The organism is Nocardia sp. IFM 10818, assembly GCF_054655275.1.
Window position 1 is genome coordinate 113717 of record NZ_BAAHJH010000001.1, and the last position, 57040, is coordinate 170756.

Genomic DNA, 57040 nt, shown 5'->3' on the forward strand with positions numbered 1-57040 from the left:
GGATGTCGTAGACCATCGGGTACCAGATGGCGCCGGAGTACTGCAGCAGGTGGATGTCCACGTGCCCGAAGGCGTCGTGCAGCACGTCCATGTCGACCGGCCGGGCGTCGTTCATGTTGAAACAGACGGTCTCGCCGTCGGAGACGACCAGGCCGGAGTCGCCGATGGGCCCGTCGGCGGGCGCGCGCAGCGCGATGATCATGATGTCCAGATCGCCGCCCGGACCGGTGACGGTGTGCTTGACCGAGTCCTCGGTCTCCACGAACTTGTGGAAACCGAGCTTCTCGAGTTCCCGTTTCAGGTCCGGCACCGGGTAGTCGGGCAGCAGGACGACGGCGTCCTTGTTGACCTTGTCGGCCAGGTGCTTGGCGTCCCAGTGATCCCGGTGCAGATGCGAGACGTAGAGGAAGTCGCAGTTGCCGAGCTCGTCCCAATCCAGCTGGGTATTGTCCGGGAACGGGAACCACGATCCGAAGTAGGCCGGATTGACCCATGGATCGCACAGGATCGTCCCCGCTGCGGTACGGATGTGGAATCCGGCGTGTCCGACGCTGGTGATCTGCACGAGCTATCTTCCTCCCTGACCGTTACCAGCCACCCAGGGTACTTGCTACCCCGAGACGTCGCCGATGCAGTAACCCTCGTCGCCCGACTTCAGGGTGAAGATCTGTTTCTTCTGCACGCCGGCGGCGGTGGTGACCGGGACCGATACGGTGATGTACGCGCCGCGCGGCCACTCGGATTTGATGGATCGGTCCACGAAACCCCGGATGCCCGCGAGCGCGCCCGGATTTCCGGCCAGCGGCGGCTTGCCCGATTTACCCGTTCGATGGGGGTCCCAATCGCCCGAATCGGCGGCGCAGACCAGGGGATGGGCCTGCTCGTCGTCCTCGGGATGCACCGGTTCGCCGATCAGCCGCGAGAGATAGCGCCGCACGGTGTGCCGGGCGTCGGCATCGTTGAATCCGATCTCCGCCTCGTCCGTATAGACATATGGACAGGCGTACCCGCCGGTCACGGCCGCATCCGGCACCACGACGGTGACGCCGCCGTCCTTCCACACCGTGGTCGATCCGGTGTGCGCGCCCGGCCGCTCCAGCGCGGCGAGCACGGGCTCCGGATCGGCGTACATGGTCCGCACGTTGAGCGGAGCCATGGTCCAGCACGTGGTCTCCAACTGGTCGAGGTCGCCGCCGCGCAGATCGGCCGCGAAGGCGCGCACGGCCGCCGCGGCCTGCGCCGACTGGTCCGGCGCGGGGGCGGCGGTGACCGCCATGACGGTGCGGGGATCCCCGGACGAGACGATTCCATCGCCCGGAATCCCGACCGCGGAATCACATCCGGCGCTCAGCAGCGCCGCGCCGAGCGCCGCGAGACTCCGTCTGCCGAGCAGTCCCCTGCGGTCGCGTGAACGCAGTGCTGTCGGGGCGGTTTCCACGCGTGCGAACCTCTTTCGTATTCGTCGGAACAGGTGTTGCCTGAGTCACAGGTTCTGGGCTGAGCAGCGACTACGCTAGCGGACTTGTGGAACCCGTCTACTTCCCGATCATCGGGCTGGCCCGCACCGTGTTCGCGCTGCAGGGCCTGAAGTTCACCGTCAAAGGCGACGAAAACATCCCGGCCACGGGTGGAGCGGTCATCGCCATCAATCACACCGGCTATATGGACTTCACGTACGCGGGTCTGCCCGCGCGGACGACGAAGCGCTATATCCGGTTCATGGCGAAGAAGGAGGTCTTCGACAATCCGATCGCCGGTCCGATCATGCGGGCGCTCAAGCATATTCCGGTCGATCGCACCGCGGGCGCGGACTCCTACCACGAGGCCGTGAACCGGCTGCGCGCCGGCGAATTGGTGGGCGTCTACCCGGAGGCCACCATCAGCCGCAGTTTCGAATTGAAGGAATTCAAGTCGGGCGCGGCGCGCATGGCCATCGAGGCGAATGTCCCGATCATCCCGATCGTCATCTGGGGCGCCCAGCGCGTCTGGACCAAGGGCCACCCCAAGCGCCTGGGCCGCACCAACACCCCCATCTCCATGGAGGTCGGCGCGCCCATCCAGCCGTTCGAGCCCGCCTCGGCCCTCACCGAGAAGCTGCATTCCACAATGCAATCCATGCTGCTGGACCTGCAGAAGGACTACACCCACGAGCCCGGCGCCTACTGGGTCCCGGCCCGGCTGGGCGGCAGCGCGCCGACGCTGGAAGAGGCGAACGCCCTCGACGCCGCCGAGGTGGCCGAGCGCGCCGCCCGCCGGGAATCGCGCCCGCAGGAGTGATCAGCTGGGGTCGGAGCCCCGAATGGCGGCCAGCCAGGTGACGGTGGCCGCGGCGACGATCGTGGCCGCCGCGAATGCGGTGATCCCGCCGCCCGCCACATAGACCCACAGCAGGCCGACGAACGGTGCGACGACGGCGGATTGGGCGTCGAGCAGGAGGCGTCGCCCGATCCGCGCGGCCCGCGCGGCGGTGGCCGGGCCGTCCGGGGCCGGTCGCGCCGGATTGTCGACGAGCCGGCCGACCGGCTCGGTGCGCCGCAGCCGGCCGGAGGGGTACACGCGCAGCCCGTCGATATGGATTGCGCGCGGGGATACTTCGATGCTGGTCGGCGTGAGCGTGGTGAGGGCCGGATCGAAATACACCGGCAGCCACACGGTCCGGTACCGGGCGTCGAGTTCCAGCCAGGTGCGGCTGGTGAGCCGGTGCTGCTGCCGCACCCGCCGCGCGATCACGCCGCGCTCGCCCGCTCGCGGCTCGCCGGGAGCGGCCTGCGCCGTGAACGCGGCCGTGCCCGCCGTGGTGCGAGTGGCTATGAGGAGCCGGAAACCGCTGTAGCCCAGCACGATCAGGCCCACGGTTCCCAGCAGCCCGAGCAGCTCCGGATCGGCGAACGGCGCCCCGGCGAGACATATCGCCAGGACGCCGATCGTCACGAGCACCGGGTAGGCCAGCGGCTGGCCCGTCCGGGGATTCACTTCAGGAAGCCGACCTTCGTGTAGTCGGGCGAGGACAGGCCGAACGCGCCCCAGTTGGCGAGGTCGATACGGGCGGCGTAGGTGCCCGCCGCCTGCTGGAGTGGCAGCGAGTAGATCTCCTCGAAGATCATCTTGTCGCACTGGTTGGCCAGCTCGATGGCCTTCTCGGGATCGAGCTCGGAGATGGTGCGATCGATGAGCGCATTGAGCTCGGGCGAGCCGATGCGGGCCTTGTTGCCCTGCAGGTTCTCCGGGTCGTAGGCGTAGATCTGCGGGAGCGCGCCGATGGGCAGCGTCGAGCCGACCCAGCTGAACTGGGCCAGTTCGAAATTGCCGGGATCGATGACCTGCGGGAACAGGCCGGTGCCCGGGACGGTCTGGATATTCATCTTCACGCCGACCCGCTGCAGGTTCTGCTGCACGATCTTGGCGGTGTCCACCCAGCGGTCCTGCTGGTACATCACATTGCGCAGCTCGAGCTTGCGGCCGTCCTTCTCACGCACATCGCTGCCCGGCGGCAGGATCCAGCCGAGTTCGTCGAGCATGCGGGCGGCAGCATCCGGATCGAAGGCGATGGGGGCCGAATTGTCCTGGTAGCCCTTCTGTCCCGCCATGAAGATGTGATTGTTGAGCGGCTTCGGATTGTCGACGATGCCGTACTGGCTGTTCTCCACAATGGCCTGCCGGTCGATGGCCTTGGCAATGGCCTGCCGCAGCTTCACATCCTCGAGCAGCGAGCCGGGCGCGCCATTGAAGGTGATGTGCGACCAGGACGGTTCGGCCGCGCGCCGGATCTCCACCCCCGCACTGTTCCTGGCGCCGGTCACGTTCTCCAGGCCGGACATGTACGCGTAGTCGATCTCATTGTTCTGAATGGCCGGGAGCAGGGCCTCATTGGCGAGGACGCTGAAGGTGATGTTCTCCAGTTTCGGGGTGTCGCCCCACCATTTCGGGTTGCGGCTCAGCGTGATCCGGTTGGCGGTGCGATCGATATTGGTGATCATGAAGGGGCCCGCGCTGAGCGGGGCTTCATTGCGCGCGGCATTCTCGAAGGCTTCCGGTGTCCCGGTGATCTGCTTCGGGTACAGGATGCCGTAGAGCTGCTTCCATTCCGAGTACGGCTTGTCGAAGGTGACGATGGCCTGCCGGTCGTCGACACCGCGCTCCACCTTGGCGACGCGGTCGAAGCCGGAGGAGTAGTTGATCAGGTAGCCGGGATTCGATCCGTTCAGCGCCTGCCACTGCGAGCGCAGATCCTCCCAGGTGATGGGCGATCCGTCCGACCACACCGCCTTGGGATTGAGCGTGAAGGTGACCTGCTGCGGGCTGGTGCTGGTCAGTTCGATATTGGTGTAGAAGTTGTGATCGACGGTCAGCTCACCGGCGGCATTGCTGGTGAAGTTGCCCGGCATGGTCGGGCTGATGATCGCGCTGGTATCGGAATCGCCGCCGTCGATGTGCAGGTAGTTGAAGGTCGCGGGGAAGGAGCTGACCTCCAGCCGCAGATTCCCGCCGTCCTTCAGATCCTCCACCGGATGCGGATTGATGTCGTTGGTCGTCCCGACTTCCGCGGTCCCGCCGACCCCTTCGTCGGCGCTGCACCCCGAGACCAGCAGTCCGAGGGCGACCGCCGGGATGGCGAATCGTATTACAGCCGAACGTATCCGCATCGGGATCGCTCCTTTCTCCGGGACGGTTCCCCTCACTTCAAGAAACCGATCGTGGTGTAGTCGTACGACGCCAGCCCGGGCGCACCGTAGTTCGCCAGGTCCGCCCGCACGCCGTAGTTGCCCTCCCCCTGGATCAACGGCAGCGAATGCCCCTCCTCGAAGACCTTGCGGTCCACTTGGTTCGCCAACTCGATGGCCTTGGCCGGATCGAGTTCCGACAGGGTCTTCTCGATCAGCTCATTGAGCTCGGGCGATCCGATGCGCCCGAAGTTGTTCTGCACGTCATCGGGGTAGAACCCGTAGGTCTGCGGAATGCTGCTGAACGCGAACACGTCGCCGACGAAGGTGAACTGGCAGACGTCGAAATCGCCGGGCTGGATGACATCCGGGAAATACCGTGCGCCCGCGCGGGTGTCGATGGTGAGCTCGACGCCGATCTTGGCCAGATCCTGCTGAATGAGCTTGGCGATCTGCACCCAGGTCGGATCGTTGTACATGACATCGCGAATGCTCAGCCTGCGCCCGTCCTTGACCCGCACATCGCCCTCGCGCACCCAGCCGAGCGCGTCGAGCTCCCGGGCGGCCGCCTCCGGATCGAAGGCGAAAGCATTGTCCTGATAACCGGTCTGCCCGCGCAGGAAGACGTGATTGTTCAATGGCTCCGGCTTCGCGACCAGGCCGTTCTGAATGACATCGGCGATCTGCTGCCGGTCGATGGCCTTCATGATCGCCACCCGCACCGCGGGATCGGCCACGATGGATCCGGGCGCGCCATTGAAGGTGAAGTGCCGCCAGCGATTGCCGGGCGCGGTGCGGATCTCCATTCCGGGCGTGGCCCGCACCGTGGCCAGATCGTCGATGGTGGACAGGATGGCCGCGTCGAGTTCCTTGTTCTGCAATGCCTGCGGCCAGGCCATCCGGTCGAGCACGCTGATGGTGATGGTGTCCAGCTTGGGCTTCTCACCCCACCATTTCGGATTGTGGCCCAGCACGATCCGGCCCTGGGTGCGGTCGGTGGACTGCACCAGGAACGGTCCGGCGGTGAGGCCGATGGCCTCGACCTGGGAGTTGTTGAACGCCTCCGGCGTCGCGGTCACCGATTTCGGGTACAGCATGGCATTGCCGGAGAACTGGCCGCGCCAGTCGGCGTAGGGGCGCTCGAAGGTGAACACGGCCTGCCGGTCGTCCACTCCGCGTTCCACCGTCGCCACCCTGTCGAAGCCATTGGTCTGGGCGATGAGGAAGGTCTTGTCCGATCCGTTCAGCGCCAGCCACTGCGAGCGCATGTCCTCCCAGGTGATGGGGCTGCCATCGGACCACACCGCCTTCGGGTTGATGGTGTAGGTGACCTGCTGCGGATCGGTGCCGGTCAGCTGCACATCGGTGAAGTAGTCGTGGTCGACGCTCAGATTGCCCGCCGCGTCGGTGGCGTACGCGCGCGGCATCATGGGCCAGACGATCTCCGCGATCTCATTGTTGTTGCCGTCGATCTGGAGGGTGTTCCAGTTCTCCGGGTACGCGGTGGTGGCCAGCCGCAGATTGCCGCCGTCCTTGATGTCCTCGCGCGGATGCGGATTGATGGCGCTGCCGCTGCCGATCTCCGCGGTGCCGGTCGCGCCGTCCTCGGGCGCGCTGCACCCGGCCAGCGCCAGCCCCGCCGCCAGCAGCACCGCGCCGCCGCAGCGGCCCAGCCGGGATCCCTTCTCCAGTCGGCGAATCCGCATCGCAGTCTCCTCTCGGGTCGCTACCGGACGGGCTATCGGGATGCCACCGGGGTGGGCACCGCATCGATCAGCGCCCGCGTGTACGCATCCTGCGGGTCGGCGAAAACCTGTTCCGCCGGACCGTATTCGACGATCTGCCCGCGATACATGACCGCGATGTCGTGCGCCAGATTACGCACCACCGACAGATCGTGAGAGACGAACAGATACGACAGCCCGCGCTGGGTCTGCAGGTCGCGCAGCAGGTTGAGCACGCCGGCCTGAATGGAGACGTCCAGCGAGGACACCGGTTCGTCGAGCACCAGGATCTCCGGATCCAGGGCCAGGGCGCGGGCGATATTGATGCGCTGCTTCTGCCCGCCGGAGAAGTCGGCCGGATAGCGGTCGGCGTGTTCGGGGCGCAACCCGACCTGGCGCAGCAGTTCCGGGACCCGGCGGGCGATCTCGTCCCTGGGCCGTCCGGCAATGCGCAGCGGTTCGGCGATGGCGTCGGAGATGGGCAGGCGCGGGTCCAGGGACGAGGACGGGTCCTGGAAGACGATCTGCATCTTGCGCCGGATCTCGTGGCGCTGCGGTTTGGTCAGCATCGCGACGTCGTAGCCGAGGATTTCGATGCGGCCGGACTCCGGGCGCACCAGTTCCATGATCTGGGTCAGGGTGGTGGATTTGCCGGAGCCGGATTCGCCGACCAGGGCCAGAGTGCGGCCGCGGCGCACCGCGAAGCTGATGCCGTCGACGGCCTTGACTTCGCCGGTGCGGCGGCGGAACACCACGCCGGAGGTGATCGGGAAGGTCTTGCGCAGGTCCTCGACCCGCAGCACGGTGTCGTCCGCCGCCGGTTTCTCCAGCGTCGTGGCGGTCGCGCGGACCTGGGTGCGGTAGGCCTGGAACAGCCCGTCGGTGCCCACCTCGGCGGTGCGGATGCAGGCGGCGCGATGTCCGGGATCGGTGTCCTGCAGCGGCGGTTCGGCGGCATGGCAGTCATCGATGGCGATCGGGCAGCGCGGCGCGAACGAGCAGCCCGGCGGCAGCGCGTGCATGGCCGGCGGCGCGCCCTCGATGGGAATGAGCGGTGCGCGGGCCGGACCGTCCATGCGCGGGATGGAGCCGAGCAGCCCGACCGTGTACGGCATCCGGGGTGCGGTGAAAAGCTCTGCGGCAGAAGCAGTTTCCACGATGCGCCCGGCGTACATGACGGCCACGCGGTCGGCGACGGTGGCGGCGATGCCCATATCGTGGGTGATCATGATGACGCCCGCGCCGGTGATATCGCGGGCCTTGCGCAGCAGGCCGAGGATCTGCTTCTGCACGGTGACGTCGAGTGCGGTGGTCGGCTCGTCGCAGATGATGAGCTCGGGATCATTGGCGATGGCCATGGCGATGACCACGCGCTGGCGCATACCGCCGGAGAACTCGTGCGGAAACGCCTTGGCGCGCAGGGCCGCATCCGGGATGCCGACCAGGTCGAGCAGTTCGACGGCCTTGTCGGCGGCCTGCTGTTTGTCGAACTTGCGGTGTGCGAGCAGGGCTTCCGCGATCTGATCGCCGACCCGGTAGACCGGGGTCAGGGCCGAGAGCGGGTCCTGGAACACCATCGATACCCGGGAGCCGCGCAGCGTGGACAGCTGTTTGTCGCCGAGCCCGATCAACTCGCGGCCGCGCAGGCGAATCGAGCCGCGCACCCGGGCCTGTTCGGGCAGCAGGCCCATCACGGCGAGGGACGACACCGACTTCCCGGATCCGGATTCGCCCACGATGGCGAGCACCTCGCCGTCGCCGACCCGGAAGTCCACCCCGCGCACCGCGTCGACGCGGCCCTCCTCGCTGGGGAACGACACCCGCAGATCCGACACCTCCAGCAGCGGCGCCGTGGTCGCCTTCAGCCGGTCGGCCGAATTCTCGCTCACTGCTCGACCTTCCGCCGTGCCTGCTTGGACCGGGCCTTCTTGGCGCTGGGATCGAAGGCGTCGCGCAGGCCGTCGCCCATGAGGTTGGCGCACAGCACGATGAGCACCAGGAATCCGGCGGAGAACATGAACGTCCACGGATAGGTCAGCGCCGATTTCGAATACGTGCCGATGAGCGAGCCGAGCGACACATCCGGCGGCTGCACGCCGAAACCGAAGAAGCTCAAACCGCTTTCGGCCATGACGGCGGAGCCGACCGCCAGGGTGGTGTCGATGATCAGGATGGAGGCGATGTTCGGCAGGATGTGGGTGGTGATCACCGTCCGGGTGCTCGCGCCCATATACCGTGCGGCGCGCACGAATTCGCGTTCGCGCATGCTCATGGTGAGGCCGCGCACGATGCGCGCGGTGATCATCCAGCCGAAGACGGCGATGAGGAAGGTGAGCAGCAGGATCGACCCGTTGCCCTGCACCTTCGGGGTGAACAGCGCGATCATGATGAAGGACGGGATGACCAGCAGCAGGTCCACCACCCACATGATGGCGGTGTCCGCGACCCCGCCCAGCAGACCCGCCACCGATCCGGCGACGGTGGCGATGGTGGCCGCGATGAGCGCCGCGCCGAAACCGATCACCAGCGATTTCTGCAGGCCGCGCAGGGTCTGCGCGAGCACGTCCTCACCGAGGGCGGTGGTGCCGAACCAGTGTTTTCCACTGGGCGGCTTGAGTTTCGACGTCGGATCCAGCTCGGTGTAGGTGTAGGGCAGGAAGTGCGGCAGCACGTAGGCGGCCAGGAACAGCAGAATCAGCACGACGCCGCAGGTCACCGCGACCCGATTGCGCAGGAACCGCCGCCACACCAGCTTGCGCCGTCCGACCGGCGGCGGCGCGCCCTGGACGATGATTTCGACGTCTGTCATCCGACACGCACCCTGGGGTCGAGAATGGCGTAGAAGATATCGGACAGCAGCCCGGCCACCAGGACCAGCGCGCCCGAGAAAACGGTGACCGCGAGAACGATATTGATGTCCTGGGCATTGATGGCATCGACCAGCCATTCGCCCACACCGTGCCAGCCGAAGATCTTCTCGGTGAAGGTGGCGCCGGTGAACAGGCCGGCAATGGAATACGCGAACAGCGTAGCCATGGGGATGAGCGCGGTGCGCAGGCCGTGTTTGTAGAGGGCGCGCGAACGGGTCAGACCCTTGGCGCGGGCGGTGCGGATGAAATCGCTTTCCAGCACGTCCAACATGGCATTGCGCTGATAGCGGCTGTAGCCGGCCATCGCGCCGAGCGCCAGGCCGGTGGTGGGGACGATCAGATGCTGGATGCGGTCCACGATCTGATTCCAGAGTCCGCTCACCGGGGTCGCCGAGGTCTCGCCGGTATAAAGGAAGATCTGTTTCCCGGTCGTCAGGTTGATCTCCAGCGCACCGTATTTCAGCAAAGTGGCGAGCACGAATACCGGGGTGGACAACAGCAGCAACGAGAGCACCGTCGTCGCGTAATCACTGAATTTGTATTGCCGGATGGCGCTGGCCGCGCCGATCAGCACGCCCAGCACCGTGCCCACGATGGCGCCGATGGCCAGCAGCCGCAGGCTCACCCCGATGCGGCGCGGCAATTCCTCGCTCACCGGCTGCCCGGCGATGGTCTTGCCGAAGTCGCCCTGGACCACGCCCGCCACCCAGTTCGCGTACCGGATCGGAATCGGATCGTCGAGATGCAGCTCCGCCCGCTTGGCGTCGATGACGGCCTGCGGCGGCCGCGGATTGCGCTCCTCGAGGTAGGCGAGCGGCTCGAACGTCCACGCCGACACCGAGAATGCGAGAAACGACGACAGCAGTAGCAGCACGACGTAGTTCAGCGCGCGTCGCAGCAGAAATCCGGCCATCAGTCCCTCTCGGGTCGAGTCTTAGGCACAGATCATAGGGACCGGCATGGGCAACCGGGCGGTAGCGCGGGCACAACGATTCAGCCAATGCGGAGCAATTCACCCCTCGTTACCATTCGATGTCCGTATTTCAGGCAGGATGGACTAGGTGACTCTCTTTCACCTGCCTAAACCCAAGATGGTCGCCACGGATGTCGACGGCACGCTCATCGACCACAGTGAGCAGGTGAGCCCGCGCACGAAAGCCGCGATCGACGCCCTCATCGCGGACGGCGTGCCGTTCGTGCTCGCCACCGGCCGCCCGCCCCGCTGGATCGACCCGGTCGTCGACGGGCTCGGCTACGCGCCGCTGTGCGTGTGCGGGAACGGCGCGGTCATCTACGACAGCGCCGGCGATCGCATCCTGTCGACCTCGACGCTCGATACCGACACCCTGGCCTGGATCGCCGATCTCGCCGAAAGCCTGCTGCCCGGCTGCGGTCTGGCCGCCGAACGCGTCGGCGTCAGCGCCCACGACGCGGCGACGCCGCAATTCGTGAGCTCGCCCGAGTACGAGCACGCCTGGCTCAATCCGGACGACACCGAGGTCTCGCGCGCCGAGGTCATCGCGGCCGCCGCGATCAAGATGCTGATCCGCCTACCCGGTGCGTCCAGCGGCGATATGCGCGCCATCCTCGAGCCCCACCTCGCGGGCCGCGCCGACCTCACCTATTCGACCGACAACGGCCTCATCGAACTGTCCGCCCCCGGCGTCACCAAGGCGACCGGACTCGCCACCGTCGCCCAGCGCCTGGGCGTCCAGCACGCGACGCTCATCGCCTTCGGCGATATGCCCAACGACGTCCCGATGCTCCGCATGGCGGGGCACGGCGTGGCCATGGCCAATGCGCACGTGGAGGCGATCGCCGCCGCCGACGAAGTGACCGCCGCCAACCATGAGGACGGCGTCGCGCGCATTCTCGAACGCTGGTGGATGTAACTCCCGTCGCCGTGCGGCGCTAGGGCCCCGCGGGCGTTTCCAGCGGTTGGCCGGGAGCCTGTTCCGGCAGTCGCGCCGGACCCTGGTCGCCCGGCGCCGGAACCTGGTCACCCTGCGCCGGCGGCGTCCCGAGTACCTCCGGGATGACCGAGGCGGCCGGATCCTGTACGGCGCCGAAGTTCTTCAGCACGGTGGTGACGATGCCGGTGAGCCGGTTGAAGATGAGTGAGCCGTTCTGGAAGTCGGCGCGCACGCCGTCGTCGACCGGGTACTCGTTGCTCAGCGGCAGGCCGAGAATGCCGGTGCCGGCGCCCAATTGCAGGAAGCGCTCCAGGATCTTGCCGACCACGGCGAAGACGCGGCCGTCCGGGGTGGCGTAGACGTAGCCGTTGACGAACCTGGCGTACTGGCCGCCGTCCGCGGTGGGCTGCGGTTCCGAAGCCGGTTGCCCCAGTGCGCTGTTCGGGCCGCCCTGCTCGTTCCAGTACCGCGCCACCGGGCTGCGGTCGAGCAGGCCCAGCAGTTTGGTGGTCAGTTCGGCCAGGGTCGCCAGATCGGCGTCGGTGTTCGGCGTGGTCGGGCGCTGCGGATACCCGTTGCCGGGGTACTGGTTCCCGGCATTCTGCTCGGGGCGTAGTCGCGAATTGTCCGGCGACGTGGTGATCACCGGTCCCGGGCCCGCGAAGGATTTCGCGATATCGCGGATGCGGTCCATGACCTCGTAGGCGGCGTCTCCCGGGCAGGTGGTGTTGCCGACATCGCGGTGCGCGAACACATTCGGCAGTTTCACCGCTTGTCCCAAGGCGTACCGGGTGAATTCGCTGCCCTCCGAATACATGGTGGAGGACCCTTCCGGATCGAATCCCGCGACCTTGGCGCGCCAGCCGATGAATTCGCCCATCGATTCGACGGCGGCGTCGCTGGGCTCCTCGGATTCGTGATTGCCCATGAAGGCGACGCCGGCGGTATTGATATTGAAGCCGCCCGCGTGCGCGCCCTCGACCGGGCGATCGAGTCCGCCGAAGCGGCCCTCGAAGATCTGCCCGTACTTGTCGACCAGCGCGTTGTAGCCGATATCGCACCAGCCCAGGGTCTTGGCGTGATAGGCGAAGATGGCGCGCACGATGCCCGCGGATTCGGCGCGGCTGTAATCGTTGCGGCCCGCGGTGTGGTGCACCGTGATCGCCGACAGCCCGTCGTCATAGGTGGGTTCATCGCAGCGGATGGATTCGTCGGCGCCCCATTGCGAGCGCGTGATCACCTTCGGCCCGCCGCCCGGCAGCGCGGCCGCCACCTGGTGCAGGTTCTCGTCGGCGGCGCCGCGGCCCGGATCGATGAGGATGGCGGCGAGCTTTTCCAGGTTGACCTGCGCGGGGTCGCCCGCGGTGTCATTGCGCGGAATGGGGGCGGTCGCGGGGACCTCGCCGGGCACGGAACCCGTCGTCGGCGCGGCGGCCGGGGCCGCGCCGGTGTCCTTGCGGGTCACCAGGATCTGCACGGCCTTGGTATTGCCGACATAGATCGGCTCGGTGCCGGTGCGCGTCGCGCCGGGCCGTCCCGGTGAGTCCACGGGTTCGGCGGAGAACCACGGCCCCCAGCTGCCATCGGGCCGCTTCGCGCGGATGAGCGCCGTCGTTCCGGCCATATCCTGCGCGGTGAGCGCGACCATGCTGAAGGGGGTGTCGCGAGTGAGTTCCTTGACCTGCGGGCCGACCTTGCTCGCCAGTTCGTGGGGTACCGCACCGGGCGCCAGGGCCGGGGTACGCGGATCGCCGGTGATTTCCGGGACGGCGGGTTGTGTTGTGCCCGACGGGGTTTCGTCGATCGGTTCGGGATCGGCAATGAATCCCGGAGCGTTCTGGGAGGGTCCGTAAGGGCTGGTTGCGCCGGGCTGACCCGGCTGGCTTAGTCGCGGTAGCGGAATCTCGTCCGGTAGCTCCATGCCGAGCGGCGCCTCCAAGGCATCCGGCACCCGGATCGACGCGGGCAAAGGTAGTTTTCGCAGGTCGGACAGCCGCAGATCGGGCAGATCCAAGCCGGTCAGCTCGCGGAGCGGCAAGACGATGTCCGGTGCCGAGGCCAATCCCACCTCGGCCAGAGTCGCAGGTATTGCTGCCAGATTGCTCTCATCCATGGCCCGAATATCCGGGGAGTCGCTCAGCCCCAGGACCGCAAACGGCGCGGTCAGGGCCAGGATGGTGACAACCGGGAGCGCATAGGACTGTTTCGCTCTGCGGTACGGCACGTGCATCTCCCATTCCAGGTAAAACCGTTGAACCTCGCCCGAATGCCACAGTTGCTTCCTGACGAATCAACGATCACACTAGTCCCAACTGTCACAAGCCCTGAATGTTTGGTTGAGGATTAGCTTCGGGTAACTCGAATGTAGCTTCGCCTCACGAAAGAATGGGTATGACATGCCGAAGGGTCACCTACACAGGCGCCGCCGAAGGCGCCGCCTGCTCACCCTGTCCCTAGCCGCCCTCACCCTCGCCACCAGCACCGGAGTTCTCCTCTACGCCTGGCCCGGCGGCATAAAATTCTCCGCCGCCACCGGCCCCGGCCACGGCCGCGGCCTCAGCCAGAACGGCGCCTACTCCCGAGCCCAGGACGGCTCCACCGCCGAATCCATCCTGGCCCACTACTACCCCGGCGCCACCCTCACCGAAATCGCTCCCGTCCCCGTGCGAGTCCGCCTCATGGCCCAGGACGACAGCACCCTCGACGTCGAATCCGACGCCGGCCTCCTGGTAGCCGGCCGCCGCGTAATCCCCGGCCAGGCCGCCCACCTCACCCCCACCCCCACCGGCGCCGACGTCGTCATCACCACCGGCTGCGACGGCGAAGTCCTCTGGGAAGGCTCCACCGACGACCCCTGGGTCTACCCCATCTACGAAGGCACCGCCCGCCCCGCCGAAGAACACCTCCGCCTCTGCGGCGGCAGCGAATACCGCGGCACCCTGGGCGTAGCCCTGGAGAATGGCGCCTACCGAACCATCAACTACGTGGACATAGAGGACTACCTCCAAGGCGTAGTCCCCGCCGAAATGGTCCCCAACTGGGCCGACCAAGGCGGCACCGAAGCCCTGCGCGCCCAAGCCATAGCCGCCCGCTCCTACGCCCTGGCCGAATCCCGCTACCCCTACGCCGAAACCTGCGACACCACCGACTGCCAGGCCTATCCGGGCACCGATAAAGAAGACCCCCGCACCACCGAAGCCGTCCACTCCACCCTCGGCCGAATCCTCTCCCTCGACGGCTGCGTCCTCCGCGCCGAATACTCCGCCGGCGACTCGGGCTCTCCCACCACCGACAACCTGGAACTGGGCCCCGCCGTCAGCGAATTCCCCTCCCCCCAACCACAATTCGCAAACCCCACCGCCCCGGTCTACACCGACCCCACCCTCCCGTCGGAGTCCGCCCCCACCGATCTCGACCCGCCCTCCCCCTCCCTCCCCAATGAAATCCCCTGGGAGCCACTGGACCTCGGCGACCAATCCCCCCAGCCGGTCACAGAATCCATCGATCTGATCTCGAACTCGCACGAGTACATCCACCCCTCCCCTCCCGCATCCTCCATCAAGCCGGCGGTCCCCAGCGGCACCAACGCCCCTAGCACCGCCGCCACTCCCGCACCACCCCTGACCCCCTTGCCCCTGCATACCCAACCTTCGGTCACCGTGACGTCCGCGAATCCGCGCTGACCGCCACGGCGTTCGATGTCACAGACCGATGACCGATTCGCCGACCGATACGGTGCTCGCTGATGCACGGCTCACCCGGGGCTGTCGAGTGGCTCCGGAGGATCGTCCAGAAATGCAGCGGTGCAGTCGCATTCGGGGCCGAGCATTCGGACCGCCGCGGGCGGCGGGACGCCTTCGACCGCGCCGTTAGCCCAGGAAACGGGTTGTTAGAGTGGATTCATGACCTTCGATTTCGACCCGCTGACACCCGAGGAGTCCGACGGTGGTCTCACCCCGGAATCGGGCACGAAGCAGTTCGATCTCGACAGCAATGCCGCCGAGGAGCGGAGCGCAATCCCCAAGTTCGGCTATCTTTCGGACCTGAGTCGGCACGATGTGGGTTTGATCGACCACTTCTTGGCCGCACAGGGATAGTTGCCGCGGCCATTCGGTGGCGTCGGGGCACGCCGGATTGCAGTGCAGCACAACGAATTCCGATGATATGAAAGACTATCGAACGAGGTGTCGGCATCATGCCCCGCCGCAAGGCCGCTAGTGGGTACGATGCCCGCACCCACGCCGCAAAACTCGATATCCGCATCGATGCACTCCCCTTTCAGGCATCGATAGTCATTTGGGAACCCACGTACCGGGCAATAATGCTGTCGGCCGAGCTGCCCGCGGTGGATCGCCGCGAAGCGCTGGCGCACGCGCTGGCGCACGCGCAGCTGGAACATTCGGAGGTCGTCCGCAGAGCGCGCATGCGGCGTGAATCACGGCTGGCGGCCGAACTCGGCGTCTACGACTTGGCCTGCCGCAATCTGATTCCGATCGGTGACCTCGGGGAAGCGCTCGCGCGCTATACCCGAATCGAGGATATAGCCGACCACCTGCGGGTCAATCCGGATACCGTTCGCCACCGGCTACGGCGGCTGTCCCGCGCCGAACGGCGCACCTTGCCCGCCGAGGCCGTCGATCGTCTCGACTGGACCGAGGCCGGAGGCTATCCCCTTCCGGTCAGCTGTATCTGGACGGACGCGAAACCCCTTCCGGTACGTCGGAAGGTGTCGGAGGCGCTGCGATCCGCGATTGCCGACGTCATCGCGTACCGCTGAGGCAGCCTAGCAAGTTGCATGCAATATGTCTATCCCCGGTAAGTGGCCCTGGATTGTGGAACATCACTGGGTAGGGAGCCTGAATGACCCCGGATCGAGAGAATTTTCGCTGTTCGGAGCGGTGAGAAGGGTGAGCGCCGCGACGTGCGGGACGCGCACAATGCCGATGTGCGGGTGTAGGTCGCAGTGTATATTCTTTGCATGAGCAGTCGTCAGAGCGCGCTGGTACCGAGAGAGGTCAGTGAGGCGATCCGGGACGCCCGGCAGGCCAAGGGCTTGTCTCGCGACGCCGCGGCGCGTGCGGCTGGGATCAGCGTCAGTCTGTGGACTCAGGTCGAACTCGGTGCACAGTACAAGGATGACGGGAAGGTCGCGACCCGAACCACCGCTCGCACACTGGAAGCCATGGCCGAGGCGGTCGGAATGGATCCGCTTCCGCTCCTGCGCAGAGCCGGACTGCACGCGCCGGCCCGCGGTGCGGCCCCGCGTCGTCGCACCGAGCCCGTCGTCGATCTCTCGGGCTTGTCGGACGATGATCTGAGCAAGGTTGCCGCGTTCGTCGCCGGCCTGCGTGCGCGCTGACCAGCCATTACCTCAACTATTGTATGCAATTTGCAATGGTTGTTGTAGCCTGACGCCGTGGAGAGATCAACCGCCCTGCCGTGGGCGTTGCGAGTTCTGGCAACCCAGGGCCGCAGTGTGCGTACATACTGCCGACCATCCTTGCGGCCCACGGCCAATGCGTTTCCCGACGGCCATACGACACCCCTCCGGCTGGTGCGCCTGCGCCGCTGATCGTGAGTGCCGGCACTAGACAATGATCGAGTCGCTGACCGAGTGACCGTGGGGCGGGGTTCATTGCGGCTTCGGGCCGCCCGGGGGAATCTCAAATGATGTGGAGGGGTTACCGCTGTGTCTGCGAATGCGCTCACAATGTGGTTCGCTCGGATTTTCGACACCGCCGCCATCGAGGTCGTGGCCGCGCGAGCGGGCGCCGAGGTGGCGGAGCGAGTGATGTGGGGCCGGGCGACGATCGCAGATCTGTTCGTGGCGTCGAAGGTGCTGGACTGGAACCTGGCGGAGCTGCTACCGCTGACCCTCGACGAGCTGGACGGCTTGCCGCATGAACTCGACCGGCGAAATGCCGAGCGCCTCGCACAGGGCGAAGAGCTGATGCATATCGGGTGAGCGCTCCCCGTTTTCGAAGCGCTGGATCGTACTGACCGCCAAGCCGGACGCGGCCGCCAGCTGTGGCCTGGTCATCCTGCGCCGACCGCGGGCGGCAAGGAGCTCCTCGCCCACGGCGCGATTGATTCCGTCGTGGAGGTTCTGGAATTCCATACGGACCATTCTGAGGTCCGAACGGAATTCACGCAACCACCTGCGGTAATGCCGACCTGCTCTGGAGGGGCTCCAGATAATCAGCCAGTAAGAGGTCCGTTTGGACTTGAATGAAGTCCAAACGGACCTTACTGTGAGCCGTATGGACTTGTTTGTGAGTCGGAGCCTCGGCCGGATCGCCCGGTTCCCCGCCGCTGACCTGCCTTCGGATGAGCTGGGTGCTGACTCTCGCCGCCACTCTGTCGCATGTGGGCCACGCCCCCGGCGTGATCGGAGCGTGGCACCGTGATCGACGTTCTGATCGTTGGCGGCACCTGGGCGCCCCACGGCGAGCCCGTGACCGATACGTTTGCCCGCACCCTCGACCACGGCCGCTTCGCCCCGCGCATGGTCCCCTACCCCGCGGACTACGGCCGCGAGGTCCCCTACGCCGAGAGCAGCGCGGCGGGGAAGGCCGCGCTGCTCGAAGCAATCGCGGAATCGCCCAATCGTGTTGTGGTAGCGGGCTATTCCCAAGGCGCGGCCATCGCTGGCGATGTGGCCGCCGACATCGGCCGCGGCCTGTGGCCGGAGCTGGAGGTAGCCGCCTGCGCCTTGATCGCCGACCCGCTACGTCCGGCCGGTCAATGCGTCGGCCCCGACCCGGGCGGCTACGGCATAGCCGGCCAACGCTGGATCGCCGATATCCCTGCCTTCTGGTCCGCCGCCCCCGGTGACCCCATTACCGCCCTCCCTGCCGGCAACGCCCTCCGCCTGGTAGCCGACCTCTCCCGCTACTTCTGCCTCTCCGACCCCGAAGCGTCCCTCCGCTGGGGCCAGAACATGCTCGACACCGTCCTGCACCGCCGCATGCAGCGCTGGTGGGCCCCCAAGAACTGGTCCGCCTGGTCCGGCGCCCTCGCCTACGCCCGCGGCTACCTCACCGACGGCCGCCACACCACCGACTACGTCCGCCACGGCCACGCCGCCCGCCTCGCCGAAACGATCAACCGAGAGGTCGCCTGATGTCGCATGACGAGCCCCACCTGTTCCTGACCCACGACGAAATCCGCGACCTCTCCGCCCTGCTCCGCGAAATCCCGTCACTCGCCGAAGATCTCGAGGACTCGGTAGCCGGCCACGCCCGCCTGAGCGACCCCAACTTCCGCCTCAACACCCGAACCAGCGACCAGCCCCTCCCCTTCAGTCCGGGCGCCGCCAAGGTCCGCGACCACCTCCACGCCATCCTGGTCGGCTGGGTTCGCCTGATCTGCGAACAACGCGCCACCACCTACCCCGGCCACCCCTCCACCGGCACCCTGGCCCGCTGGCTCGAGCAAAACCTGATCGCCTTCGCCATGACCGAAGGCGTCGAATCCGCCCCCGCCGAAATCCGCGCCGCATTCGAAGCCGCCGAAGCCATCGTCTGCCCCCAACCCGAGCGGATCACCATCAACCCGAACGCAGTGGCCGCCGCCCGCCGCGCCCGCCTGAACGCCTCCGGAATCGCCACTCTCGCCAAACAATTGGGCGAGCCCTTCCGCACCCTCACGGTCCGCCGCATCCAAACCCTGCGCGATGCGGGCAAGGTCCACCCCATCCCCGGCCCCTGGGCAATGGATTGGCCCGAGCAGTTCGCGGTGGGCGAAGTACTGGACGCGCACCTCGCCCATCCTGTCCGCACCCGAAGGACCTCGCCGGCCCAGCGCGGCAGTCATCCGTCACGTGTCCGAAAGGCGGTGAACCCAGATGACTTTCACGCTCTCGCAACTCATCGAAATGTCGTCCCACGAGGCTCCGGACACATCGCCCACACCCAGTGAGGCACACGAGATCATGCGCCTCCACCGCGAGTGCCCCGCCAACCTCTGCCCGCGGAAGGCGGCAGCCTTCGAGTCGTTGATCGACAACGGCTGCATTGTTCCCGACCCTGGCCGCAGGTGAGGAGCTGATCGAGCTGGACGCCGTGACCATCCGGCATCTCGGACTCGACAAGGGAATACGAGACAACAGGTCCCGGCCCGCGATTCGCGGGCCGGGACTTTCCCGTTTCTACGACCCTCGCACCAGACTGTTCGGGTAGCAGGGTCAGCAGCGAGGCAGCCCGGGCCCGCCGCAGTGGTATTCGAAGATATTGGGCTCATCCGATGCGGGGAGGGACGCGCCGATGGCCCCACCGATTCCGGCGCCGATGAGCCCGCCGGCGATCATGCCGACCGGAATCGTGATGATGGCGAGCACGCCCATGCCGATCAGTCCGAACAGTCCCAGAAAGCTTCCGAGGACGAAGCCGATGGTGCCGCCGATGCCGGCCCCGATCTCGGCGTTGAGCTGCCGTTGCGAGAGCCACCGGTCGATCGGCTTGGCGGTGAGTTCGGTCCCGGACTGATCGACTGTGGCAGAGAGGGCGACGGTGCCGTTGGGTGTGGTGACGCTGAATGGGATCTCGCCGATCCGCGCACCGTTCCTGTCGGCCACGGCGATGCCGGTGTCGGTTGCCGTGAATCGCCCGCCGTCCAGGACCACCGTGATGTCCTGAAGATCCGGGGACTGCGAAATCGTGAAGGCGACACCGTGATCGGTGCCTTGCAGGGATATCGGCGCCATCTCCGGTGCCTGCGGTGTGGCACTTGCAGTGCCGCTGGCGATCCCTGTCACAGCCGCGGTGAGCACCGCCGCCACCGTGAACCTCTTGAGCTGCATACGTTTTGCTTCTTTCCCGCCGCAAAGGGCTTGCGGCGCTTCGCAAAGCTAACAGCACGTGGCGACATCGGTGCCTCCGACGCTTCGACCTGCATCTTTCATGAATCTTCAGGATGGGTGTTGACATTCCGCTTCGCTTAAGTGAAGCTATCTGCAGCGCCACAGTTGCGCCTTCATCCCGAAATAGCGGGAAACAATCACTCCGGCATCGGGTTTCAGCCTCGTTTGCCAACCCGAATCGTGTTTACCAGAACCCTCGATCCGCGCACGGATCGGGGGTTCTGCCGTTTCAGCACACGTGCCTCTCGAATCAGGAGGACCAGCAATGGTTTTCGGTCTCACAGTCGACCAGTTGATCCACATCGGTGGTCTCGTCATCCAGCTTCTGGCAACTCTGGCCCCGCTGGTCCTGTAATTCACCCGCGGTCTCTGCTTCCAGAGCGGCAATCGGGGACCGCGGCGTTGTCGGAAGGAAACATCATGCGTATCAACAGGGTTCCCGAGCCCGCTCTGGTGAGATCCGTTCTCGTCGCCATTACCGGAGTCATCGCATTCGCCGTCGGTCACCAAGTGAACACCGATTGGATCGACATAGCGCTCACCATCTACGGACTCATCACTCCGCTGATCGCTGGCGCACTCATCAGACCGGCGGTGACTCCGGTCCAGCCCGCGGACGGTGAGGCCTGAATGCATTCATGGCTCAACCCGGATCTCGTGCAAGCCATGGGAGTCGCAGTCGCAACCGTAATCGGCGCCGTAACCGCCTGGCAGGCACGTGAAGTAACCAAACTCCGCGAACGCGTCGCCGCCCTCGAAGATCAAGCCGCCGACGACCAGCGCCGCTTCCGCGACGCCATCCGCCTGATCCGCGCCCTGCAACGCCATATCGATGAACTGCTCGGCTTCCTCAGGCTGCACGTCCCCGGTCAAGAACCTCCGCAGGCGAGTTACAAGATCCCCGCCACCCTCGAAGAAGAAATCTAACGGCCCACCGCCGTTTCGCAGCCCATGTGGCCGGCCCCCGAAACCTCTCACTAGGTACAACGCGGGTTCAGAGCCAGCCACATGCCCGCCCCTCGCGCGCCCGTCTCCCGCAGGTGGTCCGCGGTCGCAGACACGGTCGCAGCGCTAGGGGCGCAACGGTCCCGCCCCCGATCCTCCCCTCTCCGGGGGCGGGACCCCCAAACCCCGGCGAAATTCACGAAGGAGAATCAAATGACGAGAATGGTTCGAATCACCGTCGCGCCCTTGAGCGAATGGAGCACGATTGAAGTGCCGGTCGGCGCGACATTCGTTTGGGCGCTACCCACCAGCCGTGGTGGTATCGGGGTTCCGCCGCGCAAGGACGCTATCGGAATGTATTGGAGCGTCAAGAACAGCGTGACCGGCGAAGAGGAGCCTGCCGCGGGCACGGAGCCTTGGCTGATCCGGGTGGGCAATGAACCGGACTCGGGTTTTCCGGGCAACCCGAACCCCTATCCGTTTCCGACCAGCGTTTCAGGTCTGCCCAACGCGGTTCCGTTCGTTAGTGACGACCTTTTCATCTGGGTGAAGAAGAAGGGCCTGTTCGACCCCGACTTCCCGGTGAACAAATTCCCGGATCGCAATCCGTCGTAATCTCTTGAACGGAAGTTGATCTCGGCATGTCTTGGACTGGAGATCCGTTCTGGCTAGCGGATGTATTGCGTGAAGCCGGATTGCGGGTCATCGAACATGACGGCTGGCGCGACCGCGGACACGGCGATTTCGCCGATATCCGCGGCGTGCTCTGCCACCACACCGCCGGCGGCGGCGCCAATGACTGGCGCATAGTCCAGTACGGCCGCCCCGACCTGGAAGGACCACTGGCGCAGCTGGTCCTGGAACGTGACGGCACCTACCGCGTCATCGCCGCCGGCGTGTGCTGGCATGCCGGCCGCGGTTCCTGGCCCGGCTGGCCGACCAATAACGCCAACTATCACGTCATCGGAATCGAAGCCGTCTCCCGCGGCGACGGAACCGATTGGACCCCAGCACAACTGGATGCCTACAAGCGTGGCTGCGCTGCCATCTTGGCCCGTCTGGGCCGCACCGCCGCGGATTGCGTGGCGCATCGCGAGTACAGCAGCGAAGGCAAGATCGACCCTGCCGGTATCGATATGGACGAGTTCCGTCGTGACGTTCAGGGTTTCATCGATGGAAAGGATGCGCCCATGAGCGCAGCGGAAGTCCGGCAGATCACCGATTTCATCGCTGATTTCTGCGGACCGATCGGCGGCGATGTCAAAGACATCCGCGAACAACTGTGCGGCCTGGGCCAACGCGATACCGGGGAGTACGGCGGCTGGCCGCAGCTGGACGACCGGACGGTCGTCGACGCGCTCGCCGAGGTGATCGCGCGGCTGGACAAGCTTGAAAGCCGCTGACAGAGAACGTATTCCAGTGCCTTGTAAACCCGGATTGGCCTTCCGGCATACAAATTCGGGCTACGTGGGGCGCCCGCTCCCGTCTCGAAATCGAAAGGATGAACATGACTGTCCAGGAAAAGATCAACTCCATCGGCGATCAGATCGCCTACGTGCGTGATCTGGTGGTGAAGATCCGCGCCGAAATCCAGTGGCTCAAGACGAACCCGCAGGCGGAGTACTTGGACTTCAAGCGGGTTGATGCTCTGTTGGAGAATCTGAAGGCGCACGCCGAGGCGACCGACACCGAGATTCCTGATCTGCCGAAGTAGGCATCGATGCCGGGAGTCCTCTATGGACTGCCCGGCACTCTACGAGCGAACTGGTGGCAGCGGACCGGTCTCCGGAGGACCGCATGTACGCGGCACAAAAATAAGATCTGAAAGGTATTGTCACACATGACAATCCGTACGTCTGTCCTGCTTATTAGTCCATTCTGGGGCAAGCCGCTTCACATTCCGGGATTCGTGCGCATCGAGAAGATCGAGCCGCTGGAGGATCCCACCTGGTACGGCCTGTCGAAGGTGTACGTCCAATACGACACTGACCACGCCGCCACTGTGTCGACCGTCGAATTCGTCGCCCAAGTGGAGCCGATCGTGCCGGTCCTGACCGTGCCCTCCCCGACCGATACGGTGATCCCCCTCGGCCGATTGGCGCTCATTGGTGGCTCCGACCGCTACGTCGGTTATCGGGTGGAAGGCACTGCCGCGCAGCAGCCCAAGCGCACTCTCGTAGTCACCGGATCACTTTTCGGCGAGGTCGACTTCTATGTGCCGGGCTTGGTGTCGATCGACGAGATCCGTGTCGTCGGTGACTTCTTCGATTCCGAGATCTATGTCACCTACAACCCGGTCGCCGGCGCAACGGTAGAGCACGTGCGCGTTATGTCGGGTGATCTCGATCCTATCGATCTTTCCGGTGTCAACGGTGTCCCACTGGGCCGTATCCACGATGCGAAGGCGGGTTGGCGGCACATCCATTACACCCACGAACCAGTCACCGCCACCACCGCGGAGAACGTCTGAAAGGGCGACCAGAGCGCTCCTATTCGGCGGCTACTACCCCGTCCCAAACCCACTCGGGGACGGGTGCCGTTCGTACCGAAAATCTCATCCAACCCCATGGAGCAGATCTTGACCGCACACGACGATGGCGACGCCGAGATCGACCGCATTGCCAATTCCGGCACGTTGAGCGTCGACGTCCAGGTGACATCATGACCGCCCCCTATCCGACACCGGGCGAATTCCCGGACTTCGAGCACTTCATGATCGACCTGTTCACGCCGATCTCCACCGTGCTGGCGGTACTGCCGTCCACCGGCGACCAAATCCAGTCAGCACTGCCATTCCTATGGGTTCGCACGATGAGTGGCGGTACGGACGTCAACGCGATCACCTACACCGCGAAGGTTCGTGTCGTGGCAGTCGGCCAAAATCGCGACGCCGCCCAGCAACTGGCCGCCCGGGCCCGGGAAGCGCTGCTTTCCGCGCCCGGAAAACCGGTGAACGGAGTGCTCATCGACTGGGCCGAGGAATCCCAGGTCACCGAGGTGAAGTACTTCCCGCCCACCCTGCAGCGCAGCCAGGGCACGGCGGATCTGCCGAATCTGGACCCGACCCATCAGCTGGTCGAACTCGGGTTCACGCTGCACGCCCGTCGCCAGTGAACCACTGGCACAACACTATTCAACGAATGGAGATTCCATGCCTGCCACCAGTCTGATGGCACTCAAGGACGCACAGCGCGAACTGCTGCTGAAGCCGCTCGATGCGGCGGTGTTCCTGGCGCCCTGGTACACGGCCGTCCCGGCAGCGTTCACCGACGCTGCGGGTGCCCTGCAGACCCTGCCTGCGGCCTACAAGTCGGTTGGCCTGATCGACAAGAAGGCCGGTATCGCGTTCGCTCGCAATGTGACTGCCGCTCCGATCGAGTCCTACGGTGAGCTGGAGCCGGTGCGCAACGACATCACCAGCGATACCACCACCATCGAGTTCGAGCCGCAGCAGATCACCGCCACCACCCTGGCGTTGACCACCAACGCGAACCTCGAGCAGGTCAAGGCCGATGCCGCTTCCGGTGAGGTGCGTTTCGCGCAGCCGTCCTCGGAGCAGATCACCTATTACTCGGCCATCGTCATCGCCAAGGATGGCAACGACGCCGCCCCGATCTACGTCTTCAAGGTCATGCCGAAGGTCGCCGTCACCAAGTATGCCGGTGAGCAGTGGATGGCCACGAACATCATGTCTCAGAAGCTGACCCTGACCGCGTTCAAGGACGACACCGCCGGCTACTCCGTCGCCCACGGTTTCGGCGGCGCGGGCTGGAAGAAGCTGCTGGCCAAGACCGGCATCGCCACCGCCTCGGCCTGATCCGAGCGCCCCTGACGTGGGTGCGCGCCGTGCGTCTCCGGTCACGGCCCGCACCCACACTTTCGTGAACCTGCACCGGAGAGAAGAGACAGGTCATCATGTCCGTAATTCCCACCGAATTCCCCGTCACCATGACCGACGGTGAGAACGAGTACCTGGTCCATGACGCCACCGCGTACGTCAACGCGGTGTTCGCTCACGGCCATCGCCAGGTCGTCCCCGTCGCCGCCAAGTCGAAGCAGAAGTAGCCCGACGCAGCGGATCGTCGACGTCCCTGTGCCGGATCAATACTGGCGCAGGGATATTCGGCAGGACCATCTCGGTCCGTTCGCGCCCCCTCGAAGTCGCAGGTCTGTCATCGCGACGGGCCTCACATGAACCAACCGGAGATCCCAATGGCAACGCCCCGCAAGGCAACCCAGTCCGCAGCTCCCGCGATCAGCGATGAGGGCCGCTTCTACGAGATCCAGCAGGAACTCTCGCGCAAACGCCGCGGCCCCTACTTCCTCACCAGCGATATCGCCATCCAGCCCATGACCCGCCGTCAGGCGAAGGCGCTGCGCGAAACCCAGGACGAGGAAGCGCAACTCGCCATCATTCTCGGCGACCAGCACGAAGCTGTCGAAGCCCTCTTCGACGATCGCCCCATCGACGAGTGGATCGCCTTCCAGGAAGATCTCTACGCCCACTTCTTCGGCGAGGGTTCTGCGGCGCTGCCGGGGGGATCCGAGGGCTCGTAGAGTTCTGGGACCGTTTCGGTGCCGCACTCGACTACGACCTACTGGAACGCGGCATCGACGTCCGAGAATGCTTCGGGCCCACCGAACTACGCACCCGCGACTGGCGCACGATCTGGCGGTTCAAGGATCGCCTGCCGCGTGGGTCGCAGTACAAGACGTCGTTGGCGATGGACATGGAGCTAGCCGAACAACTGCTGGCTCTCGAAGGCGACGATGTACCCGCTGAAGCCGACGCCCCGACTCCCGATGGCTATACCCTCGATACGTACCTACTGCTAACTATCATCGACGGTCTCCAGGGCGTGCAGGCTGCGGTGATCGCGGCGGCCGGAGCGGACCCGCCGCAGGCAAGGCCAATGCCTCGACCTGTGACCGCACTGGACTTGGTGCGGGAGGGACAGCGAATGAAGTCCATGCAGAAACTCATCGATACGTTCTCGATATTGCCTCCCGACGATGGCTCGGATGACAAATCAACCGAAGTAAGCTCTGGAGAAGGACGCGGTGATGATACACATTCGCAATAGCGTATCTTTTGCTTGGTAGCCCAATTTCGCAAGGAGGTAAAGGTGAGTGATCGAGGGCGCGAGTACTACGTTAAGACGGGTAGCCTGGGGGTCGCAGGCGATATCATAGCTCCCTATTCTGTTGACCGTCCGGCTGCTATGTGGCGTTGCACGGGCGGCCAATGGGAATATTATTCACTGGTCGACTGGCAATGGCACGATTCACCTTTCGCCGGTGATCCCGAGCGCCATGGTCTGGTTTGGATCGATGGCGAAGAGGCGGAACGTCGAGCAGCGAACCGCCAGTATTGGGTACGATACTGGGCCTACTATGCGAGTGAATGGGAGTACGACGAGGGCGGGGGGCCGGAATCTGTTGTTCGTCGCCGATCCAGTCCGGAAGGCGTTCTCGACGAGTACTTTGGGCGTGATAATAAATGGTGGCGTAGCGGTGAGATAGAACGATTCATATTTCCATACGACACCCAGCCTCCTCTTCTTGTCGAAATCACCCGAGAACGAGCCAACGACATTATCGAGGAAGTCTACGGCGTGAAGGATGCAACTAGTATGGGAATAGAACGCGATCGGTAGAACTTCTAGAGCTCTATCTCATCTGTTTTTTAGCGCGCCATGACGGCATTGCCGTCATGGCGCCTTGTGCTTCTGGGAGACGCTGCAATCCCCCCTTCTTGATCGACTTTATCGTACAGGATCCGTAACTCCTCTCTTTCGGATTCAATTATTGATTGGTTATTCGAATGGCCGATAAGCCTAGTATTGGTGCGTGGCGAGGTGACCCTGCCAAGAATGAACACAACCTGTCTCTCAGTGCCGCCGATAATCAGTTGACTTCTGACCGTTGGAAGCGGGCTGCTGAACAACGCGGACAGCTTGATGCGACGATGGTTGGCGTCCAGTCGGGGCTAGCTGCGTATGGAGCGCAGCTCGAAGGGCTTGACAAATCGCTGAAGGATCTGGACTCTCTTCGAAGGAAGGTAGCCTCTGCTGCGCAGGATGGTATCGATCCGCAGCGGTTCCTGAAGCGCGTTGAAGATCTCAATCGCTATACATTTACATTTCCTGAGGATCAATACTCGGCGGGTACTAAGTCGGCGAAAGCTGAATTAAAGGAACGCGGTTTCAAGCAGGACGGGGAAAGTAACCTGTGGGCCGATCCGGCCTACAAGGGCTACCACTCGTGGTGGAAGAATCCCGAAACTGGCGACAAGTTCGAAGTGCAGTTTCATACACCGGAGAGCTTCCAAGCCAAGTCGGAAAACCATCCGCTGTACAGGCTGAACCGCTCAGGTGCATTGGACGAATTCGACACCCCGGAGCAACCCGATGGCTCGGCACCTTACAAAGATGCAGTCAAACATCTTCAAGCAGAGCGTACAAAGCAAGTATCGGTGCCACCTGGGGTTGAGGAGATCTCGAAGCGACCTCCTAAGAGCAGAACCGAACTTCCCGACTCGGTGGATCCGGAGGCACTGAATTGGGTGCAGCAACGGGCCTTGGAGTCGCCTGCAGAGGCACCTTCCCCACCGTCTCGACAGAGTCCGGGGTTCGGTCCTGGAACCCCCCATCGAAGCCAAGTGAAGAAGCCGAATCGCCTGGGGAATATCGCCGACAAAGCGAAAGCCGGAGTAATCGGTGGCGCTAGGAATATTGCCGGCAAGGCCGGGCGAATGGCCGGTGGCGCGGGCGCGCTGCTGGGCGGCGTCGGGACGATGGCAGGAATGGTGCCCCAGTTCGCCGCAGCGATGGGCAGCCCGGGGGCCGTCGCACAGGAGATGCTGGATCAGGCGCCGGATCTGGCGGCAGGCATGCTTGAGACTACCGGTGGTGGTCCTGCGGGTGATGCGCCGGTCGGCGGTGCTTCGGCCGTAGCCGCGAACAGGCAAGGACCCCAAGCCAAACCCAGCCAGCCACCAGCGGGCTCTCCGGGTGCCGGCAAGCCGGGTCAGCAGTCACCCGCTGCTGCGGCAAACGCTTCCGCTGAAGCGATGAGGAAGTCGTCGGAAGCTGCCAATGCGTCGACGGCGGCTATGAAGAAGTCGACCGAAGCAGTCAAGGGTTCCTCGGATGGATTCAAGAAGTTCTCCGGTGAGCTCTCCAAATCTGCTGGCGCGCAGAAGAATGCGGCCACCGCGACCAAGAGCATGACCGGGGCTCAGAAGAATCTGAACTCGGCCATGAAGCAGAACCCACTGGGCATGATCGTCACCACGATCGGCCTGGCGATCAGCGCCATCACGCTGCTCGTGCAGAACTGGGACAAGGTCAAGGTGGCCTTCGACTGGGTGTACAAGAACGTCCTGACTCCGGTCGGCAAGTGGTTCTCCGATATCTGGAGCGGCACTGTCGTCCCGATGTTCAAGACCAGCGTCGAGAGCGTCACGGGGTTCTTCTCCGGTATGGGTACCGCCGTGGGCGGTGTTTGGGACGGCATCGTCGACAAGATCAGAGGTGTCGTCGGCATCATCGCGAACCTGGTAGGCAAGCTGCCCGACATCAGTTTCATGGGCTTCAGCACCAAGGACATCGCTGCGAGTCTGCAGTCCTTCGCCTCACCGGACAAAAAGGCAGACGGCGGCATCCTTCAGGGGCCCGGCGGCCCACGCGATGACGTGATCCCGGTGCTGGCCTCCAATGGCGAGTACATTGTGAACGCTGCCGCGACGTCGAAGAACATGCCACTGCTGGAGTCGATCAATTCCGGTGCGGTACCGAAATTTGCCGATGGCGGCGTTGTCCATTCCCAGTGGTCTTCGCTGGTAGGTGATCTCGGGCAAACCGCAGTCGGCCAGTTCTTCTTCGGCTCGAGCGGGAAGGCGCCAGAGGACGACGGTGACGAAATCCAGGACATGGACTGGATCACGAATACCGCCAAGACCGGACTTGCCAGCGCTGCAGGCAATTTCCTGTCCGGCATGCTCGGCGATGCGCTGGGAGTCTTCGGGGTCGACAGGGTTCCGTACCTCTTCCAGGCAGTCGCGCAAGGCAAGAACCTGGTAGACGAGAAGTTCCAGAACGCTTCGAAACCCAAGTCCACCGAGGCGGGAAACCCGGATGGCGACACCGGCGGTGAGGAGCCCGGCGCTACCGGTGCCGAGGAGACGCAGCCGACGACCTCCGGCGGCTTGTCGGAGAAGGCACAGCAGCTGATCGAATTCGCCAAAGGCGTCGAAGGTGCCAAATACTCCTGGGGCGGAGTCAATTGGGGCGATTGCTCAGGGGCGATATCAGCATTGGCCAACTATGTTGCCGGCTGGCCTCCGTTCGGCTCTCGCTTCTCCACAGCCAATGAGGAAGCAGCCCTCCGTGCCCGAGGCGCCAAGATAGGTCGTGGACCATCCGGAAGTCTGAGCATCGGCTGGTACCACCGCACCGACCAAGACGCACATACCGCTGCCACCCTGCCCAACGGCGTCAACTTCGAGATGGGCGGAGCCCGCGGCAACGGCCAGTACGGTGGATCGGCGGCGGGCGCGAACAGCTCCCAGTTCACGCAATTCGCCTACTTCCCACCCGAAATGTTCCTCGCCGCAGGCGGTTCGGTATCCGGTGCCGGTTCGTCCATCAGCGATTCGATCCCGGCCTGGCTCTCCGACGGCGAGTTCGTCGTCAACGCCAAGTCCGCAGACGCCAACCGCTCGCTATTGGATGCCATCAACCAGGACGCCGGCGCCCTGATCAACTCGGTCGCACCGTTCTTCATGCCGAACAGGGCTTTGCCCGGTACCGGCTCCAGCGGCGGCACCGTCGACCAGTCGACAACCATTCACATGTCTACGCCGGATGTGGATACCGCCTACCAGAAGGCGAAAACCTGGGAAGCCCAGCGAGCCCTCACCTACGTGAGTCGTTGGCGCTGACTCAGGTCCGAGCGACATTGTCACAACCGTTGCTGATAACGGACTCACAGGTCACAGGAAGTAGGATCCGTCACATGCAAGCCGACATCGAGGGTGCCGTTCGGATCGCCAGTCTGGTGGCGGGTTTTGACTGGACCTGGTCAATCGATGACGTCCATCGCTTCTGTGCCGTGGCGGGCTGGAGTTATGTCGAGTCTTCGGGGGAACGCGGCGCGGCCATTCGGACGGGGCTTGACGTCGCGGAGCCGCTAGCACGAGCGACATACCGCCGTAGATGGTTCGAGCGAAATCTCAAGCCTGATCAACAGGTATCGCAACTGGTGCTGTGTGTTACGGATTATGTTGATGGAACCCTGCCCGAGAACCATCGGTCGCTGACGGATGCCTTTGCTGAACTCGCTGATCGGCTCACCACAGCCTTGGGCGAGCCGGAGGTACCTTCCCCCGGTCCTGAACCGGAGATTCGTTGGTCTCTCCCGTGGAGTTCGACGTCACGATGGCGGAATACTGGCGCATCCTTCGCCCCTGCGGCATCAGTGCTCTTCCTCCGTATGGATGGTCAGGCGGTGGAAATGAGAATAGTCAATCCAACTTATCAGAAATGGTGGGACGAGTATCTGTCCCGAGACAATGACGAAGAAGCGGATGGCGAGTACGAGGACGATGAGGACATGGGCGACTTGCCGGATCGGCCGCGGACATGGCCGGAGTTCTCGGCGGCTTTGACATTGACTCTGACCAGCCTTCCCTTGGAAGGAATACTGGTAATCCGCAAGGACGACCGGGCCGTCGCACATATCGAGCCGACCTGGTTCGGGCTCACCTGCCGAATGTTGGCCGGTAGTGTTCCTTCCGCACAACGGTCCTCGGGGACCGAGCGAACGGCAATGACCGACAGCGGTTGGTCGATAGTGGAAGAAGATCGGGTCCCCGAGGGCTGGGTGCGCTCGTTGCGATGGCCTGCTTCCTACCGGGAATTCGAGGCCATGGCCGACGCTGTGGTTACGGCTCTGCGTGATGTATACCGCGTGGCCGATCCTGCAGACTTGGTCGTGGATGCGTGGGACAACTCATCTGAAAACTACCCCGCCATCACTGCATTCGGCGTGCGTAGTTAGGTTGCATCTGGTATGCAAGCCGATATCGAATATGCCATCGGATCGTCCCCTTGCGTCAAGGTTTCGATTGACAATGGATGAGTAGCAATGCCAAACATTTATGTGATCTACGTTAGCAGCTGAGTGTGGGGTGTCCGGAGAACATCATCGCGCAAGTGCCTTAGCCGACTGACGATTCGCACGCCGAAGGAAGTAGGATCCAAGCATGCAAGCCGACATCGCAGGTGCCGTCCGCGTAGTCGAGGTCGCCAAGGCCTTCAACTGGACTTGGAAAGACGAGGACGTCGCTCGCTTTTGTAGCGCGGCGGGATGGCGCATGCGAGATCCGCGGACGCGCGACGCGACGCTTGTAACGGACCTGCAGCTCGATGATCCGATCGCGTTTGTGGAGAAGGACCGTAGTTTTCTTCAACAGCACGGCGGAGCGAAAGAATCCGTTCTGCATATTCAACTAATATTCACCGATATCGGCCCTCTTGATGCCGGATCGAGGCGTGCCATTCTTGGGCAACTGAATGAGCGATTGACGACTATAGTTGGTACTCCGTCGTGGTCGGATGAAGACGGCCAGGCTGCATGGTATCTCCCCCGCTTGGTGATACTCGCGGAGTCTCGCGACGAGTGGCTCCAAATCGATATTGTAAATCCCCGTTATCAAAAATGGCAGGAAGAGTCGGATGCCTTCTTTGATGACTTCGAGGATGAGGATTGAAATCGGATCGCCGTCGATGCGAGGGTGAACCCTTTGAGTCACCGGCCATCGTAGATGTTCGCCGACCACTTGCGGTGTAGCGAATTTGCTGTATTCACCGGTTAGAGTCGCCTGCCGAGTCGTCGATTGAAATTGCGACAGATTCGCTTATCTAGTTTTTCTAGATGAGAGCTCCAGCACCACATCGCAGGCTATCGCCCTGGACTGTATGCGCGTGGAACAGATCTCTTCGCTATCGGTGAGGTTTGAGGAATCGGGCGAGCGCGGATGTGATAGTCCTGCATATTTTCTGCATCCTTTGGCGGCAGTCAAGTGTTCTGTTTGTAATTCTGGCATGGCCAGACCTATCGGTCGAGATATCGATTGGGCGATTTTGTTATGGTGGTGCAAAATGACATTTTCTGTACTAGGAAACGCGCCCGTATCGGGAATTGAGATCGGCCGCACTTCCGTGGATGAGCATGCTGTTTCTCCAATTCAAGCGAGGTCTCTGATCCTGAGTGACAGAGGTCTTCAGGATCGTATGGCTGAACTGTTGCGGAAGCGCGCGTCGGCTATGTACACCAGACTAGTGCTCAATCGGCGCTACTCCAAGGAGATCAAACTCGCCACTCGGCTCGTAGGTCTGAATTCGACGAAGCTAAAAGAAAATTACAAGGCTGAGCTCGACCGACTTCGGATATTGAATAGGAACGATCCAGCGAAGCTGGAGCTAGTTAAACACTTTTCTGCAGTAGTCCGGAAATCGCGGGACGCTCGTCAAGCGCCTAACAATTTCAGTGAAGAGATCGGACTAGCTGCGGCGCGCTATGAGGTCCAGCGAATGATTGCGGATGCTGGTGGCGACGGCGTAATTCTCGTGGATGGTCGACGTGGTAACGACACCTTAGACATAGTCGCGGTAATCAAAGGCCAGCTGGTAGTTGTGGAAGCGAAGGGAGGCGTATCAAAGCACCCTACGCTCGGGACGAGGATAGTCCAAGACGATGCGGGAGACTGGCATGTTGTCAGGCAAGGGTCGCGCCTCTATCTTCGAACCCTGATTTCCAAGGACAAGGGCCTGAGAAGAAGGCTAATAGCCAAGGGTTATAAATATATACTCGATGAGTTCGAGAAAGATACCGGAAACATACCGGTCGACTATCACCTTGTTCACGCGAGGATCAAGCACGGCGCTGTCGTCCCTGGCAGTAATCCGCGACGACGGAAGCCGGATTCTATTCAATACGTTGAAATGCGCACCTTCAACGTCACAGGCGGGGACATCAACACAATCAGTCCGCCCTACAAGCCGCGACTCTCAAAAGCGGATATCGACAGGGAACGAGCCAGGGTTAAGAAGCTCCCGGTCGCTTGGGGTATCGCAGTGGTCGGAGCGTCAGCAGGCCTGTTGGCAGTCCTGAATGCGTTAGCTGCGCCCAATGCTTCCGCTGAGGTTATGGCATCGGAGGCGCAATTATCGACTGCGGTAGGCGATTTCTCGGTTGCATCTGCTGCATTCACTGCGATAGCGGGAGTTGTTTCCGGGCTTTCGGCGAAGTTTGCATCCTTGATGGGGGAAGTGTCAGGCGCGCATCGAGAAATCGTTGAGGCATGGCGGAGCGATGATGTGCAGAAGCTGGTATCGGTGGTTCAACGGATATCCGGACTGTTTGCTGCTGCAGCTATTGCTATTCAGCTTTGGGCTATTGGCCAGCAGATACTGAATATGGTGATGCGGGCAAATCCGCTAGGGGCGATTGTTGGTGCTATAGGGTTGGCCATTGCGGGGATCGTTCTGGTTGTTGAGAACTGGGACACTATCAAGGCGGCGGTTGAAAGCCTGTATCAGAATGTTCTGGTGCCGCTGGGGCAGTGGTTTGGGGAGATTTGGCGGGACACTATCGTGCCGATGTTCCAGTCCTGTGTGAATGGAGTTGCTGGGTTCTTCTCTGGGATTGTGGATTCTTTGCATGGTGTTTGGGATGGGATTCTTGAAGGAGTTAAGGGTCTATTTCGGAAGGCGGCGGATTTTGCGGAGGAATGGATTCCGTTTTTCGGGGATGATGCTGCTCGGCTGATTCGGAGTTTTACGGACCCGGAGAAGAAGGCCGATGGTGGGTTGTTGGTGGGGCCCGGCGGGCCACGGGATGATGTGATTCCTGTGATGGCTTCGCAGGGGGAGTTCATCGTCAATGCGGCTGCTACCGCGCGGAATTTGCCGTTGTTGGAGGCGGTGAATTCGGGGGCGGCGTTGCGATTTGCGGATGGTGGGGTTGTGGAGGTGCCTGCGGGAGAGTTGTTTTCCTGGGGCGGTACCGATCAACCCGCCGGTGCAGCGGGTTCTGGTGGCGAAGTTGCTGATTCTGCGGGCAAGAACCCCGGTGGGCGCGGGGGCGGGTCGAGTCGTTCGCGTTCGAGAAGGAGTGGTTACGCCGGGATCGGGTCCAGTGCCGAGGCTTCCGCTGGGGCGTTGGCCGATTATGTGCTGGATGCCTCTACTGCGAGGGTGTTCCTCGACCGAATTGTATCCGGTGCCGCGTTCGATGGGTTGGAGTCCATTGGTGCGGAAGCTATTTCGAACTTGAAGCGTGACGGTGGGCATGTCGGTCCAACTGTGGTCGAGGCCGCCGCGGTGCCCGGGTTGCCTGCTGAACGGTTCCTAGCTGCGGGCGGGTTCGCCGGCGGCGCGGGCGGTTCCGGGGGCGGGTTCGTCGACTCGAGTCTGTCGTTGTTGCAGCTCATCAGCCAGGACGCCGGTGTGGTGTCCAACTTGAACGGGCGGCAGATGGTGCCCACGGCTGCTTTTCCCGGAGCGGGGCGGCGGCGGGTGCGCAATACGGATCGCTCCTTGGCGATCAATATTTCCGCGCCGAGCGTGGATGCCCAATTCCTGCAGGACAAGGGCGATGCGGGGCAGCGGGCGCTGTCTTACGCGGGGCGCTGGTCCTGACATCTATCTCTAGAACTGAGGTGAACCTGCTATGGCACAAGCCGCGACCATCGAAGTCGAGGGTGTCGACGGCTCGCAGTGGACGCTGTCCGGTCCCGGTCAGGGGCGGGAGGGTGTCGAGCTGGGGACGACTCCGACCGGGTTGTACGACGCGCCGGTCACTACCATTTGGAATTCGACGGCGTTTCAGATCGGCGCTACCTATGGCGGCGCGAACTGGCAGAAGCGGGATGTCGTTTTCGGGGTCAATATCTTCGAGACTCCAGGCGCCAGTTGGGAATCGGTGGATTCCGCCTGGCGGAAGGCGTGGGCATACGACCGTGACTGCAAACTGGTGGTCACCACCGAATATGGTTCGCGCACACTGCATCTGAGGATGTCGCAACAGCCGGAATTCAAGCCGTTGCGAGATCCGCATCTGAAGCGGTGGGGGCAGGTCACCATGACCTGCACGGCAGGTGTGCCGTGGTGGGTCGAAGAGGATGTGACCGCCGCGGCGGAGTCCACGACCGACACTCGGGAAGAGGGGAAGTCGGAGACGCTGTGGCTGCCGGTGTCGAATCCGACCGATCAGCCGCTGTGGCTGCGGTGGGTCGCTACCGCGCCGGGTGTCTGGACGCTGCCCGACTTTTCCTGGAAGGACGACGAGTACAAGAACCGGGTTATTACTCTGCCGTCGCTGGTGGCGGGTCAGGACATCACCGTCGACACCGATCCGATGGAAGAGATGATCGTCGCAGCCGATCACACCTCGGTGTGGGCGCGTATGAACGGCAAGATGTTCATGCACTCGGTGCCCGCGTGGACACCCGAGACGACGGTGCCGGTGACGGTGCGCGGAGCCGCACCGGGGGCCCGCATTCAGGTGCGCTGCCCGCGGAATTGGTCGCGGCCGTGGGGGTTGCAGTGAGCGACTTCGGGCAGGTGCTGGCCGCGGATCGGCTGGAGGCGATCTACGACAACGCGATCGCAGTCAGACAGAAGCGCAAGGATCTGAGAATCGAGCCACCGTTGATTCGGTTGTGGGACGGCGATTGGAATCTGCGTGGTATTTGCCGCGCGGAGATCTCCGCCGACTTCAAGTGGCTGCTCAACGAATCCGGTACGGGGCAGTTGGTGCTGCCGGCCGAGCACTATCTGGCCAAGTGGATCATGAACGCTTCGGCGCGGACCACACAGAACGTGCACGTCACCGTGGACAAGGACGGTGCGCGGTGGGGCGGCCGCATGAAGTCCGCCACCTTGAGCAAATCCGACACCGGCGTGAAAACCGTTGTCGTGCAGTTCATGCACGACTACGAGGAGCTGAAGTGGATTCAGGCGTGGAGCAATCCATTCCTGCCGGCTGCCTTCCAGTTCCCGCGTGTGTTCATGCTCGCCGGGCCGTCGATCTGGTGCCTGAAACTCTCACTGTTCCTGAACATCCTCCGTAAGGAGGCGAGCCTGTGGGCGCTGCCGGATGACCCGCTCGATCCGTCCAAGTGGTTCAACCTGGATCAGACGACCTGGTCCATGGTGGTCGCGCCGAACGACTTCTTCTCCGACACCTCCATCTGGACGGTGCTCTCGTCGCGCTGGAAGACCTGGCACGACATGGCTTCCACCACCTTGGAAGACGCGCAGTTGATGGTCACCACCCGCCGCTACCTGGAGGGCGACCCGCCACCGTGGCCGGGTGCGAAGCTGCGCCACGGGTGCCTGGTATTCGACATCGTCGACAAGTCCGGCTACTACAGCGGTACTTCCGGTGGCGGTTCGGTGCTCGACGGTCTGGTGCACACCGTGCAGCGGTTCGTGAACGACTTCCGCGAGCAGGAAGCAGACACCCTGCCCGATCCGAACGCGCCGGAGGAATACCACCGGCCCGACTGGCTGGGTACGCGGCCGTCGAATCCCTGGGTGGTGTACCGGGAATCGGAGTACACGGGCATTCAAACCTCGGAGTTCACCATCACACCGGCCACAGCCGTACAGATCAACTGCGGCGGTCACAGCATGCCGGGCGTGAACGAGACCATCTCAGCCATTGTGCAGATGATCGGAAACCTGACGGCGACGGTATCCATCGGCGCCGGTGCGAACATCAGTCTGCCCGCCATGGGCGGGCCACTGGACGCCTTCCTCAAACCGCTGTACGAGGACACCATCCTCGCCTGGATGTCGTTCAAATCGCCACTGCGAGCACCCAAAATGGGCTGGTCGCACTACTTCGAGTACTTCCAATCCGGCGCGGACAAGGGCTACACCCTGTCTTCCCTGGTCGCTATTCGCGCCGGGCTGTGGGCTACCCGTGGATTCACCTCGCACAAGCTCACGGTCGCGGATGGCAAACCGTATCTGATCGGTGAGAACGGGCGCGGGCACTACTTCCTCGGTGACCGCATCGGCGCCACCGTCGAAGGCATGCCCCGCGGTCAGATCTACGTCGACCAGGTGACAGCGCTGGAACTGACCTGGTCGCGCGGGGTAACCCCGGCCTGGCGCATCACCATCGGCGATGACAAGGCCCGCGAGGACCCGGTCGCCAAGGCGCTGCGCCACGTTTCCTCGATCATGGGCGACCTTCAGCAGCTCGGCGTCATGTAGCCGAGAACCTTTCGAGCACCACCGGAGAGCACAATGCCACTTCCCCTTCAGCACGAATGCAACCAGGACGACCCGGAAGAGGCCTACCTCTGGGCACTCGTCAGCCTCCCAGGTCCGCGCAACGGACCACTGCTGGTACCGCAGCAGGTACTCGGCAAGTGGTCGGAACGGTTGTGGGACCTCGGGTTCCGTCACCACCCCGAACTGCAGACCTTGGAATACCACCCGTCCGCGACCGACGGCGAACACTGGCTCGCCCAGGCGGGCGCGTGGGTTCCGATCGGCACTCCCCGCCCGCCCGAGGTCTCGATGCCTTCAGTCACGGACCTGTCCGTAGAAGAGCGACGCAACCTGATTCACCAGCTTCAAGCATCGGGTGAACTCGCCCACCTCATCGATGCTCGGGAGTTGCAGCCTGATGTGGCGCAAGACGGAACCTTCGAAGGGGATGCGCCATGACCAGCCCCGATCACCGCGTTCCGGAGAATTCGTTCACCGGACCCGGCGGCCTCAAGCCCATCAGGGGCGTCTCGCAGCTGACACAGAACGCCGCCAAGGCGAATATGGCGGGCGGCATTGTCAAGTCCTACGGCAATGTCGGCATCAACCTCGGCGGCGTCGTGGACTCCGGCGTGAAGCAATTCGCAGCCGATCTGTGCGATGCGATCACCGGTGCGACCGGCGGTCTGATCAACTTGAGCGGCTGGGCGCGGCAGTTGCGGGCGGATGCCGATCAGGCACTGCGGGATTCGGTGAAGGCCACGCAGACCGCGTCCGGTGCGCAGTCGGCTGCCGACAACCAGACGGTCATCATCGAGGCCACCAACTCGAAGATGCAGGTCGTGATCGATGGTCTTCCGGTCAAACCGTACTGGGAGACCATGAATCTCACCGAAGAGGCGTCATTTCCGCGTACCGAGCTGCATCGCGCGGTCTGGAGTCTGGCGACGTCCGGCGACACGGTGAGCGTGAACTTCGTGCCGACGTTCGTCCCGCCCGCGAATATGGTCGAGGGCGCGTTCATCCGCTGCCTCTACAGCGGCCCCCGTAAGGTCGTCAGCTACATCCCGGACGCCGTATCCGCACCGTGCGAGTTGTACGTGATCGTCGGACGGATGCTGCCGAATGGCGACATCAAGATCGAATGGGTGTCGCCCAACCAGACGCCCGAGATCACGGGCAGCCGGGTGGAGCGCACCGTTGAACTGCCCGAAGCGCTCGTCTTCGAGCAGGGTGAGACCGCGTTCATCGGAATTCACCAGCGCGGCGGCGGGAATCGGCGGCCGCTGCTCGGCATCGAGGCGGCCGACATTCCGCGTCCGCCGAGCGTGTGGCCACCACAGCTCAATGCCGAGTTCCCGACATCGTCCCTGCTGACGGCGGGGTCCGTGCTCGCGGCAGGCCATTTGTCATTCGCCTCCCGAAGGATTCCATATCTCTCCTTCGGTAAGGCGTCCGTAGCCGGTGAACCGATCAGACTGATGTTCTACGAGAACTTCGACTCCAATGTCATGCCGACGTCCATGGTTCGGCTGTCGGCGCGGTATGCCTACATCAGCGGCGATGGCGTCTTCCGGGTCCACGGCATGGACGACGGGTTACGCCGCTACCTGTACGGGCAGAAGCTCAACTACGACGACATGATGGTGACCGGGCGCATTCGCGACCCCAACGACCGGGGCGCGCGACTGTTCATCCGGTCCGACGCGGGCAACAACTCGTACGTGTCACTGACCGTTACCAGTGCCGCCGTGCACATCACACGATGGACCGCCGCAGAGACCGCCACCGTGCTTGCCTCGATCGCAACGCCTGTCGTCAACAACGACGAGCTGCGGATCAGGGCCGTCGGAAACGTCTACACAGTCGAGAAGAACATCGCCGGCACCTGGACGTCGATCCTCACCCACACCGATACCGCGAACGCACTGCCCAAAGGTTCCAGCTACCGCTACACCGGGCTGGGCAACGAGCGTTCTTCGTGGGTCGACGGCGGCGGCTGGACCGAATGGAAGGCCGAAGACCTGTGAGCCCGGATCGATCGCACCGCAGCCGATTCGATCGGGAGGTTGCGCCATGACCAGTCCGAAGCCGGTGATTCCGGATGGGGCCTACAGCGCCGCACCCGGTGCTCAGAGTCCAAGGCGCTTGGCGGCACTCACAAAGACGTCCGCGCAAGCCGCTATGCGCACGCCGATCGTGCGGGCGTATGCCGCTGTGCCGGTCAACCTGGCGACTGTGGTGCGGGTCGGGCTGCACGAATTCGCCGCCGCGTTCTGCGATGCGGTCACCGGATTCACCGGTGGCCTGATCGACCTGCGTGGCTGGGCGCAGGAGTTGCGGCGGCAGGCGGCGAAGGCTCGCGCGGACGCGGGGGACGCCGAGACCACGGCGGCCATCGTCGACAAGATCGTCGCCGAGACCGGAGAATCGGTGCAGTCCACCAACTCCCGGGTCCAGGTGGTGCTCGACGGTCTGCCCATCAAGCCGTACTGGGAGACCATGAACCTCACCGAGGAATCCTCGGTGCCGCGCAGCATGCTGGCCACGCGTGCGTGGAACTACTCGGATACCCCTAAGTCGGGATACAACCAGTACGTCTACCGGTACATCTGGTACTACACACAGCAGGGCCTCCCCGTCTACAACGACCGCATCTTCTACATACAGCACGCGCCTGCCTTCCAGCCGCTGCCCAATGCGATGGAGGGCGCGTTCATCCGATGTCGTTACAGCGGCGGGCGCAAGATCGTCACTTACATTCCGGAGTCGGTCAGCGGGACGCCCTGCGAGTTGTACGTCGTGGTCGGGCGTGTGCTGGAGGGCGGTGACATCCGCATCGAATGGGTGTCGGAGAACCAGACCCCGCTGATCACCGTCGCCCGCGCCGAGCAAGCGCTGGAACTTCCCGAGGAGATCGTCTTCGATGTGGGGGAAACCGCTTTCGTCGGGATCCACCAGTGCGGCGGCGGTTCGGTGCGCCAACTGCTGGGCCCTACCACCACGGACCTGCCGCGCCTGGCCACCGCCTGGCCGCCCCGGCCCAACTTTCGCTTCCCCACCTCGGCGAAGCTGGCGGTTGGTGCCAGTCTCGCCGCCGGGGCGCTTGACTTCGCGTCGAGCGGAGTGCCGTATGTGGCGTTGAGTAAGAAGCTCATCGGCAACACCGCGCCCAAACTGGTCTTCTACGAGGACTTCGACACCGGCATCCTGCCGGCGGCATTCGCGCAGATGTCGAGCCTGCCCGCCACGGTGGCGGGCGGTGTGTTCGTGGTGGCCGGCGGCACCGACGGCGTGCGCCGCTACCTGCACGCCCAGCGGCTCAACTACGACAACCACATGGTCTCCGGGCGCGTCATCAATCCGACCGCGCGCAATGCGTGGCTCGCCGTTCGGTCCACACCGGATCATCGGAAGTTCGTGGCGCTCACCGTCATCCAGTCGGGACTGGGGCTCTACCAGTACAACGACGGCACCTGGACGGGGCTGGCCTTCGGTGAAACCCCCGTCGCGAGCGGAGATGTCGTGCGGCTCAAAGCGGTCGGCAACATCTACACCGCACAACGCCGGACCGGCAGCGGCTGGACCGACGTATTCGCCTACACCGACACCGCCGGCGCGCTGCCGTCCGGGCCGGGACACCGATACACGGGCCTCGGCAACGAGCGCATGTCCTGGGTCAACGGCGGCGGCTGGGACTACTGGAAAGCAGAGGATCTATGACCACCACCGTCACCGTCGGTGACCGGGAATTCGCGCTCGCGCTCGAAGGCGACATGCTCGTCGTCGCACTTGTGGCCGAGGGCGTCTCGGCCCGGCGCGGCAGCATCTTCATCGGCCGGCTGGAGCCGATCCCCGACCCCGTTTACATCGAACCCGATCCGGTTGCGCCGCAGCCGGATCCGAGCTGAGGAAGCCATGCCACAGCAACTCGGGTACGACCCGACCAATCTCACCCTGGTCTTGTCCAAGGGCGCCGACTTCATGCACACCTTCGCGCTGGCGCCGGGCTCCGAATTCCCCACCGGCACCCAGGTGCGCATCCAGATGCTGAATGCGACGGACGCCGTGCTCGCCACGTGGAACGCGAAGGTGACCGCCACCGAAGCCGCCTTCGCCATCCAGTCCGACCTGGCCGACGCCATACCGACCGGCGCGAAATACCGCCTGTACGTGTCGTATCCGACGACGCCGACCACCGAATACCTGTGGTTCTTCGGCGTCGTCCGTCGCAAGCAGTAGCGCGTCTCGTCGCACTGCATTCCAACCCTCTCGACAGGAGAAACATCATGGCCATTGCTGTTGCCACCACCCGCCAGGCGCTCGCAGACGCGTACAAGAATGTCGCTGGGACGGCTGCCGCCTACGTCAGCGTGCATATCGCAGACCCTGCCACCACCGGTACCAACGAGGCGAGCGGCGGTTCGCCCGCCTACGCCCGCAAGGAGACCGTCTGGACCTCCGGTACCGGCGGGGTGATCACCGGTTCGCAAGTCACCATCGACCTTCCGGCCGGCACCTACACCCACATCGGCCTGTGGAAGACGGCCAACGGCGGACCGGCCGACTTCATCGACAAGGTCGCCATCAGCTCCACCACCCTTGGTGCGCAGGGCAAGCTGCTCATCACGCCGACCTTCACTCAGTCGTAGACAGGGGACGCCGTATGGCAACGCAAAAACTGCTCCGGCAGGCTGTGCCTCCGGCGTCGCCCGTCACCACCGTCGATCCACCGACCGCGCCGATCGGCGCGGCGGCGGCGCCCACTCCGGCCAGCACGATCATCACCGCCGAAGTGCCGGTCATCGAGCCATATCTGGTCGCCGGATTCACCGGTGCCGGAAACCTCGATGGGAGGATCGATTCCGCCCGCATGGTCGCTGTCTCGGATGCGATCGGCAGCGGCGGGCTGAGCGCGTTGCAGCGGTGGTTTGCATCGGCGCCCGCGGGCGGAAGTGGCAATGGTTCGATGGGCGCTCGCGTGGCCGTCAAATCGGGTAACGCTGTGCTACAAGGCAATCTTTCGGGCGAGGGCTGCGCAGCTGCGTCCACCAATGCCGGGTATACCAATATTTCCGCCACTTCCGTGGGTTCGATATCGACATCCTTGCACGTTCGGGCGACAACGGAAGCCTTGTTCGGCGGCGAAGGCGGGTACGCCGGGTTGGTTCCCGAGTCTGCCCACGGCGCCGCGCACGGAATGCTCACCGCGTCGGTCGGTGCGGCCGGAGCCGTTGCGGTGGCGGTCGCACTCACCGGCAACGGAGACACGGCGGCCAGATCAGGTTCGGTCGCGGATTCTGTGGGCGTAGGAACTCTGGCGGCGCTGACCGGCAGCCCCGCCGACGGTATGGGCTCAGGAATGCTGAGTCACACCAATACCCCGCTGTCGAACGCACCTGCCGACCTTGTCGGTAACGGCGTGCTTTCAGTGGTCGCGAAGACCAGCTTTCAACCATCCGCTATGAAGAAGGATGGTGTCGCCTGGTCCGGGATGGACAAGAGTTGGAAGACCATTACCGGCTGGACCGTCGATCCGGCGTATCCGGGCTCCACGGTGTCCGGCAACGGACTGGTCGTTCAAAGCGGCAAGGCCGGTGCAACCCTGGAAGCCTCGGTGCCCTTCACCGCTGGCATGTTCTCCGGGGCGGACGTCACGCTGCGGTTGACGGTCAACGGCACACCGGAGGGTGTGACCGGAAGCCTGCAGAACGTCGCCTCGAACTCCGTGACGACCGTGACGGTGTCCGGTCAGTTCACCGTTGTGACAGGCGATGTGATCACCCTGCAGGTGAAGAGCGAGTCGGCTGTCGCCGCCTACAACCCGACCATCGCTGCGGGCGCTGTCGCGCACGTGCGAGTCACCTGACCATCCACCACTTTCCACAAAGAGGAACAGCCACGCACGTCCTTCCTGGTAGCCGAATTCGAACCGGCTACCAGGAAAGGAATGTGCACTACCTGGACGGTTGTTTGGTTCGGGTGCTTCAGTAGCATCCTGCCGTGAGTGTTGATGCCGCAGTGGCGGTTCCGGTTTCGCCGGGTGAACGAGTGGTGCGCGGCCGGGGCGGGCGGTTCGAGTTTCTCGATGCGCTTCGGGGGTTGGCGGCCTTGGCGGTTGTGGTTCAACACTCGGCGGAGCGGCTTTGGCCGGAGTATTTGCGATTCTCGCAAGCGCATTTCGGGTTGGGGCAGTTCGGGGTCTTCGTCTTCTTTCTCGTCAGTGGGTTCATCATTCCTGCATCACTGGAGCGAGGGCGGTCGCTGGGCGCGTTCTGGGTGGGACGGTTTTTCCGGCTGTATCCGTTGTACTGGGTTTGCCTGATTGCGGCGATGATCCTGTACTCGGTGCAGCGTTACAACCTGCCGGCGGATTTTCTCGAGCACCCCGTGCGTAACTTCATAACGAACCTCACTATGGTGCAGTTCTTCATCGGCGGTGCGAATATCCAGGTAATCGGCGCCTCTTGGTCGCTGTCCTATGAACTGGCGTTCTATCTGTTTCTGTCGCTGTTGCTGATTGCCGGGCTCAGTCGTCGGTCGGCGCCCCTGGCGGTTCTCGCGGTCGCTTCGATTCTTCCCGGGGCGTTCCTGCCACCCTCGATGATCACCGGCTCGCAGGCTGGCGTTGTGACGCTTTCGGTGGTGGTGGTCGCGACAGTCCTGATCGCTGTGGTGTTCGCCTTCTGGGCCGGCGACCGGCGCTCGGCCCTGGCCGCGATCCTGCTTGTATTCATCACCGTCCCTTTGGTTCTCAATCAGCCGGGGGCGTCGGTGTTGACCTTCGGCTATTTCGCCACCATGTTCGTCGGAACGACGCTCTACCGGATTACTTCGGGTGAGATCACCGCGCGACGCGGGTGGGCGGTGTTCGGGTTCGCGGTGTGTGTCATTTTCGGGATCAGCCTCTTCGTGGAACCCACCCTGGACCCGATCACCGGCGTCTGGATCACCTGGGTGAAGCAGCCCGCCACCATCATTCCCGCCTACTTGCTATTCGCGGCGGCGTTGTTGCTGCGGCGCTATTCCTTCCCGCGCCCATTGCTGTTCCTGGGACGGATCAGCTACTCGCTCTACCTCGTTCACGCCCTCGTGCTCGACGCCCTGCCCCGCTGGACCGCGCCCGTCGCCGGCATTCCCGCGGCCTGGCTCACCTTGGGCGCGTGGGTGATCGGTGCGGTGGTGATCGCGGCCGCGACCTACCGCACGATCGAGAAACCGTTCCACAACCTAGGCCACCGCTTGATCACCAAATAGCCGTACGAAATCGGCCTGGGGAGCCTGCGCACCCTCCGGCGTCTGCGCCTTGTGATCGCAGCGGGCGGCGCTACTTCCCAATTCCCCTTTTCTGGAGGCAGTTATGCCATTCATCTTCACGTCGCGAAAGCTGGCCGCGGCGATCGTCAGCGTGGCAGTAGTCGCTGGATCGGTCGTGGCGATAACCGCGATCGGGACGGCCGCGACGGGGTGTATCGCGTCGGGTACGGATGCGGACATCAATGCGGCGCTGACCGGCAGCGGCGCCAAGGCGGTGCTGTGCCCCAACGCCGTGTTCAATCTTGCCGGTCCGGTCACGTTCACCGCGCCCGGCCAGGAGGTATCGACACAGGGCTATCCGACAGATCAGACGCGAGCCGTGCTACTTGTCACCGGCAGCGATCAGACAACGGCGGTCAACGGTCTCGGACAGACCGGTGCCGTGCTGCGCAACGTGCAGGTCGACGGAAACCGCCCGGCCCTCGGCCATTTGAAGGGTGAGGCGCTCATCCTGATGGGTGGAGCCGGCACGGACCAGACCGTGCGCGACATCGTCGCCCGCGAACCCCGAAGCTGGTCGGCCATGCACTTCTTCGAAGGCGCCGTCACCGACAACGTGCCCCAGTGTCAGCGGGCGACCGTCGTCGGCAACCAGATCGGACCGGCGGGCCAGGCCGACGGAACTTGGGCGGACGGTATCTCGTTGGCCTGCGGATCGAGCCTGGTCCAGGGCAATACCGTGACCGACGCCACCGACGGTGCCATCGTCATTTTCGGCGCCCCGGGCTCCACGATCCAGAACAACACCATCGTCGCCGTCTCCCGCCAGCTGCTGGGTGGCATCAATATGGTCGACTTCGCTCCGGTGGGCGGCAACTACACCGGGACCGTCGTCGAGAACAACGTGATCGACGGCAGGAGCCACTTCATCAAGGTCGGGATCGCGATGGGCCCCGCGATCTGGAACTGCGCGACCGGCACCAACTACGGCGCCACCGTCACCGGTAATACGCTGCAGGGCTTGAACATCGGTTACGGCTACGCCGTCAACGGCGTCACGAATTGGACCGTCACCGACAACCTCGATCACGCGCGCCATGTCGGCGCTCCCGGCTTCGGTTGCAGCGGTGTGCAATCGGCGCCGTCCGGCTTCCAGGTTCAGGCGGCGACCTCGGCCACGCTCCAGCCGGAGTTCCAGAACGCGCAGCTTCAGTCCGTGCTCGGTATCTCCGAGCCGCCGATCCTGCGCGTCCCCATCACGCCGCCTACCGGTTGCGGGGTCATGCGGGCAGACGAAGGCTTCTACCCCGGCCAGTCGCTCTCCTCGTGCGACGGCCGTTTCACACTCACTCTGCAGAATGACGGCAACCTGGTGCTCGCGCAGTCCGGCGCCCCCATCTGGGCTTCCGCGACCGTCGGCGGTGGCAGCGTGGTGGCCATCATGCAGCAGGACGGCAACTTCGTCCTCTATGACTCTGCCGGCCGAGTTCTCTGGTCGACCCGGACCAACCCCAGGGGCACGGTCCTGGCGGTTCAGGATGACGGCAACGTTGTCGTCTACACGGCGGACGCCCAACCGCTGTGGTCGACGAACACGGCGCGCTAGTGCCGTGGGACCCGATGTGACCCGGGCCGGGGAATGAGCCGGCACATCCACCACGGGCGGTTGGGGAATTCGGGCGAGTAGATGCGCACGCTCAGTTCCTCGGTCCGATGGCTGCCGGGGGAGCGGACGAGGATGTGGATATTCTCGCTGGTCTGGTGTGGTGGCGGGCTGTTCCACAGTTCGTCCCACTCGGGTGCTTCCTGGCATCTGCGCACGGCGGCCGCGACTTGCGCATCGGTGGCGATGTTCGGAGTGAGCATGCGCACGCTGTGGAGCAGGCGCTGGGCTTCCTGGCGCCAGCCGACGATTACCGTGCGGGCGGCGGGGTTCAGGAACATCCATTCGACGAAGTTGGTGCCGGGACTGCTGCCGGGAAACACGCGTTGGTGGGCGGTATTGGCGGCGACGATCGTAAAGGTCGGCAGGACATAGAGACTCGCCGGATGCGGGAGGCTGTTCAAGTCGGACAGATCATCCTCCGTTGGTACCAAATGGTCGGTATTGGATAAGCCGAATACTCCGGGCAGACTCAGTCCGAGGATGTATTTGCGGTACATCGGCGGCACATCCAGCTGGTCGAAGAGGACTTGCAGGGTGGGCAGGGTCGTCGGCCGGGTGCCGAGTTCGATCTTTTCGATCAGGGAGACCGAGACGCTGGCTCGTTTGGCGAGTTCGGCGCGGGTGAGGTGAGCATCCTCGCGGCGACGACGGATGTATTCGCCGAATCGGTTGTCGGCCAACGCGGCTCACCTCTTTCCTATTGACAACTCACGGATTCTGTATGCCGGGTTTCCCACGGATTGTGTGAGCGGAGATCGTTGATCTCCGAACCTTGCCACCCGGATAATAGAACACATGTTCGAATGATAGCTGGAATGGTGCCACGACCTGCGATGGTGCGGGTCGTGTCGCTGTCGCGCTTGGGGTGGAAGGCGGTCTTGTGGACTGGGTGGACAGATGCGTCGGCGGGAGGGTTGCGCGGGCGATGGGTGATGCGGGGATCGGGGTGGTGGAGCTGGCTCGGGGGATGGGGATCGATGAGAGGATTCTCGTTGATCGGCTTGCTGCGCCGGCTACATTCACGGCCTGCGAGTTGATCGTGGCGGCAGGGGTTTTGGGGTGTGATGCTGTCGGGTTGCTTCCGGATGCGCGGTGCCGGGAGTGTGTGGAGAGTGCGCGGGGTGGGTCGACGCGGTTGTCCGAGAGATATTTTCGGTGTGCTCGGTGAGGAATTGAATGAATGAGGGCGGCGCTCCCGTGGTGGGAGCGCCGCCCTCATTCTTGCGTTGCGGATCAGGCGATGGATGTATCACCAAGGGCCACGGAGAGACTGCGGAGCAGGGGGATCAAGTTGGCTCGGTCGGTGGCGGGGAAGGCTTGCAGGACGCGTTCCTGGTTGGCGGCGTGCAGGGGGAGGATGGTGTCGACCAGGTCGCGGCCGGCGTCGGTGAGCTGGACGCGGACGGCGCGGCGGTCGGTGGGGTCGGGGACGCGTTCGACGAGGTTTTTGGCGGCCAGGCGGTCGATGCGGTTGGTGATGGCGCCGGAGGTGACCATGAGGGCCTTGTTGAGGGCGCCGGCGGTCAGGCCGGTGTCGCCGCCGTTGCGGCGGAGGGTGGAGAGGACGTCGAACTCCCAGAACTCCATGTTGTGGGCGCGGAAGAAGTCGGTGAGTTCGCGGTCCAGGATGCGGGCGATGCGGGTGAGGCGGCCGGTCAGTTCTACGTAGGAAACGTCCAGGTCGGGGTGGATTCGGCCCCAGGCGGCCCGGATCTCGTCGACTGCGTCGGCCATGGTGGCTCCTCTCGGGGTTGAAAATCTCAACATCAAGATACTTGACACTGAGAGATATGGATGGTGTTATTTCAACGTTGAGATTATCAATGAGGAGCTAACGATGAACAGCATGACGCGCGGCGGGGCGGCCACAGTGGTGGGGACTCTGGCGGTCACCGGGCTGGCGCCGCTGGTGTGGGGATCCACCTACGCGGTGACCACGGAGTTCCTGCCCGATGACCGGCCCATGTTCACGGCGCTCATGCGGGCGCTGCCCGCGGGGCTGCTGCTGCTCGCCATTACGCGGAAGCTGCCGCACGGCGAATGGGTGTGGAAGGCAGGCGCTCTCGGCGTGCTGAACATCGGAGCGTTCTTCCCGCTGCTGTTCCTCGCGGCCTACCGGCTGCCGGGCGGTATCGCGGGAGTGCTGGGGGCCGCGGCGCCGCTGATCGCGCTCGGATTCGCCGCCGTGGCCTTGAACGAGAAGGTCACCACGCGCAAGCTGGTCGCGGGCATTATCGGAATGTTCGGCGTCGCGCTCGTCGTGCTGCGCGCCTCCGCCGCGCTCGACACCGTCGGAGTGATCGCGGGCCTGCTCGGTGCCGCCTCGATGGCCGCGGGAACCGTGCTGACCAAGCGCTGGGGACGGCCGGAAGGCGTCGGGCCGCTCGCCCTCACGGGCTGGCAGCTCACGGCGGGCGGACTCATGCTGCTGCCGCTGGCGCTGCTCATCGAGGGTGCGCCGCCGGCGCTGGATGCCACCGCCATCGGCGGCTACCTCTACCTCGGACTGATCGGAACCGCTGCGGCGTACGCGATCTGGTTCCGCGGACTGGCCAAGGCCAATGCCACCTCGGTCGCCTTCCTCGGACTGCTGAGCCCGCTGTCGGCCGCCGTCATCGGCTGGATCGCACTCGGTCAGGCGCTCACCCCGCTGCAGATGCTCGGCATGGCCATCGCACTCGGCGGCACCCTGCTCGGCCAGACCGGCGCGGCGCCCAAGCCCGCGGCGCAGACCGCCGCGCAGCCCAAGGCCGAGGTGCACGAGGTCCGGCTCATGGCCGCCGCCACCCGCACCGCCGCCTGATCACCTCGCACGAACCGAAGTAAGCCCTCCCACCAGCCGGTACGCGCTCCGCGGCGCGTACCGGAGCCATGTCACGAAGGAGTTCCCCCATGCACATCACGGTTTTCGGAGCCTCGGGCGGAGTCGGCAGCCGGACGGTGATCGAGGCGGTGCGCCGCGGCCACCAGGTCCGGGCGGTCTCGCGGGACGCCGCGAAGCTGACGGATCTGCCGGACGGCGTCGAGGTCTGGTCCGGCGACGTGTCCGACGCGGCGCAGGTGGCGGCCGTGAGCGCCGGCACCGACCTGGTGATCAGCGCGACCCGCCCCGTGCCCGGCCACGAACACGAGCTGGCCGAGGTCGCCGCGGCACTACTGGAAGGGCTGGGCCGGAAAGAAATTCGACTGCTGGTGGTCGGCGGCGCGGGCAGCCTCACCGTCGCGGGCACCGGCAAGACCGTGGTCGAACAGCCCGGCTTCCCCGACTTCCTGAAGCCGATCGCCAACGCCTGCGGCGACCAGCTGGCAGTCTTCCAGCGAGCGGCGCAACAGCCCGGCGGCGGCGCGGTGGACTGGGCCTACCTGAGCCCGGCCGCCCTGCTCGAGCCCGGCGAGCGCACCGGAACCTACCGGCTCGGCGCGGACGAGCTCATCGCCGATGACGAAGGGAACTCCGCCATTTCGATGGAGGACCTCGCCGTCGCCCTGCTCGACGAGGCCGAGCAGCCCAAGCACCACCGCGTCCGATTCACCGTCGGGTACTAGGAGACCAGTTCGGCGCTGTCGATCAGATAGCTGTCGCCGGTCGAGATAAGCGTGGCCACCCGCTTCTCGACGGCGACTTTGCCGTCTCTGTACACGAAATGCAGCGTGTAGGTGACCGTGCGATCGGCCGGATTCGCCGTGACCGCCGAGGTGGAGACCTGGGACACGGTGCGCCAGAAGGAATCGTAGGCATTGAAGCCGCCGATGTAATTCTGGTAGCGAGTCGTCAAACGGGCCCAAGCCGCGGCGGTATCCCCGGGCAACAGGGAGTAGTGCGTGCTCACGAAGATGGTCATCTGAGCTGCCGCCGCGGGGGCCGTGGTGGGCTGGGTGGTGACGGGGGTCGTCGCGGTGGTGGTCGGTGCCGTCGTCGTGATCGACCTGCCGCTGGCCGTCGTCGGGCCGATCGCCGCCGAAGTCGTTCCCTGCCCAGTGGGCGGGCTGTCCTCACCGGTGAGCCGCACCGCCAGGACCGCACCCACTACCAGCAACACCACAAGCACTGCCGCCGAGATGATTCCACGCCGCGAGATCGTCGGCGACCCCGATGCGTGCGCAGGCTCGGGCGTCCCCGGCGCACTCGCGCCGTGGGGCGGGGTGGCGGGATAGGTATGCGGGAAGAGTCCCGGCGCGGTGGAAGCCGCGTGCGCCGTCGGTGCATCGGGCAGCGTAGAGCCATGCGCACTCAGCGGCTCGCGTGGCTCTGACCGGCCTTGTGCGTCGACGGGACTTAGCGGATTCGGTGGGGCGTGCCCAGCTTCGGGGCCGTGTGAAGTCGGCACGCCATGCGCGGTCGGGACCCCGTGCGAATTCGGCGCGTCTTGTGAGGCCGGAGTGTTGTGCGGCGCACCAGGGTAAGAGGCTTGCCCCGGACTGACTCGGGTCGGAGCACCTGCCGTCCACCCGGTCTGCACGGGCATCCCGGGCAGCGGGTTGATCTGCGTCGGCGCGGTCCGGAAAGTCGTTGGCGCACCGCTGTTCTCCCGATGCAGCGCGGCTCGTGCCGCGGCTGCCAGCGCCCCGGCGGCCGGGAAGCGCTCGTCCGGATCCTTCGCCATACCTTGTGCGATGACCTCGTCGAACGCGCCGGGTACGTTCGCGGCCTCCGACGGCCGCGGCGGTGGTTGGGTGAGATGGGCCGCGATCTGCCGGCCGAGGCTGTCGACGGGGTACGGCTTTGCGCCCGTGAGGCATTCGTGCAGGACGCAGGCCAGCGAATACACGTCCGCCCGCGAGTCGTAGCGTTCGTGCGCGAGTCGTTCCGGAGCCATGTAGGCGAAGGTGCCGATGGCCGCGCCGACCGTGGTCAGGCTGGTGTCGGCGTCGCCGCGGGCGATGCCGAAGTCGATGAGATAGGCGAAATCGCCTGGTGTGATGAGGATATTGGACGGTTTCACGTCCCGGTGCACCAGCCCTTGCCGGTGCGCCGCGTCCAGGGCCGCCGCGACCTGTTCGAGGATCCCGACCGCGCGCGCCGGGGGCAGCGGCCCGCCGTGCACCAGCACCGCCGCCAGATCGGTCCCCTCGACCAAGCGCATGTCCAGGAACAGCTGGCCGTCGATCTCCCCGTACCCGTGAATGGGAATGATGTGCGGTTCGCTCAGCCGCGCCGCCGCCTGCGCCTCCCGGCGGAATCGCTCCCGGTACCCCTGATCATGGGCGAAGTCCTCGGGCAGCACCTTCAGCGCGACGACCCGATCCGTCTCGGTGTCGTAGGCGCGATACACCCGCCCCATGCCGCCCTCACCGAGCAGTCCGAGCAGCCGGTACCGGCCGAACGGTGTTCCGTCCACGGTGTTCCCCTATCGCGTGTGCGCCCCGAGTATCCGAAAATACTCGAGCACGGAGCGAACAGGACAATACCTTTCGAGCCCCGGCGAGCACTCGGAAGCGGGTTTGCCCTGCGGAAATGCGAAGAGGGCGGCAACCCCCAGACCGGGAGCGCCGCCCTCGCTGCGTATTTCGGCCGGGGCTCAGAAGACCCGGAAGCCCGCGCCCACGCCGCCCTTGCGGTTGATATCGGCGAGCACCATATCCATGGTGGTGGACAGGTCCGGCTGGTAGATCAGATCGCCCGCGCCCTTGCAGGACGGCAGTTCGACGCTCACCGGGCCGACGTCGATGCTGGTGCCGGCGACGATCATGCCGACCAGGCGGTCGCCGAGCAGCACCGGCGCACCGGAGTCGCCGTGGTCGGCGCAGACCTGGCTGCGGAACCAGGCCGGGTTCACGTCCCACACCACGCCGCAGGTGTAGCCGGTGGTGCGGCCGTTCTTGCAGGCCATATCGCCGAGCTTGGGCGCGCCGCCGACGCCGTTGATGACCGACTGCGCGACCTGCCGGGTCGGGATGACCCGCTCGGCGTCGAAATGAATGACGGCCCAGTCGTTTCCGTCGTACTTGTTGGCGATGACGCCGATGCCGCCGCTGGGGGTGTACTCGGCGGCGATGCGCGCGCCGATCTCACCGCAGTGGCCGGCGGTCAGGCCGACGAGCCGGTTCTCGTTGTCGTAGCCGATGGCGGTGAGCGTGCACTCGGCCACCATGCCCTCGTCGTCGAGCTGTTCGACGTAGATGCCGGAGCCGCCGCCGAGCGTGACCGGCGGCGCGGCCTGGGCGCTCGCGGGCACCAGCAGAGCGGAGCTGAGCGCGGTCGCGGCGATGGCCGCCCAGCGCAGGACTCGGGCGCGGCCCGCAGACAACATTGGTTTTTCCCATCCCCGGGACGCGCGTGTGCGTCCCCCGGCTGAACGAATCGACGAACGCGTTTGAAAAATGAGCTTTCCAGCGCGCTCGCGGATCTTGTCACGCCGCTCACCGGGGGCGCAAGTACCTGCCGGTCGGTGACTGATTCGGCGACTTATGCGCCATTCCCGCACCCGCCTCGGGAAGACGCATACTGAATAGGTCTTGACCTTGACGCTACGTCAACTTGCATCCTGAGTTGGTCGAGGTGAACGAGAGGAGAAAGGACGTATCAGTGGCTACCGAATGGTCCATCCAGGATCTGGCCAAGGCGGCCGGCACCACCAGCCGCACCCTGCGGCACTACGGTCAGCTCGGCCTGCTGCCGCCCAGCCGGATCGGATCCAACGGCTACCGCTATTACGGCCAGGACTCCCTCGTGCGATTGCAGCGGATCCTGTTGCTGCGCGAACTCGGGCTCGGTCTGCCGACCATTGCCGAAGTTCTCGAGGGCGAACAGGACACCGCCGCCGCATTGCGCACGCATCTGGAATTGCTGCAACAGGAGCAGGACCGGATCGCGCGCCAAATCGCCTCGGTGCACACCACATTGCGCAAAACGGAAGCAGGTGAGCCACTCATGGCGAACGAAGTGTTCGACGGATTCGACCACACGCAGTACAAGGACGAGGTCATCGAGAAGTGGGGCAAGGACGCCTACGAATCGGGTGACCGCTGGTGGCGGGGGCTGAGCGAGGCCGAGAAGAAGGCGTTCATGCAGACCCACGTCGATATCGCGAACGACTACGGCCGCGCCCACCGCGCCGGAGTCCCGGTCGGCAGCGACGAGGTGCAGGCCATCGTGCAGCGGCACTACGACTGGCTGGGCGTGAGCTACCAGGGCAAGCCCCCGGTCAAGCAGCACTTCCTCGGTCTCGGCGAAATGTATGTCGCCGACCCGCGTTTCGCGGTCAACTACGACGGCCCCGGCGGTCCCGGCACCGCGGCCTACGTCCGCGACGCGATGAAGGTCTACGCGGAGGCCAACCTCTGAGGCGAGACCGAATAGCGGGGTGAATACCCCGGCATCGAGAACGGCCCGGCGAGAACACTCGCCCGGGCCGTTTTGCATTCGCCCCCTTGGAGAAGGGGTTTCAGGGGGAACCCCTGAGAGTTACGAGAGTTGTCTAAGCGGCACACATGGACTGCATGACGCCCTTGAGAATCGGCGCACCATAGGTGGTCGGCGCGAACGCCAGGGTCTGCGCGACCGACAGCGGGGTGAGAATTGTCGACGCCACACCGGTCCAGCCGGCGATCATATTGCCGAGCGTCATCAGCAGACTGGTGGTGTCCAGCGCCAAAGTGACCAGATCGAAGGCGTTCTCGACGGTCACATCGGCGAGCGCGACGGTATTGAACACCTTGCCCTCGTAGATGTCGAAGCCGAGATTGGCCAGGAAGGTCATCGGGCCGTAATCCATGGCGTTCACCAGTGGGCCGAGCTGCTCGGTGCGGCGCAGGGTGACGATCTCGGCGACCCGGTTGTGCTCCAGGAAGCCTTGCAGCGCCGCGGCATTGGCATCGACCGCGGCCGGGTCGACCGGCAGCCCGGCGGTGCTGGTGAGGAAGCTGCGCGTCCGCTCCACCAGATCGGAGGTCTTCAGTTCGGCCAGCGGCGTGCAGGCCCCGTCCGCGAGGGTGAGCTGGTTGGCGAGATCGAGTAGCGGCTGCGGGACGGCGACCTGCTCATCGGGCAGCTCCAGCTGGAGCTTCTGGTACGCGCCGGAAGTGTTGCAGCCCAGCGAGAGCTGGTCCTGTACGGCCCGCGCCAGGGATTTCACGCCATTGAAGAGGGCGCCCACGATCGGCTTGAGCACGAAGCCGGCGGTCGGCACCAGGCTCGCGCCCAGCTGCGCCGGGATCTTCACGATGCGAGTGGCCAGGATGAAGGTCTCGATCACGTCGTTCACCGTGAGGTGGGTGATCGGGACGACCTTGTTGATCCGCCCGGTGCGAATGGCGTCCAGATTGTTCACCAGATGGGTGACGATCGGATCGTCGAGGAATTCCAGCCGCCCGCCGAATTCGGCCGAATCGATGGGCAGCGTGGACCGGTGCACGCGAATGGTCGCGATGGAGTACCGGAAGTCGTTCACCTGCCGGTCGTAGTCGGCCAGCTGATGCGCCGGCACCACGGTACGGATCGCGGTCGCCGCATTGGTGATGATGTCGTCGAAGGTTGCCGAGCCCTTGCCGCAGAGTCCGTCACCGTCGGCGACCGGTGCGGCGGCGAGGGTGTCCGCGGCGGCGTGGGCGGGCGCCGCCGCGGGGATGAGAACTGCCGTGCCGAGGACGGCGGACAGCGTGAGCGCACCCGCGAGGGGTGCGAGTCGGGGGAACCGCATGTGTGAAGGTCTTCCGGGTCTAGCGGGGTCACGGCCGTGTAGTTAGCGCACGGCAACAAACTGGACGGACGTTCAGCTTGGTTCGGTATGTAATACAGTCCGTGTGACGCGCCTGTCCGGGCTTTGGTGAACATTGCGCAAAACCTCGACGATTTCTCCCACTCATCGGGATGGCCCGGACCACCTCCGCAAACCCTCCCCGCCGGAGCCCACGCGCGCTCTCATCACCTTCCGATACGCTGGGCTCCCGTGACCGCCGCATCGCCCTTCGATCTCATTGTCGTCGGCTCCGGTTTCTTCGGGCTGACCGTCGCAGAACGCACCGCCAACCTGCTGGGAAAGCGGGTATTGGTGGTCGAACGCCGCTACCACCTGGGCGGCAACGCGTACTCGGAGGCGGACCCGGAAACGGGCATCGAAATCCACAAGTACGGCGCCCACCTCTTCCACACCTCCAACAAGCGGGTGTGGGATTACGTGAACCAGTTCACCGAGTTCACCGGATACCAGCATCGCGTCTTCGCCATGCACAAGGGCCAGGCCTACCAATTCCCCATGGGACTGGGCCTGCTGTCGCAGTTCTTCGGCCGGTATTTCACCCCGGAGGAGGCCCGCAAGCTCATTGCCGAGCAGTCCGCGGAGATCGACACCAAGGACGCGGCGAACCTCGAGGAGAAGGCCATCTCGCTGATCGGCCGCCCGCTCTACGAGGCGTTCATCCGCGACTACACCGCCAAGCAGTGGCAGACCGACCCCAAGGAACTGCCCGCCGGCAATATCACCCGCCTGCCGGTCCGCTACACCTTCGACAACCGGTACTTCAACGACACCTACGAGGGCCTGCCCAAGAACGGCTACACCGCCTGGCTGGCCAAGATGGCCGAGCACGAGCTCATCGAGGTGCGCCTGGACACCGACTGGTTCGAGGTGCGCGACGAGATCCGCGCCCAGAACCCGGACGCCCCGGTCGTCTACACCGGCCCGCTGGACCGCTACTTCGACTACTCCGAGGGCGAACTCGGCTGGCGCACCATCGATTTCGAGACCGAGGTCTTGGAAACCGGTGACTACCAGGGCACTTCGGTCATGAACTACAACGATGCGGACGTGCCCTTCACCCGCATCATCGAGCCGCGCCACTTCCACCCCGAGCGCGACTACCCGACCGACAAGACGGTCATCATGCGCGAGTTCTCGCGCTTCGCCCAGACCGGCGACGAACCGTACTACCCGATCAACACCCCGGACGACCGCGCCAAACTGCTGGCCTACCGCGAGCGCGCCAAGACCGAGACCGCGGAGAACAAGGTGGTCTTCGGCGGCCGCCTGGGCACCTACCAGTACCTCGACATGCACATGGCCATCGGCGCCGCGCTGAGCATGTTCGACAATGTGCTGCGCCCGCACCTGGAGTCCGGCGCGCCCCTGGTGGACGCCGCCGAATGACCGCCCAGGCCACTCTCGAAGAGATGATCACCGACACCCGCGCCAAGTCGCTGCTGCAGCGCATCATCCTGCCGCGGCCGGGCGAACCCCTCGACGTGCGCAAGCTGTACCTCGAGGAATCCGAGACCAATGCCCGTCGCGCGCATGCCATTACGCGCACCGCGCTGGCCATCGGCGCGGAATCCGAGGTGTCGTTCTGCACCTACTTCAATGCGGTCCCGGCCAGCTACTGGCGGCGCTGGAGCGTGCTGAAGTCCGTGGTGCTGCGGCTGGAACTGTCCGGCCACGGCCGGGTGGACGTGTACCGGTCCAAGGCCGACGGCTCGCGCATCCACGTGCAGGGCGACGAGTTCAGCACGCCGGGCGACGGCGCCGCGGCCGCCGCCTTCGTGGAATTCGAAGTGGATCTGGGCCCGTTCGAGGACGGCGGCTGGATCTGGTTCGACATCACCACCGACAGCCATGTGGAAATGCGCAGCGGCGGCTGGTACGCGCCGATCGAGGCGCCGGGCGAGGGCAGCATCGCCGTCGGCATGCCGACCTTCAACCGGCCGACCGATGCGGTGAAGACCATTGCGGCCCTGGGCTCCGACCCGCTGGTGCTGAACAAGATCAAGGCCGTCATCATCCCCGACCAGGGCACTCGCAAGGTCGTGGACGAGCCCGGATTCGCCGAGGCGGCCGCGCCGCTGGGCGACCGCCTGGCAATCCACAACCAGCCCAATCTCGGCGGCTCCGGCGGCTACAGCCGCGTCATGTACGAGGCG

General features: G+C 64.6%; 57 protein-coding genes (2 of these 57 cut by a window edge). 41 read left to right on the plus strand and 16 right to left on the minus strand.

Going from position 1 to position 57040, the window contains the following annotated elements:
* A protein-coding gene (locus ACYQ5L_RS00545) for a Rieske 2Fe-2S domain-containing protein (protein ID WP_459954858.1) crosses the window boundary here: on the minus strand, positions 1-565 show its beginning. It extends 977 nt beyond the left edge of the window; the window shows 565 of its 1542 coding nt (coding positions 1-565); the start codon lies at positions 563-565; the stop codon falls past the left edge of the window.
* A gap of 45 nt (positions 566-610) precedes the next feature.
* Entirely contained in the window at positions 611-1438 is an 828-nt protein-coding gene (locus ACYQ5L_RS00550) for a hypothetical protein (protein ID WP_459954859.1), read from the minus strand.
* A gap of 86 nt (positions 1439-1524) precedes the next feature.
* On the opposite strand from ACYQ5L_RS00550, the gene ACYQ5L_RS00555 reads away from it, so the two are divergent.
* A complete protein-coding gene (locus tag ACYQ5L_RS00555) occupies positions 1525-2277 on the plus strand; it encodes a lysophospholipid acyltransferase family protein (protein WP_459954860.1) in 753 nt (250 codons plus the stop codon).
* Here the strand turns inward: ACYQ5L_RS00555 and ACYQ5L_RS00560 are convergent, their stop codons facing one another.
* Genes ACYQ5L_RS00560 through ACYQ5L_RS00585 form a run of 6 tightly spaced genes read right to left on the minus strand, consistent with a single transcriptional unit; the run spans position 2278 to position 10168 of the window.
* Complete coding sequence (locus tag ACYQ5L_RS00560; protein WP_459954861.1) at positions 2278-2973, minus strand: hypothetical protein; 696 nt, start codon at positions 2971-2973, stop codon at positions 2278-2280. It abuts the gene before it with no gap.
* A complete protein-coding gene (locus ACYQ5L_RS00565; protein WP_459954862.1) occupies positions 2970-4643 on the minus strand; it encodes an ABC transporter family substrate-binding protein in 1674 nt (557 codons plus the stop codon). The genes ACYQ5L_RS00560 and ACYQ5L_RS00565 overlap by 4 nt, the downstream gene beginning before the upstream one ends.
* Positions 4644-4675: 32 nt before the next feature.
* A complete protein-coding gene (locus ACYQ5L_RS00570) occupies positions 4676-6367 on the minus strand; it encodes an ABC transporter family substrate-binding protein (protein ID WP_459954863.1) in 1692 nt (563 codons plus the stop codon).
* 32 nt (positions 6368-6399) lie between these two features.
* The gene (locus tag ACYQ5L_RS00575) at positions 6400-8274 is read right to left on the minus strand and encodes a dipeptide ABC transporter ATP-binding protein (RefSeq protein ID WP_459954864.1); all 1875 of its coding nucleotides are present in this window, start codon (positions 8272-8274) and stop codon (positions 6400-6402) included.
* On the minus strand, positions 8271-9194 hold the full coding sequence (locus ACYQ5L_RS00580) for an ABC transporter permease (RefSeq protein ID WP_459954865.1): 924 nt from the start codon (positions 9192-9194) through the stop codon (positions 8271-8273). The genes ACYQ5L_RS00575 and ACYQ5L_RS00580 overlap by 4 nt, the downstream gene beginning before the upstream one ends.
* Positions 9191-10168: an ABC transporter permease gene (locus ACYQ5L_RS00585; RefSeq protein ID WP_459954866.1), complete on the minus strand. Its 978-nt coding sequence runs from the start codon at positions 10166-10168 to the stop codon at positions 9191-9193. Before ACYQ5L_RS00585 ends, ACYQ5L_RS00580 begins: the two co-directional genes overlap by 4 nt.
* 178 nt (positions 10169-10346) lie before the next feature.
* On the opposite strand from ACYQ5L_RS00585, the gene ACYQ5L_RS00590 reads away from it, so the two are divergent.
* Positions 10347-11147: an HAD family hydrolase gene (locus tag ACYQ5L_RS00590; protein WP_459954867.1), complete on the plus strand. Its 801-nt coding sequence runs from the start codon at positions 10347-10349 to the stop codon at positions 11145-11147.
* A 19-nt stretch (positions 11148-11166) separates the two neighbouring features.
* Here ACYQ5L_RS00590 and ACYQ5L_RS00595 read toward each other — a convergent pair whose 3' ends face one another.
* Positions 11167-13398 carry an N-acetylmuramoyl-L-alanine amidase gene (locus ACYQ5L_RS00595; RefSeq protein ID WP_459954868.1) on the minus strand — a complete coding sequence of 744 codons (2232 nt, stop codon included), beginning with the start codon at positions 13396-13398 and terminating at the stop codon, positions 11167-11169.
* Between the two features lie 166 nt (positions 13399-13564).
* On the opposite strand from ACYQ5L_RS00595, the gene ACYQ5L_RS00600 reads away from it, so the two are divergent.
* From ACYQ5L_RS00600 to ACYQ5L_RS00620, 5 genes are all read left to right on the plus strand, one after another.
* The gene (locus ACYQ5L_RS00600) at positions 13565-14851 is read left to right on the plus strand and encodes a SpoIID/LytB domain-containing protein (protein ID WP_459954869.1); all 1287 of its coding nucleotides are present in this window, start codon (positions 13565-13567) and stop codon (positions 14849-14851) included.
* 219 nt (positions 14852-15070) lie between these two features.
* On the plus strand, positions 15071-15265 hold the full coding sequence (locus tag ACYQ5L_RS00605; protein ID WP_459954870.1) for a hypothetical protein: 195 nt from the start codon (positions 15071-15073) through the stop codon (positions 15263-15265).
* 98 nt (positions 15266-15363) lie between these two features.
* Complete coding sequence (locus tag ACYQ5L_RS00610) at positions 15364-15945, plus strand: ImmA/IrrE family metallo-endopeptidase (RefSeq protein WP_459954871.1); 582 nt, start codon at positions 15364-15366, stop codon at positions 15943-15945.
* A gap of 201 nt (positions 15946-16146) precedes the next feature.
* Positions 16147-16527, plus strand: a complete 381-nt coding sequence (locus ACYQ5L_RS00615) for a helix-turn-helix domain-containing protein (protein ID WP_459954872.1) — start codon at positions 16147-16149, stop codon at positions 16525-16527.
* A gap of 351 nt (positions 16528-16878) precedes the next feature.
* Entirely contained in the window at positions 16879-17133 is a 255-nt protein-coding gene (locus ACYQ5L_RS00620) for a hypothetical protein (RefSeq protein ID WP_459963681.1), read from the plus strand.
* Here ACYQ5L_RS00620 and ACYQ5L_RS00625 read toward each other — a convergent pair.
* Complete coding sequence (locus ACYQ5L_RS00625) at positions 17032-17295, minus strand: helix-turn-helix domain-containing protein (protein ID WP_379193948.1); 264 nt, start codon at positions 17293-17295, stop codon at positions 17032-17034. The two genes, ACYQ5L_RS00620 and ACYQ5L_RS00625, sit on opposite strands and share 102 nt — an antisense overlap.
* Positions 17296-17571: 276 nt before the next feature.
* On the opposite strand from ACYQ5L_RS00625, the gene ACYQ5L_RS00630 reads away from it, so the two are divergent.
* On the plus strand, positions 17572-18291 hold the full coding sequence (locus ACYQ5L_RS00630; protein WP_459954873.1) for a cutinase family protein: 720 nt from the start codon (positions 17572-17574) through the stop codon (positions 18289-18291).
* Entirely contained in the window at positions 18291-19088 is a 798-nt protein-coding gene (locus ACYQ5L_RS00635) for a hypothetical protein (protein ID WP_459954874.1), read from the plus strand. Before ACYQ5L_RS00630 ends, ACYQ5L_RS00635 begins: the two co-directional genes overlap by 1 nt.
* Positions 19089-19353: 265 nt before the next feature.
* Here ACYQ5L_RS00635 and ACYQ5L_RS00640 read toward each other — a convergent pair whose 3' ends face one another.
* The gene (locus ACYQ5L_RS00640) at positions 19354-19968 is read right to left on the minus strand and encodes a DUF8020 domain-containing protein (protein WP_459954875.1); all 615 of its coding nucleotides are present in this window, start codon (positions 19966-19968) and stop codon (positions 19354-19356) included.
* Positions 19969-20448: 480 nt separating this feature from the next.
* Here ACYQ5L_RS00640 and ACYQ5L_RS00645 point away from each other — a divergent pair, with 480 nt between their 5' ends.
* From ACYQ5L_RS00645 to ACYQ5L_RS00775, 27 genes are all read left to right on the plus strand, one after another.
* A complete protein-coding gene (locus ACYQ5L_RS00645; RefSeq protein WP_459954876.1) occupies positions 20449-20658 on the plus strand; it encodes a hypothetical protein in 210 nt (69 codons plus the stop codon).
* A gap of 36 nt (positions 20659-20694) precedes the next feature.
* A complete protein-coding gene (locus ACYQ5L_RS00650; RefSeq protein WP_459954877.1) occupies positions 20695-20955 on the plus strand; it encodes a hypothetical protein in 261 nt (86 codons plus the stop codon).
* A gap of 231 nt (positions 20956-21186) precedes the next feature.
* Positions 21187-21588, plus strand: coding sequence for a hypothetical protein (locus ACYQ5L_RS00655; RefSeq protein ID WP_459954878.1), 402 nt, complete (start codon positions 21187-21189; stop codon positions 21586-21588).
* 26 nt (positions 21589-21614) lie between these two features.
* Entirely contained in the window at positions 21615-22376 is a 762-nt protein-coding gene (locus ACYQ5L_RS00660) for a peptidoglycan recognition protein family protein (protein WP_459954879.1), read from the plus strand.
* A 104-nt stretch (positions 22377-22480) separates the two neighbouring features.
* The gene (locus ACYQ5L_RS00665; protein ID WP_459954880.1) at positions 22481-22687 is read left to right on the plus strand and encodes a hypothetical protein; all 207 of its coding nucleotides are present in this window, start codon (positions 22481-22483) and stop codon (positions 22685-22687) included.
* Positions 22688-22813: 126 nt separating this feature from the next.
* A complete protein-coding gene (locus tag ACYQ5L_RS00670; RefSeq protein ID WP_459954881.1) occupies positions 22814-23443 on the plus strand; it encodes a hypothetical protein in 630 nt (209 codons plus the stop codon).
* A 191-nt stretch (positions 23444-23634) separates the two neighbouring features.
* Complete coding sequence (locus ACYQ5L_RS00675; protein ID WP_459954882.1) at positions 23635-24087, plus strand: phage tail termination protein; 453 nt, start codon at positions 23635-23637, stop codon at positions 24085-24087.
* A gap of 37 nt (positions 24088-24124) precedes the next feature.
* Positions 24125-24790, plus strand: a complete 666-nt coding sequence (locus tag ACYQ5L_RS00680) for a phage tail tube protein (protein ID WP_459954883.1) — start codon at positions 24125-24127, stop codon at positions 24788-24790.
* 98 nt (positions 24791-24888) lie between these two features.
* Entirely contained in the window at positions 24889-25038 is a 150-nt protein-coding gene (locus ACYQ5L_RS00685; RefSeq protein ID WP_459954884.1) for a hypothetical protein, read from the plus strand.
* 147 nt (positions 25039-25185) lie between these two features.
* The gene (locus ACYQ5L_RS00690) at positions 25186-25530 is read left to right on the plus strand and encodes a hypothetical protein (protein ID WP_459954885.1); all 345 of its coding nucleotides are present in this window, start codon (positions 25186-25188) and stop codon (positions 25528-25530) included.
* 161 nt (positions 25531-25691) lie between these two features.
* Positions 25692-26057: a hypothetical protein gene (locus ACYQ5L_RS00695; RefSeq protein ID WP_459954886.1), complete on the plus strand. Its 366-nt coding sequence runs from the start codon at positions 25692-25694 to the stop codon at positions 26055-26057.
* A gap of 42 nt (positions 26058-26099) precedes the next feature.
* Positions 26100-26630: a hypothetical protein gene (locus tag ACYQ5L_RS00700; RefSeq protein WP_459954887.1), complete on the plus strand. Its 531-nt coding sequence runs from the start codon at positions 26100-26102 to the stop codon at positions 26628-26630.
* A gap of 167 nt (positions 26631-26797) precedes the next feature.
* The gene (locus ACYQ5L_RS00705; RefSeq protein WP_459954888.1) at positions 26798-29917 is read left to right on the plus strand and encodes a phage tail tape measure protein; all 3120 of its coding nucleotides are present in this window, start codon (positions 26798-26800) and stop codon (positions 29915-29917) included.
* 74 nt (positions 29918-29991) lie between these two features.
* Positions 29992-31035, plus strand: a complete 1044-nt coding sequence (locus tag ACYQ5L_RS00710; protein ID WP_459954889.1) for a DUF6301 family protein — start codon at positions 29992-29994, stop codon at positions 31033-31035.
* 205 nt (positions 31036-31240) lie between these two features.
* On the plus strand, positions 31241-31747 hold the full coding sequence (locus tag ACYQ5L_RS00715; RefSeq protein WP_459954890.1) for a DUF6301 family protein: 507 nt from the start codon (positions 31241-31243) through the stop codon (positions 31745-31747).
* 391 nt (positions 31748-32138) lie between these two features.
* On the plus strand, positions 32139-34679 hold the full coding sequence (locus ACYQ5L_RS00720; protein WP_459954891.1) for a hypothetical protein: 2541 nt from the start codon (positions 32139-32141) through the stop codon (positions 34677-34679).
* Between the two features lie 31 nt (positions 34680-34710).
* Positions 34711-35589 (plus strand): phage tail protein, encoded by an 879-nt coding sequence (locus tag ACYQ5L_RS00725; protein WP_459954892.1) that lies wholly within the window; start codon positions 34711-34713, stop codon positions 35587-35589.
* Positions 35586-37265, plus strand: coding sequence for a Gp37-like protein (locus ACYQ5L_RS00730; protein ID WP_459954893.1), 1680 nt, complete (start codon positions 35586-35588; stop codon positions 37263-37265). The genes ACYQ5L_RS00725 and ACYQ5L_RS00730 overlap by 4 nt, the downstream gene beginning before the upstream one ends.
* A 33-nt stretch (positions 37266-37298) precedes the next feature.
* Entirely contained in the window at positions 37299-37724 is a 426-nt protein-coding gene (locus ACYQ5L_RS00735) for a phage gene 29 protein family protein (protein ID WP_459954894.1), read from the plus strand.
* On the plus strand, positions 37721-39295 hold the full coding sequence (locus ACYQ5L_RS00740) for a hypothetical protein (RefSeq protein WP_459954895.1): 1575 nt from the start codon (positions 37721-37723) through the stop codon (positions 39293-39295). Before ACYQ5L_RS00735 ends, ACYQ5L_RS00740 begins: the two co-directional genes overlap by 4 nt.
* Positions 39296-39341: 46 nt before the next feature.
* Positions 39342-40988, plus strand: a complete 1647-nt coding sequence (locus tag ACYQ5L_RS00745) for a hypothetical protein (RefSeq protein ID WP_459954896.1) — start codon at positions 39342-39344, stop codon at positions 40986-40988.
* Positions 40985-41176: a hypothetical protein gene (locus ACYQ5L_RS00750; RefSeq protein ID WP_459954897.1), complete on the plus strand. Its 192-nt coding sequence runs from the start codon at positions 40985-40987 to the stop codon at positions 41174-41176. The genes ACYQ5L_RS00745 and ACYQ5L_RS00750 overlap by 4 nt, the downstream gene beginning before the upstream one ends.
* 7 nt (positions 41177-41183) lie before the next feature.
* Positions 41184-41507, plus strand: coding sequence for an LtfC-like domain-containing protein (locus tag ACYQ5L_RS00755; RefSeq protein ID WP_459954898.1), 324 nt, complete (start codon positions 41184-41186; stop codon positions 41505-41507).
* Positions 41508-41554: 47 nt separating this feature from the next.
* Entirely contained in the window at positions 41555-41917 is a 363-nt protein-coding gene (locus ACYQ5L_RS00760) for a phage tail fiber protein (protein WP_459954899.1), read from the plus strand.
* 221 nt (positions 41918-42138) lie between these two features.
* Positions 42139-43134, plus strand: a complete 996-nt coding sequence (locus tag ACYQ5L_RS00765) for a hypothetical protein (RefSeq protein WP_459954900.1) — start codon at positions 42139-42141, stop codon at positions 43132-43134.
* A gap of 134 nt (positions 43135-43268) precedes the next feature.
* The gene (locus ACYQ5L_RS00770) at positions 43269-44522 is read left to right on the plus strand and encodes an acyltransferase family protein (protein WP_459954901.1); all 1254 of its coding nucleotides are present in this window, start codon (positions 43269-43271) and stop codon (positions 44520-44522) included.
* A gap of 103 nt (positions 44523-44625) precedes the next feature.
* Positions 44626-46128, plus strand: coding sequence for a hypothetical protein (locus ACYQ5L_RS00775; RefSeq protein WP_459954902.1), 1503 nt, complete (start codon positions 44626-44628; stop codon positions 46126-46128).
* On the opposite strand, the gene ACYQ5L_RS00780 is transcribed toward ACYQ5L_RS00775, so the two are convergent.
* Positions 46125-46868 carry a helix-turn-helix domain-containing protein gene (locus ACYQ5L_RS00780; protein ID WP_459954903.1) on the minus strand — a complete coding sequence of 248 codons (744 nt, stop codon included), beginning with the start codon at positions 46866-46868 and terminating at the stop codon, positions 46125-46127. The genes ACYQ5L_RS00775 and ACYQ5L_RS00780 overlap by 4 nt on opposite strands.
* Positions 46869-47421: 553 nt before the next feature.
* Positions 47422-47922: a MarR family winged helix-turn-helix transcriptional regulator gene (locus ACYQ5L_RS00785; protein WP_459954904.1), complete on the minus strand. Its 501-nt coding sequence runs from the start codon at positions 47920-47922 to the stop codon at positions 47422-47424.
* Between the two features lie 103 nt (positions 47923-48025).
* Between ACYQ5L_RS00785 and ACYQ5L_RS00790 the strand changes: the two genes are divergently transcribed.
* Positions 48026-48991, plus strand: a complete 966-nt coding sequence (locus tag ACYQ5L_RS00790) for an EamA family transporter (protein ID WP_459954905.1) — start codon at positions 48026-48028, stop codon at positions 48989-48991.
* Positions 48992-49080: 89 nt separating this feature from the next.
* Positions 49081-49734: an NAD(P)-dependent oxidoreductase gene (locus ACYQ5L_RS00795; RefSeq protein WP_459954906.1), complete on the plus strand. Its 654-nt coding sequence runs from the start codon at positions 49081-49083 to the stop codon at positions 49732-49734.
* Here the strand turns inward: ACYQ5L_RS00795 and ACYQ5L_RS00800 are convergent.
* Positions 49731-51527 carry a protein kinase domain-containing protein gene (locus ACYQ5L_RS00800; RefSeq protein ID WP_459954907.1) on the minus strand — a complete coding sequence of 599 codons (1797 nt, stop codon included), beginning with the start codon at positions 51525-51527 and terminating at the stop codon, positions 49731-49733. The genes ACYQ5L_RS00795 and ACYQ5L_RS00800 overlap by 4 nt on opposite strands.
* Before the next feature lie 180 nt (positions 51528-51707).
* Positions 51708-52439: a S1 family peptidase gene (locus ACYQ5L_RS00805; RefSeq protein WP_459954908.1), complete on the minus strand. Its 732-nt coding sequence runs from the start codon at positions 52437-52439 to the stop codon at positions 51708-51710.
* A gap of 275 nt (positions 52440-52714) precedes the next feature.
* On the opposite strand from ACYQ5L_RS00805, the gene ACYQ5L_RS00810 reads away from it, so the two are divergent.
* Positions 52715-53473, plus strand: coding sequence for a MerR family transcriptional regulator (locus tag ACYQ5L_RS00810; protein WP_459954909.1), 759 nt, complete (start codon positions 52715-52717; stop codon positions 53471-53473).
* Positions 53474-53606: 133 nt separating this feature from the next.
* On the opposite strand, the gene ACYQ5L_RS00815 is transcribed toward ACYQ5L_RS00810, so the two are convergent.
* Complete coding sequence (locus ACYQ5L_RS00815) at positions 53607-54827, minus strand: hypothetical protein (protein ID WP_459954910.1); 1221 nt, start codon at positions 54825-54827, stop codon at positions 53607-53609.
* Between the two features lie 249 nt (positions 54828-55076).
* Between ACYQ5L_RS00815 and glf the strand changes: the two genes are divergently transcribed.
* On the plus strand, positions 55077-56273 hold the full coding sequence (gene glf, locus ACYQ5L_RS00820) for a UDP-galactopyranose mutase (RefSeq protein WP_459954911.1): 1197 nt from the start codon (positions 55077-55079) through the stop codon (positions 56271-56273).
* Positions 56270-57040: the 5' portion of a glycosyltransferase gene (locus ACYQ5L_RS00825; protein WP_459954912.1), read on the plus strand. It continues 1167 nt past the right edge of the window; the window shows 771 of its 1938 coding nt (coding positions 1-771); the start codon lies at positions 56270-56272; the stop codon falls past the right edge of the window. Before glf ends, ACYQ5L_RS00825 begins: the two co-directional genes overlap by 4 nt.

Excerpts from the sequence above, each read along its gene's own strand:
- ACYQ5L_RS00565 (WP_459954862.1), bottom strand. The coding sequence starts at position 4,643 with ATGCGGATACGTTCGGCTGTAATACGATTCGCCATCCCGGCGGTCGCC.
- ACYQ5L_RS00570 (WP_459954863.1), bottom strand. The coding sequence starts at position 6,367 with ATGCGGATTCGCCGACTGGAGAAGGGATCCCGGCTGGGCCGCTGCGGC.
- ACYQ5L_RS00580 (WP_459954865.1), bottom strand. The coding sequence starts at position 9,194 with ATGACAGACGTCGAAATCATCGTCCAGGGCGCGCCGCCGCCGGTCGGA.
- ACYQ5L_RS00585 (WP_459954866.1), bottom strand. The coding sequence starts at position 10,168 with ATGGCCGGATTTCTGCTGCGACGCGCGCTGAACTACGTCGTGCTGCTA.
- ACYQ5L_RS00590 (WP_459954867.1), top strand. The coding sequence starts at position 10,347 with ATGGTCGCCACGGATGTCGACGGCACGCTCATCGACCACAGTGAGCAG.
- ACYQ5L_RS00595 (WP_459954868.1), bottom strand. The coding sequence starts at position 13,398 with ATGCACGTGCCGTACCGCAGAGCGAAACAGTCCTATGCGCTCCCGGTT.
- ACYQ5L_RS00600 (WP_459954869.1), top strand. The coding sequence starts at position 13,565 with ATGCCGAAGGGTCACCTACACAGGCGCCGCCGAAGGCGCCGCCTGCTC.
- ACYQ5L_RS00605 (WP_459954870.1), top strand. The coding sequence starts at position 15,071 with ATGACCTTCGATTTCGACCCGCTGACACCCGAGGAGTCCGACGGTGGT.
- ACYQ5L_RS00610 (WP_459954871.1), top strand. The coding sequence starts at position 15,364 with ATGCCCCGCCGCAAGGCCGCTAGTGGGTACGATGCCCGCACCCACGCC.
- ACYQ5L_RS00615 (WP_459954872.1), top strand. The coding sequence starts at position 16,147 with ATGAGCAGTCGTCAGAGCGCGCTGGTACCGAGAGAGGTCAGTGAGGCG.
- ACYQ5L_RS00620 (WP_459963681.1), top strand. The coding sequence starts at position 16,879 with ATGTGGTTCGCTCGGATTTTCGACACCGCCGCCATCGAGGTCGTGGCC.
- ACYQ5L_RS00625 (WP_379193948.1), bottom strand. The coding sequence starts at position 17,295 with ATGGTCCGTATGGAATTCCAGAACCTCCACGACGGAATCAATCGCGCC.
- ACYQ5L_RS00635 (WP_459954874.1), top strand. The coding sequence starts at position 18,291 with ATGTCGCATGACGAGCCCCACCTGTTCCTGACCCACGACGAAATCCGC.
- ACYQ5L_RS00640 (WP_459954875.1), bottom strand. The coding sequence starts at position 19,968 with ATGCAGCTCAAGAGGTTCACGGTGGCGGCGGTGCTCACCGCGGCTGTG.
- ACYQ5L_RS00645 (WP_459954876.1), top strand. The coding sequence starts at position 20,449 with ATGCGTATCAACAGGGTTCCCGAGCCCGCTCTGGTGAGATCCGTTCTC.
- ACYQ5L_RS00650 (WP_459954877.1), top strand. The coding sequence starts at position 20,695 with ATGGGAGTCGCAGTCGCAACCGTAATCGGCGCCGTAACCGCCTGGCAG.
- ACYQ5L_RS00655 (WP_459954878.1), top strand. The coding sequence starts at position 21,187 with ATGACGAGAATGGTTCGAATCACCGTCGCGCCCTTGAGCGAATGGAGC.
- ACYQ5L_RS00660 (WP_459954879.1), top strand. The coding sequence starts at position 21,615 with ATGTCTTGGACTGGAGATCCGTTCTGGCTAGCGGATGTATTGCGTGAA.
- ACYQ5L_RS00665 (WP_459954880.1), top strand. The coding sequence starts at position 22,481 with ATGACTGTCCAGGAAAAGATCAACTCCATCGGCGATCAGATCGCCTAC.
- ACYQ5L_RS00670 (WP_459954881.1), top strand. The coding sequence starts at position 22,814 with ATGACAATCCGTACGTCTGTCCTGCTTATTAGTCCATTCTGGGGCAAG.
- ACYQ5L_RS00675 (WP_459954882.1), top strand. The coding sequence starts at position 23,635 with ATGACCGCCCCCTATCCGACACCGGGCGAATTCCCGGACTTCGAGCAC.
- ACYQ5L_RS00680 (WP_459954883.1), top strand. The coding sequence starts at position 24,125 with ATGCCTGCCACCAGTCTGATGGCACTCAAGGACGCACAGCGCGAACTG.
- ACYQ5L_RS00685 (WP_459954884.1), top strand. The coding sequence starts at position 24,889 with ATGTCCGTAATTCCCACCGAATTCCCCGTCACCATGACCGACGGTGAG.
- ACYQ5L_RS00690 (WP_459954885.1), top strand. The coding sequence starts at position 25,186 with ATGGCAACGCCCCGCAAGGCAACCCAGTCCGCAGCTCCCGCGATCAGC.
- ACYQ5L_RS00705 (WP_459954888.1), top strand. The coding sequence starts at position 26,798 with ATGGCCGATAAGCCTAGTATTGGTGCGTGGCGAGGTGACCCTGCCAAG.
- ACYQ5L_RS00710 (WP_459954889.1), top strand. The coding sequence starts at position 29,992 with ATGCAAGCCGACATCGAGGGTGCCGTTCGGATCGCCAGTCTGGTGGCG.
- ACYQ5L_RS00715 (WP_459954890.1), top strand. The coding sequence starts at position 31,241 with ATGCAAGCCGACATCGCAGGTGCCGTCCGCGTAGTCGAGGTCGCCAAG.
- ACYQ5L_RS00720 (WP_459954891.1), top strand. The coding sequence starts at position 32,139 with ATGACATTTTCTGTACTAGGAAACGCGCCCGTATCGGGAATTGAGATC.
- ACYQ5L_RS00725 (WP_459954892.1), top strand. The coding sequence starts at position 34,711 with ATGGCACAAGCCGCGACCATCGAAGTCGAGGGTGTCGACGGCTCGCAG.
- ACYQ5L_RS00735 (WP_459954894.1), top strand. The coding sequence starts at position 37,299 with ATGCCACTTCCCCTTCAGCACGAATGCAACCAGGACGACCCGGAAGAG.
- ACYQ5L_RS00740 (WP_459954895.1), top strand. The coding sequence starts at position 37,721 with ATGACCAGCCCCGATCACCGCGTTCCGGAGAATTCGTTCACCGGACCC.
- ACYQ5L_RS00745 (WP_459954896.1), top strand. The coding sequence starts at position 39,342 with ATGACCAGTCCGAAGCCGGTGATTCCGGATGGGGCCTACAGCGCCGCA.
- ACYQ5L_RS00750 (WP_459954897.1), top strand. The coding sequence starts at position 40,985 with ATGACCACCACCGTCACCGTCGGTGACCGGGAATTCGCGCTCGCGCTC.
- ACYQ5L_RS00755 (WP_459954898.1), top strand. The coding sequence starts at position 41,184 with ATGCCACAGCAACTCGGGTACGACCCGACCAATCTCACCCTGGTCTTG.
- ACYQ5L_RS00760 (WP_459954899.1), top strand. The coding sequence starts at position 41,555 with ATGGCCATTGCTGTTGCCACCACCCGCCAGGCGCTCGCAGACGCGTAC.
- ACYQ5L_RS00765 (WP_459954900.1), top strand. The coding sequence starts at position 42,139 with ATGGTCGCTGTCTCGGATGCGATCGGCAGCGGCGGGCTGAGCGCGTTG.
- ACYQ5L_RS00775 (WP_459954902.1), top strand. The coding sequence starts at position 44,626 with ATGCCATTCATCTTCACGTCGCGAAAGCTGGCCGCGGCGATCGTCAGC.
- ACYQ5L_RS00785 (WP_459954904.1), bottom strand. The coding sequence starts at position 47,922 with ATGGCCGACGCAGTCGACGAGATCCGGGCCGCCTGGGGCCGAATCCAC.
- ACYQ5L_RS00790 (WP_459954905.1), top strand. The coding sequence starts at position 48,026 with ATGAACAGCATGACGCGCGGCGGGGCGGCCACAGTGGTGGGGACTCTG.
- ACYQ5L_RS00795 (WP_459954906.1), top strand. The coding sequence starts at position 49,081 with ATGCACATCACGGTTTTCGGAGCCTCGGGCGGAGTCGGCAGCCGGACG.
- ACYQ5L_RS00805 (WP_459954908.1), bottom strand. The coding sequence starts at position 52,439 with ATGTTGTCTGCGGGCCGCGCCCGAGTCCTGCGCTGGGCGGCCATCGCC.
- ACYQ5L_RS00815 (WP_459954910.1), bottom strand. The coding sequence starts at position 54,827 with ATGCGGTTCCCCCGACTCGCACCCCTCGCGGGTGCGCTCACGCTGTCC.